At 45.6% G+C, this 57671-nt stretch carries 51 protein-coding genes (1 of these 51 running past the window's edge); 4 read left to right on the forward strand and 47 right to left on the reverse strand.

From position 1 onward, the window contains the following. The 22 genes from DCMF_RS12015 to DCMF_RS12115 form a co-directional block, all read right to left on the reverse strand. A protein-coding gene (locus tag DCMF_RS12015; RefSeq protein ID WP_148134652.1) for a sodium:solute symporter family protein crosses the window boundary here: on the reverse strand, window positions 1–184 show its 5' end (the start). It extends 1340 nt beyond the left edge of the window; only the first 184 of its 1524 coding nucleotides appear in the window; its start codon is at window positions 182–184; its stop codon lies off the left edge, out of view. After that, complete coding sequence (locus DCMF_RS12020; protein ID WP_214659292.1) at window positions 172–450, reverse strand: hypothetical protein; 279 nt, start codon at window positions 448–450, stop codon at window positions 172–174. The genes DCMF_RS12015 and DCMF_RS12020 overlap by 13 nt, the downstream gene beginning before the upstream one ends. Window positions 451–511: 61 nt before the next feature. After that, the gene (locus DCMF_RS12025) at window positions 512–1969 is read right to left on the reverse strand and encodes a trimethylamine methyltransferase family protein (RefSeq protein ID WP_148134653.1); all 1458 of its coding nucleotides are present in this window, start codon (window positions 1967–1969) and stop codon (window positions 512–514) included. A 330-nt stretch (window positions 1970–2299) separates the two neighbouring features. Further along, window positions 2300–2539, reverse strand: coding sequence for a hypothetical protein (locus DCMF_RS12030; RefSeq protein ID WP_148134654.1), 240 nt, complete (start codon window positions 2537–2539; stop codon window positions 2300–2302). Window positions 2540–2637: 98 nt separating this feature from the next. Next, the gene (locus DCMF_RS12035) at window positions 2638–3618 is read right to left on the reverse strand and encodes a PsbP-related protein (protein WP_214659293.1); all 981 of its coding nucleotides are present in this window, start codon (window positions 3616–3618) and stop codon (window positions 2638–2640) included. Between the two features lie 269 nt (window positions 3619–3887). Next, window positions 3888–4541 carry a stalk domain-containing protein gene (locus DCMF_RS12040; RefSeq protein ID WP_148134656.1) on the reverse strand — a complete coding sequence of 218 codons (654 nt, stop codon included), beginning with the start codon at window positions 4539–4541 and terminating at the stop codon, window positions 3888–3890. Between the two features lie 183 nt (window positions 4542–4724). Next, window positions 4725–5696, reverse strand: coding sequence for a Bug family tripartite tricarboxylate transporter substrate binding protein (locus DCMF_RS12045; protein WP_148134657.1), 972 nt, complete (start codon window positions 5694–5696; stop codon window positions 4725–4727). 106 nt (window positions 5697–5802) lie between these two features. Then, complete coding sequence (locus DCMF_RS12050) at window positions 5803–7335, reverse strand: tripartite tricarboxylate transporter permease (RefSeq protein ID WP_148134658.1); 1533 nt, start codon at window positions 7333–7335, stop codon at window positions 5803–5805. Further along, window positions 7332–7799 (reverse strand): tripartite tricarboxylate transporter TctB family protein, encoded by a 468-nt coding sequence (locus DCMF_RS12055; RefSeq protein WP_148134659.1) that lies wholly within the window; start codon window positions 7797–7799, stop codon window positions 7332–7334. The genes DCMF_RS12050 and DCMF_RS12055 overlap by 4 nt, the downstream gene beginning before the upstream one ends. 82 nt (window positions 7800–7881) lie before the next feature. Beyond that, on the reverse strand, window positions 7882–8853 hold the full coding sequence (locus DCMF_RS12060) for a Bug family tripartite tricarboxylate transporter substrate binding protein (protein ID WP_148134660.1): 972 nt from the start codon (window positions 8851–8853) through the stop codon (window positions 7882–7884). Between the two features lie 345 nt (window positions 8854–9198). Continuing rightward, window positions 9199–11598: a glycyl radical protein gene (locus tag DCMF_RS12065; RefSeq protein WP_148134661.1), complete on the reverse strand. Its 2400-nt coding sequence runs from the start codon at window positions 11596–11598 to the stop codon at window positions 9199–9201. Between the two features lie 11 nt (window positions 11599–11609). Then, window positions 11610–11768: a benzylsuccinate synthase gamma subunit family protein gene (locus tag DCMF_RS29220; RefSeq protein WP_214659294.1), complete on the reverse strand. Its 159-nt coding sequence runs from the start codon at window positions 11766–11768 to the stop codon at window positions 11610–11612. A 43-nt stretch (window positions 11769–11811) separates the two neighbouring features. Next, window positions 11812–12720, reverse strand: coding sequence for a glycyl-radical enzyme activating protein (locus tag DCMF_RS12070; RefSeq protein WP_148134662.1), 909 nt, complete (start codon window positions 12718–12720; stop codon window positions 11812–11814). A 280-nt stretch (window positions 12721–13000) separates the two neighbouring features. Then, window positions 13001–14233, reverse strand: a complete 1233-nt coding sequence (locus tag DCMF_RS12075; RefSeq protein ID WP_148134663.1) for an NAD(P)-dependent malic enzyme — start codon at window positions 14231–14233, stop codon at window positions 13001–13003. A gap of 29 nt (window positions 14234–14262) precedes the next feature. Further along, window positions 14263–14823 (reverse strand): Fe-S-containing hydro-lyase, encoded by a 561-nt coding sequence (locus DCMF_RS12080; RefSeq protein ID WP_148134664.1) that lies wholly within the window; start codon window positions 14821–14823, stop codon window positions 14263–14265. A gap of 17 nt (window positions 14824–14840) precedes the next feature. Further along, on the reverse strand, window positions 14841–15686 hold the full coding sequence (locus DCMF_RS12085) for a fumarate hydratase (protein ID WP_148134665.1): 846 nt from the start codon (window positions 15684–15686) through the stop codon (window positions 14841–14843). A gap of 83 nt (window positions 15687–15769) precedes the next feature. Continuing rightward, the gene (locus DCMF_RS12090; RefSeq protein WP_257790958.1) at window positions 15770–15994 is read right to left on the reverse strand and encodes an AbrB family transcriptional regulator; all 225 of its coding nucleotides are present in this window, start codon (window positions 15992–15994) and stop codon (window positions 15770–15772) included. A 117-nt stretch (window positions 15995–16111) separates the two neighbouring features. Beyond that, entirely contained in the window at window positions 16112–17458 is a 1347-nt protein-coding gene (locus DCMF_RS12095; RefSeq protein ID WP_214659295.1) for an MmgE/PrpD family protein, read from the reverse strand. A gap of 13 nt (window positions 17459–17471) precedes the next feature. Next, complete coding sequence (locus DCMF_RS12100) at window positions 17472–18218, reverse strand: IclR family transcriptional regulator (protein ID WP_214659296.1); 747 nt, start codon at window positions 18216–18218, stop codon at window positions 17472–17474. A gap of 56 nt (window positions 18219–18274) precedes the next feature. Next, window positions 18275–19159 (reverse strand): hypothetical protein, encoded by an 885-nt coding sequence (locus DCMF_RS12105; protein WP_148134669.1) that lies wholly within the window; start codon window positions 19157–19159, stop codon window positions 18275–18277. Between the two features lie 506 nt (window positions 19160–19665). Continuing rightward, complete coding sequence (locus DCMF_RS12110) at window positions 19666–20250, reverse strand: nitroreductase family protein (protein WP_148134670.1); 585 nt, start codon at window positions 20248–20250, stop codon at window positions 19666–19668. Between the two features lie 104 nt (window positions 20251–20354). Continuing rightward, window positions 20355–21539: an RtcB family protein gene (locus DCMF_RS12115; RefSeq protein WP_148134671.1), complete on the reverse strand. Its 1185-nt coding sequence runs from the start codon at window positions 21537–21539 to the stop codon at window positions 20355–20357. 390 nt (window positions 21540–21929) lie between these two features. On the opposite strand from DCMF_RS12115, the gene DCMF_RS12120 reads away from it, so the two are divergent. The 4 genes from DCMF_RS12120 (at window position 21930) to DCMF_RS29225 (ending at window position 25996) form a co-directional block, all read left to right on the forward strand. After that, a complete protein-coding gene (locus DCMF_RS12120) occupies window positions 21930–24260 on the forward strand; it encodes an ABC transporter substrate-binding protein/permease (protein ID WP_148134672.1) in 2331 nt (776 codons plus the stop codon). A 33-nt stretch (window positions 24261–24293) separates the two neighbouring features. Next, window positions 24294–25340, forward strand: coding sequence for a BMP family lipoprotein (locus DCMF_RS12125; protein WP_214659297.1), 1047 nt, complete (start codon window positions 24294–24296; stop codon window positions 25338–25340). Window positions 25341–25627: 287 nt separating this feature from the next. Continuing rightward, window positions 25628–25825, forward strand: coding sequence for a hypothetical protein (locus DCMF_RS12130; protein ID WP_148134673.1), 198 nt, complete (start codon window positions 25628–25630; stop codon window positions 25823–25825). A gap of 27 nt (window positions 25826–25852) precedes the next feature. Continuing rightward, on the forward strand, window positions 25853–25996 hold the full coding sequence (locus DCMF_RS29225) for a hypothetical protein (RefSeq protein WP_214659298.1): 144 nt from the start codon (window positions 25853–25855) through the stop codon (window positions 25994–25996). Between the two features lie 49 nt (window positions 25997–26045). Here DCMF_RS29225 and pbfA read toward each other — a convergent pair whose 3' ends face one another. The 25 genes from pbfA to DCMF_RS12250 all read right to left on the reverse strand — a co-directional run bounded on the left by pbfA (window position 26046) and on the right by DCMF_RS12250 (window position 57618). Then, window positions 26046–27404: a (R)-1-hydroxy-2-aminoethylphosphonate ammonia-lyase gene (gene pbfA, locus DCMF_RS12135; RefSeq protein WP_148134674.1), complete on the reverse strand. Its 1359-nt coding sequence runs from the start codon at window positions 27402–27404 to the stop codon at window positions 26046–26048. A 64-nt stretch (window positions 27405–27468) separates the two neighbouring features. Continuing rightward, window positions 27469–28308, reverse strand: a complete 840-nt coding sequence (locus tag DCMF_RS12140; protein ID WP_148134675.1) for an alkaline phosphatase family protein — start codon at window positions 28306–28308, stop codon at window positions 27469–27471. A gap of 27 nt (window positions 28309–28335) precedes the next feature. After that, window positions 28336–29469, reverse strand: coding sequence for an ABC transporter ATP-binding protein (locus tag DCMF_RS12145; protein ID WP_148134676.1), 1134 nt, complete (start codon window positions 29467–29469; stop codon window positions 28336–28338). Continuing rightward, window positions 29450–30328, reverse strand: coding sequence for an ABC transporter permease (locus tag DCMF_RS12150; RefSeq protein WP_148134677.1), 879 nt, complete (start codon window positions 30326–30328; stop codon window positions 29450–29452). The genes DCMF_RS12145 and DCMF_RS12150 overlap by 20 nt, the downstream gene beginning before the upstream one ends. Further along, entirely contained in the window at window positions 30325–31161 is an 837-nt protein-coding gene (locus DCMF_RS12155; RefSeq protein ID WP_148134678.1) for an ABC transporter permease, read from the reverse strand. The genes DCMF_RS12150 and DCMF_RS12155 overlap by 4 nt, the downstream gene beginning before the upstream one ends. After that, window positions 31158–32237, reverse strand: coding sequence for an extracellular solute-binding protein (locus DCMF_RS12160; RefSeq protein ID WP_148134679.1), 1080 nt, complete (start codon window positions 32235–32237; stop codon window positions 31158–31160). The genes DCMF_RS12155 and DCMF_RS12160 overlap by 4 nt, the downstream gene beginning before the upstream one ends. Before the next feature lie 456 nt (window positions 32238–32693). After that, window positions 32694–34031 (reverse strand): CCA tRNA nucleotidyltransferase, encoded by a 1338-nt coding sequence (locus tag DCMF_RS12165; RefSeq protein ID WP_148134680.1) that lies wholly within the window; start codon window positions 34029–34031, stop codon window positions 32694–32696. 12 nt (window positions 34032–34043) lie between these two features. Then, window positions 34044–34817, reverse strand: a complete 774-nt coding sequence (locus tag DCMF_RS12170) for a nucleotidyltransferase domain-containing protein (protein WP_148134681.1) — start codon at window positions 34815–34817, stop codon at window positions 34044–34046. Between the two features lie 68 nt (window positions 34818–34885). Continuing rightward, window positions 34886–39832, reverse strand: coding sequence for a DUF4132 domain-containing protein (locus DCMF_RS12175; RefSeq protein WP_148134682.1), 4947 nt, complete (start codon window positions 39830–39832; stop codon window positions 34886–34888). A 12-nt stretch (window positions 39833–39844) separates the two neighbouring features. After that, window positions 39845–40264: a hypothetical protein gene (locus DCMF_RS12180; protein ID WP_148134683.1), complete on the reverse strand. Its 420-nt coding sequence runs from the start codon at window positions 40262–40264 to the stop codon at window positions 39845–39847. Between the two features lie 547 nt (window positions 40265–40811). Beyond that, entirely contained in the window at window positions 40812–42797 is a 1986-nt protein-coding gene (locus DCMF_RS12185; RefSeq protein WP_148134684.1) for a DUF3732 domain-containing protein, read from the reverse strand. A 2-nt stretch (window positions 42798–42799) separates the two neighbouring features. Beyond that, window positions 42800–43294, reverse strand: a complete 495-nt coding sequence (locus DCMF_RS12190) for a three component ABC system middle component (protein WP_148134685.1) — start codon at window positions 43292–43294, stop codon at window positions 42800–42802. Next, complete coding sequence (locus DCMF_RS12195; RefSeq protein ID WP_148134686.1) at window positions 43287–44486, reverse strand: ABC-three component system protein; 1200 nt, start codon at window positions 44484–44486, stop codon at window positions 43287–43289. Before DCMF_RS12195 ends, DCMF_RS12190 begins: the two co-directional genes overlap by 8 nt. Before the next feature lie 354 nt (window positions 44487–44840). Beyond that, window positions 44841–45950, reverse strand: a complete 1110-nt coding sequence (locus tag DCMF_RS12200; RefSeq protein WP_214659300.1) for a phospholipase D-like domain-containing protein — start codon at window positions 45948–45950, stop codon at window positions 44841–44843. A 150-nt stretch (window positions 45951–46100) separates the two neighbouring features. Next, the gene (locus tag DCMF_RS12205; protein ID WP_148134688.1) at window positions 46101–47204 is read right to left on the reverse strand and encodes a hypothetical protein; all 1104 of its coding nucleotides are present in this window, start codon (window positions 47202–47204) and stop codon (window positions 46101–46103) included. Between the two features lie 279 nt (window positions 47205–47483). After that, entirely contained in the window at window positions 47484–47720 is a 237-nt protein-coding gene (locus DCMF_RS30330) for a hypothetical protein (protein WP_472297461.1), read from the reverse strand. A 6-nt stretch (window positions 47721–47726) separates the two neighbouring features. Beyond that, window positions 47727–49397, reverse strand: a complete 1671-nt coding sequence (locus DCMF_RS12210; RefSeq protein ID WP_214659301.1) for a DUF4153 domain-containing protein — start codon at window positions 49395–49397, stop codon at window positions 47727–47729. Between the two features lie 19 nt (window positions 49398–49416). Next, complete coding sequence (locus DCMF_RS12215) at window positions 49417–49626, reverse strand: helix-turn-helix domain-containing protein (RefSeq protein WP_148134690.1); 210 nt, start codon at window positions 49624–49626, stop codon at window positions 49417–49419. Window positions 49627–49643: 17 nt separating this feature from the next. Next, on the reverse strand, window positions 49644–50093 hold the full coding sequence (locus DCMF_RS12220) for a DUF2975 domain-containing protein (protein WP_148134691.1): 450 nt from the start codon (window positions 50091–50093) through the stop codon (window positions 49644–49646). A 285-nt stretch (window positions 50094–50378) separates the two neighbouring features. After that, window positions 50379–51617: an efflux RND transporter periplasmic adaptor subunit gene (locus tag DCMF_RS12225; RefSeq protein WP_148134692.1), complete on the reverse strand. Its 1239-nt coding sequence runs from the start codon at window positions 51615–51617 to the stop codon at window positions 50379–50381. A 24-nt stretch (window positions 51618–51641) separates the two neighbouring features. After that, entirely contained in the window at window positions 51642–54020 is a 2379-nt protein-coding gene (locus tag DCMF_RS12230) for an ABC transporter permease (protein ID WP_148137869.1), read from the reverse strand. Next, entirely contained in the window at window positions 54020–54724 is a 705-nt protein-coding gene (locus tag DCMF_RS12235) for an ABC transporter ATP-binding protein (RefSeq protein WP_148134693.1), read from the reverse strand. Before DCMF_RS12235 ends, DCMF_RS12230 begins: the two co-directional genes overlap by 1 nt. A gap of 155 nt (window positions 54725–54879) precedes the next feature. Beyond that, window positions 54880–55605 carry a TetR/AcrR family transcriptional regulator gene (locus DCMF_RS12240; RefSeq protein ID WP_148134694.1) on the reverse strand — a complete coding sequence of 242 codons (726 nt, stop codon included), beginning with the start codon at window positions 55603–55605 and terminating at the stop codon, window positions 54880–54882. A gap of 299 nt (window positions 55606–55904) precedes the next feature. Further along, on the reverse strand, window positions 55905–56750 hold the full coding sequence (locus DCMF_RS12245) for a lipase family protein (protein WP_148134695.1): 846 nt from the start codon (window positions 56748–56750) through the stop codon (window positions 55905–55907). 16 nt (window positions 56751–56766) lie between these two features. Next, a complete protein-coding gene (locus tag DCMF_RS12250; RefSeq protein WP_148134696.1) occupies window positions 56767–57618 on the reverse strand; it encodes a lipase family protein in 852 nt (283 codons plus the stop codon). Window positions 57619–57671: the final 53 nt, after the last annotated feature.

A 57671-nucleotide genomic window follows, 5' to 3' on the forward strand; every position in this document is an offset into this window, starting at 1 on the left:
CCCAGGTGCTCATGAGGGCGGCAATATACGTCATGCACAGCACAAACCAGTTAATCTGGTTTCCCGCCGTATAAAAGTTCCGGGCCCCAATGTTTCGATCTCTCCACCACATATAGATGCCAAATACAACCAGGAGAAACATATATACGATAAAAAGCAGCCAGGTTGTGCCTACAGAGAGCATTTAGACCCCTCCTTTCCCTCTTCATCCATGGGGTCCTTTTCTAAAGCATTGACATTCTCCTTTAATCTTCTTTGACGGTGCACCATGATCATCCCCACATAGGAAATAATCCAGAGTGGGAGTACGGTAAACACCGCGTGAATGATCGTTCCATGAGGAGTACCATAGGGCGGGACTCCCGGTAAATTATACAGAGCATAGAACAAGATCATGAGACCTAACCACCATTTTTCCGTTTTCTTATAGGCTTCAGTTTTTTTGGCCATTTTTTAACCCCCTTAATGTATTCGTCGTGCCATCACAAAGCGTTTTTAAAGATCCTTCGTATCACCGACTTGTCGGCCTCCTTTTTCCCAGCTGTTGGTCAGCCCGTTTCACAATAGTATCCAGTTCTTTCCGTACATCATCAGGCAGGTAGGCAGGCTGTCCTTTATCTTTAATCGTCAGATAATATTCTTTGGCCCGGGTAACTAAGTCTTTCGAGCCTTTTTCTGCCCACGAGGTCTTGGAATCACGGGAGAATAATTTGGCCCGATACCCGTCCCGGAAATGCCGGAAAGTATGATCCTTAGTAATAAATCCTTCGTTACCCTGCAGATCCATTAATTCCTGCCAGCCAATGTGCTCTTCATCCACTACCAAGCCTGTCTTTAATTGCTTCACCATGCCAAAGATCTCGTTATCGATAATTAACTGTTGCGGATTCAAGGTTTTTGCTGTTTCTATCTGACCGGCTCCTCCCAGAATTGAGGCCCCAGACAAGCCCACCAACAAGGCCAGGGATGCCTGTTCAATGCCGGATTGGGTATCGGGGACACAACTGTCTGTTCCAGTGGCATAGGTATGGGCGGGAATCCCATAACCTTCTTCGAACAACTGCATGGATATCATCCGTCCCATGGTGGTAGACATAGCTGACTGAGTCGTATTGGTGTTCACCATATCCATTTCAAATAAAAGAGGTGTGGCAATACACGGTGTTCCCGGAGCAATGAGCTGGGCCATGATAATCATCGCCAATACTTCTGCACATGCTAACACAGCAATTCCTCCCGGCGTAATCGGGGCATTTGCCCCCGCCGTAGGAAGGGAACAGGGTTGCAGAGGCAAGCCCGCTTTGCAGCCTTCCAAAATGATATTGGCGTCCATGCGGGCAAAGGTTAAAGGGGGAATGGAACAGCAGATTAGGCTGACAATGGGTCTCTTTTTCAGGTTTTCTTTTCCGCCTACGACAGCTGCCGCCATTTCGATCAAATATTTCACATTTTCCCCTTCATATGGCTGCAGCCACCCATGCTTTCCGGTATTGTGCAAAATCGTGTGGAAGGTATGAATGTCTATGGTTTCTGCCGGAAAATCAATGGGGTTGGCAGAGGGTAAAGACCAGTGGTCAATATTTTCCAGCTTGTCCACAAGCCGTGTCCATTCCGCCACTTGGTCTAAAGTAATATGGTGATAATCACCCTCTTCCGAAAGATAGTACATGGCTCCCGTGTTGGTCCGGGTATAGAACAATCCCTGGGGATGAGGAAAAAACAAATCATTTTTTGGGTCAATTGCTGCTAAGGTAAACTCTCGGGGAACCTGTTTTAAGGCCTCCTCAATTAATTTTTTAGAAAACTTGGCCTTGGGACCGGAGACCTCTGCTCCAGATTTTTTTAAGATTCCCAGTACTTCTTCATGATCCACTCTAATGCCTTTGTTGACCAGTAACCATTCAATTTTTTCCTTCAGAAACTCTATCTCCTGAGTCATTAATGCTTTGACATGGATTGATTGAGCCATTTTTCGCTCCCCCTTAATAAATTTTGACTTTTATTTGCTTCTTTGAGATCGAACATCAAAGTAATATCACCCGGCAAATGGATTCACCGCCTGTGCCAAGTAATAATGAAAGAATAGACAGAAAAATCGCTATTTTTCTGTAGAAAAATAAAAAAGAATCAATTTTGATGCCAAAAACAATGCTGACAATTTAATCATGAAATGTTCTTGCCCCCAAAAGATTCTTATCTATTAATTATTTACCAAGGACAGGATGAGGCTAATTTACCATGAGCCTGCACCTCCATGAACAGCTTTTATGAATCAGCCCTGGGAGGACAGGCCTTTCTTCTAAATATTTTTTAAGTGCTGAATACACTTGTTAATTTCCTCATCTAACGCCGTATAATCCGTCTTGTATCCATGCCCCATTTGCACATGACCCCATTCTATTCTGATGGTGAATTTAAATGGCTCAGGGATTTTCGGATAAAGTTTTTGCCAAATCAATTGGGCTTCCTCAGATGCCACATGGCAGCCGGCCTTTTCTTTAAATTTCAACAGCTCATTGATTAAGTGATCTTTATTCATCCCATATCTCTCCCCCAGTTTTTTTCCTTCCATGATTCCTTATGCGCGCACCCCTCTTTGCCATTCCGCTTAAGGGGCTTGGCGATTTGGCCTTTTCCTTAAATATCCCCCTGAAACCGGCAAGAATCGATCATTTTGTTTGCTACAGATAAACGATGATTAAAGTAAGGTTGTTCGGCACAGTATGTGATGATATATTCTCTGTCATCCTTTATAGTAAAAATCATCAGCCATTGAAGCTGAAAATTTCCTTGCTTCCCGGTACAGATCAATTTAAATCCGGGATTTCCGTCCACCTTCTCGTCCTCAACCTGAAGAATATTTGCCTCCGTGATGGTACTTTTCAGTCCCTTCATTTCCCTTTCTTTTAATTCTTCTAAAGATATTTCAGGCGGGAGTTCTCCTACGACAATATTGACACTTTCATGAATGGCCCTGGTGTGAGCGGCAATTGGGCCGACAAAAGCTACTAATACATGGGGAATATCCGTCTTAACTTCCCAGTCGCCAGGGTAATCAATTTCCAGGTGATATTTCATGTTTTGATAAGTCAAGAAGTTCACGGTTTGGTTCTCCGTAGGCGTTAATGCCGGATCACCTTTGTCCGGGTTGGCCCGAAAAGAGAACTCCGGGGTCATGGTCCCATCGGCAAACGATAAAGAACTATAGATAAACAGGGCAGCACCTATATAAAATATAATAACACCGTCAAGACGCCTGACAAGTCCCAAAAAACTTAACGGTTTCATGATATTGATCAGACCAAATGAAATGATGAAAAGACCGAGACACAATTTTAGGCCCACCGACCCTACTAAATAGAAGAGAGTTAGCAAAACAATTCCCGCAATAAGGGCAAGGGATTTCTTTGTAAATTTTCTTTGCCGATTTTGAGGAATAGTCTCTCCAGGCTCCGGTTCTTCTTCAAGTGGTTCCGCTTCGTTTTCCCCACTCGCCGACGGATGCCCCCATTCAGCACCATCCTGTGCCGACTTTGAACGAGAATGCATGCATGGTTTACCGCAGGTCTTACCCAAATGATCATCTCCACCTGCCCAAGCAATTTTTCTTTTGCCCATTTTATTCCACAGGCTCTTAAATAATCCTTTCGCCTCCAAAAAAATAGCTGAGCACTTAATAAATGCCCAGCTAAAGGGACTAGAAAGAAAATCTCCCCCCAGACTCAATTGCATGATAACTTTTTATACCTTTCAGCTTTTGAATTGCTTTTCCCTGAGTTTTCTCACCGGGTTTCCCAAAGAACAAGGCACGTTGCACATACACTTTCCACAGGTATCACCCAAGCGGCAGGAGTTTTAAAAACCCTTGCCGTTCCATCGAGCCCATTTCATTCAACGGGTACGGTAAATGATTTCGTCACGCTGCCGAAGAGATCCTGATAAAAGTTGACTTTTACGCTTTTACTCGCATGATCAATGCCAAATATCATCTGCGCGTTACACGTTGCCCCTGCCGGTATCGTTTGCGCATAGTTTGTTGGTGAATTAGGATAAGTATATCCCACTACTCCGGTAGCATCGATTACTTTAAAATAGATGTCCCCCAGGAACAGGTCTTCGGGATTGGCAATATTGGTGTATGTGTAATCAATAATAATAACTTGGGCCGGATTTTTGTCGGAAAATTGATTTCTTTCTTCTGTAGTCGTGATCTTGTTAATTTTAAAACTATACAGCGCCTTCCCTGTACTGTCCTTAACGGTGTATTCATTTTTCGCTGCTGCCGGTGGAGCCGTTGTGCCGCTGCCTCCTGATCCCACTGTAACAGTTTTTGTCTTCCCATCCCACGCCACCGATACCCCCAAGAGATCGCCCACAGCCTTAAGAGGCAAATAGGTAGTACCGTTGATAATTCTAATATCTACCCCCTGGGCCGTCTTCCCGTTGACAATTAGTTTTATTCCCGAAGCCGCCATAACCCCGCTGACAAATACCAGGCATAATACCAACGCACCTACCCATACTTTCCAATGCTTGAGCACGATAGTTCTCCCCCTTTGTTTTTTGGTGATTCATATATTCCACAACATTCCATATTTTCCTCTATATTAAAAACATTGTGGTGAAAATAGATTTGGTCTCAGCGCTCAAAAGGTAGCATTCTTGGGGGAAAATCGTGAAAAGAAGAGAGCCTTAATGGCAAATTCTCCACCGCTGCACTGTTTCTACTTAATAAATCCTATTTCTCTCAGCAGAGGCTCATACATTTCCGATTCCCTCTTGAGATAGCTTGTAAAGTCATCTCCAAAGTATTCTTCGGAAACCAAACATTCGTCATAGACATACTTTTTCCAGCGCTCGGTCGCCAGCAGTTTTTTAAATGCCTCAATCAGTACCTCTCTGGCATCCTCCGGGATGTCTTTAGGAGCGACTACCCCCCGGGGAATACCGGATACCAGGTTGTATCCTATTTCCTTTAAGGTAGGTACATCAGGGAGCTTCTTGGCACGTTCCACACTGGAAATGGCAAGGATCCTCATTCTACCCGCTTCCACCTGGCCCAGGGCAGAACGCATGGACATACTTCCCACATCTGCGTGGCCGCCCAGGACAGCGACTATCGTCTCGCCATCCGAGGTCTGCGGTACGAAGACAATCTTCCCCCCGATCATACGGGCAAATTGAATCCCCATAACATGGTCCGAGCTTCCCACCGAAGCCAAAGCCCAGGTGATTCCCTCTTCCCTGTTCTTACTATCTGCAATCAGATCTGCAAGGGTTTGATAGGGCGAATCGGTTTTCACAATAATACAGCTGGGGTCGCAAGCCAGCATGCAGATGGGGGCAAACTGGGTATAGTTGGGGCAGTCTTTACTTTGTAAGGGCGTCGTGATAAATGTGGACGTCGCACTGAGCACCACATAAGGGTCTCCTTTTTTGTCGGCGACGTACTTGTAAGCAACGGCGCCGCCCCCGCCCGGTTTGTTGGAAACAGTAATCGGTACATTTATCAGCTTTTCCTTGGTCAGCATATCGGCTACCGTGCGTAGAAAAGCGTCGCTGGATCCACCAGCGTTTGTCTGGCAGACAAATTCAATCGGTCTGTTAGGATACGCTTTATCTCCCGCCGAACACCCAACCAAAGAGAGAATCAGAAAGACCATCATCGTCAAAAGAATGATACGCTTAAGCCTCATGACATTCTCCTCCTATTATCATTGAGTTTTCTTAGCGCCCACAGAACCACCGGCAAGATCAACAGAGTTCTTTGGAATCTGCTTCTCAAAATAAATGTATCAAATTTTAAATTGTAATCTTATTGTCATCTTCGGATTTTCTGGCCTTGAGCCAGCTTTTGATCAGCCATGACACGCTCGGACCCAGTAATACAATAAAAATGAGCACTACCAAAGCCGCAGAAATGGGACGTTCCACAAAAATAAGTAAATCACCCCGTCCCACAATGAGGGCGCGCCTAAGATTGCCTTCAAACATCGGTCCCAAAAAGTAACCCAGCACAAAAGGAGCTACAGGAAATCGGTTCTTATGCGCAATATAACCCAGGAGAGCGAATACCGCTAAAACGATCAAGTCATTGGTATTAAAGGCGGCACAGTATCCTCCGACAATGATGAAAGCCATTACCACAGGGTAGAGGATATGCAACGGTACTTTCAACATCCTGATCCAAACACTAATCAGGGGCAGGTTGAGAATAACCAGCATAATATTGCCGATAAACATGGTGGCGATTAAGCCGTAGACGAATTGGGCATGATCCCGGAAAAGCAAAGGACCGGGAGTCAGCCCGTACATCATTAACCCTCCGGCAAGGATTGCTGCGGTTGCGGTGCCGGGAACCCCAAGGGTCAAAAGGGGCACCATTGCTCCACAGGACGCGGAATTGTTGGTAGATTCAGGCCCGGCTACACCCTGAATGGCCCCATGGCCAAACTTTTCCGGGTTTTTAGAAATGCGCCGCTCAACTGCGTAGGAGATAAAGGAGGACGCAGCAGCGCCTATTCCGGGCAAGATGCTGAGAAAAAAGCCCCCAAAGCTGCCCCGTGTCATTGCGCCCATGGATTCTTTCATGTCTGTTTTCGTAGGCAGAACGTCCCGCAAGCGGGTACTTACCCCCAAAACATCCGGGTTGCTCACCATCCCTTTCTCCATATCCCCCAAGATTTCACTCATGGCAAAAAGGCCCATCAGGATCGGGACCAGTTCGATACCTTGCTCCAAAGAGGTCACACCGAAGGTAAAACGGTTCACACCGGTGAGACTGTCCGTTCCTATGGTGGCAAATAATATCCCCAGCATACACGTGATGACGGACCTGAGTTGATTTCCGCCCAGGCTGGTAGCCATCGTCAGCCCGAGGAGCATTAAAACCGTGTACTCCGCCGGACCAAAGGCTAAGGCCACTTCCGCGATGGGCGCTCCGATCAGATATAATAATAAGGTGCCGATGGTGCCCGCGATGAAGGACCCAATGGCCGACATCCCCAAGGCGACGCCGCCCCGCCCTTGTTTCGCCATTTCATGACCATCCAGACAGGTGACGACGGAAGCCGACTCTCCCGGCATATTCAGCAAAATGGAGGTGATGGAACCGCCATACTGGGCCCCATAATAAATACCGCAGAGCATGGCCATGGCGCACAGGGGATCCAGGCCAAAGGTAATGGGAAGCAGGATACCCAGGGTTCCTGCCGGACCTAGCCCGGGCAAGACACCAATCGCAGTCCCTACTACGGTACCGATCAAGGTATACAAGAGGACGATAGGGATGAGTGCTTGCCCAAAGCCCATTATCAAGTTACTGAACAGCGTCATAGCGGCAGCACCCCCTGGGGCAGGATGATGCCCAACCCAAATTTAAAGACCGTATAAATGAGCACCGTGGAAACCACCCCAATCAGGAGGGACTTTTTCCAGGGGTGCTCCCGATCGACCACTTTCACAAAAAATGTTACCGCCAAAGCCACGGTGATGACGAAACCGAGCTTTTCCAGCAGAATTGCCACCAGCACAATCACGCCTAGGCAGCTAAAAACTATTTTGGGATTTGTAAACATCACATGCTCTTTGTCAACCTCCGGGCTGCCTTTGCGATAGGACCTAAGAGCAGGGATAAGTAAAGCAAAGGATAATACGATTAATGCTATCGAAAGCCAGAAAGGCAAAAAACCCGGGCCTGGACCATATTCGGCACGATATTGATAGGTAAGCGACATGCATCCGGTAAAGATTCCGAACAAAAGCAGCGAAAGTCCGGCGATTACGTCTCTTTTAGCCATAATGACTCCCCTCCCAGTTTCACCTGTAATAAAATTTCATGGCTGAGGGGAGGGCTCTCCTCCCCCCACCGCTGCATGGGATCTACTGCACCAGTCCTGCATCTCTCAGCAGAGGCTCCACCTTTTCTGTTTCCACCTTGAGAAAGTTGGTATAATCATCTCCATAGTGTTCTTCGGGAACCAAACACTCGTCATCCACGTATTTCTGCCAGCGTTCGGTGGCGGCCAGCTTTTTAAATGCATCGATCAGCACGTCCCGGGCATTCTCGGGAATATCTTTCGGCGCGCATACCGCTCTGGGAATGCCCATGACGATATCATAGCCCAGCTCTTTTAAAGTCGGGACATCCGGAACTTTTTTCGCCCGTTCCAAACAGGCTACGCCAATCATCTTAACTTTACCCGCTTCGACCTGTCCCAGGGCGGAACGCATGGACATACTTGCCACATCGGCGTGGCCGCCCAGGACGGCGACGATGGATTCGTTGTCTGAAGGCTGCGGCACCAAGACAACCTTGGCCCCGGTCATACGGGCAAATTGCAGCGCCATTAAATGGTCATAACTTCCCACCGAAGAAAAGGACCAGGTAAGTCCCCCGCTCTTGCTTTTACTGCCTTCGACCAGACTCTCCAGCGTCTGATAAGGCGAATCTGCCTTCACAATAATGCACTGGGGTTCCGTAGCCAGCATGGCGATGGGTGTAAACTGGGTATAGTTGGGACAATCTTTACTTAATATGGGTGCCACGATAAATGTGGACGGCGTACTCTGGATCACATAGGGATCACCTATTTTTTCCGCAGAATACTTGAAGGCAATGGCGCCGGAACCGCCGGGTTTGTTCACAACAGTAGTAGGCACATTAATCAGCTTTTCCTTGGTCAGGATATCAGCCACCGTGCGAATAAAAGCATCGCCGGATCCACCGGCACTTGACGGGACTACAAATTCAATCGGTTTGTTGGGATACGCTTTTTCTCCCGCTGAACACCCGCCCAGAGAGAGAACGAGAGAGACCATCATGGCTAAAACAACCATACCCTTAATCCTCATACATTATCCCCCTTTATCATTGACTTATTTAATACCTCCACAGTACCCCCTTCCCACCTCCCTCTTTTAAACCTTGCTGAAGAACCCTGAATTTCTTCTCAATTGACCTGCTTTCCCATATCACTCATTTTCCCAGAAATCATGATATCCTATGACTTTACCCTTCCGAATAATTTTGGGTTTGGTCCCTTCAAATTTTCTCCAGCAAGAGACAAAATCCTCTTTATTACAAAATATCCTAAAAATGGGTAATAAAATTTATAAAAAATAGACATTTACGACTAGGGCCAAATATTTTGGCCCTAGTCAGTAAAAGAGAACCCGGTGGGGTTGCCGCAAAATTAGTTAGATAGAATGCACGGAGCGAGCAATAATACTGTCCTGACAACCCTGATCAAGTTCCACAAAGAAGGCGCTATAACCGGCAACCCGCACCATCACATCGCTGTATTTATGCGGTTCCCGCTGGGCAGCTCTCAACGTTTTACTATCGGTAACGTTAAACTGGACATGATCAATGCCCAGGTCATACCAGCTTTTCATATAGGCCAGGAAGTGCTCTACCCCCTTTTCACCCTCTAATGACTCCGGGCTCAGTCTCTGGTTCAGCAACGAAGCTTTTTGTCTTTTATGGTCTATCTTGGAAACGGATTTCAGAACGGCCGTGGGCCCCTTCTTATCGCAGCCGCTGTAAGGAGAAACCCCGCCGTCCGCCAGGGGCTCGCCCGCCATCCGTCCACACGGCAGAGCGGCCGTTTTCTTCCCCTGAGACCAAACGCCGGATACCGCCTGGGATAACGGCTTTGGTGAGGTACCCCAGATGTCTTTCAGCTTATTCATTTCATCCGCCATAAAATTGTACAGATCGTTGACACCAATTAAGTCCACGTAGTCATCATCATTCCCCCATTTAGGCACATCGTTGATAAACTTCTGTCTCAGTTCTTCCTGTCCCGCCCAATTGTTTTTTAGTACTTTCACAAGCTCCGGGAGAGAGATCAGCTTTTCTTCAAAAACCAGTTTTTTAATTGCCGCCAGTGAATCTACGGTGTCAACAGCGCCGCCTAACAGGTTAATCCAGGGAACACTTTTATCTCCTGTGGACATCAGATCATGTCCTTGTTTTAACGCCCGTTCAAATAAACCGGAAAGGAGGGGTCTGGGAAAATATTCGCCTTGCAGCCAGAGGCTAATATTATGCATGCGCATGCCTAAATTAAGGGCGTACCGCACCTGCTCATTAAAGGCTTCCCGGAACTCTTCGTAGGTTCTAAACTGACCGGCAGTCCCGGTTTCCGGTCCTACCTTCTTGCTGAACATCAGATCATACCCATTGTTCAGGGCTGCCTCAAGGCATTTGGTCGGCGTGATATGCCAGGCATTTCTCCGGGTGCGGCCCCAGTCTCCACAGACACCAGGCGACATACATCCGATCAAGGCCCAGTTTCTCGCCTCTTCAAGGGTATAGCCCATATCCATCAGGTGGGCAATGGCGGTATCATCATTTTTGAATGAGGGGAAACCAGAACCTGTTTTTACCACCTCAAGGGCTTTTTTAACTGCTTCCTGGGACACATTCTGATGATAACGGAAGGCTAAGGAAGGTTGGTTTAATCTGATACTGATCGTAGCGTCTAAAATCGTCAAGGTAAGTTCATTGCAGGCATCGGAACCGTCGGCGTTTTGCCCGCCTACGGTATAGGCATTCACCATGTTGGTCCCCTGGTGTGACTGTCTTGTGGAAGAGGGAAGCAACCGTCCGCACTCGGTGATCTTAATCCACAAACACTCAATCAGTTCTTGCGCTTCTTCACGGGTAATATTCTTTTCCTCAATGACATCCTGCCGATAGGCGGGCCAGATAATCTGGTCAATCCTTTCCGATGCGCCATGGCATTCATGATCATAGAAATGGGTCAACATCCAGATGAACCAGTGGGCCTGAACCGCTTCTTGGAAGGTACGGGGCGGATGGGCCGGCACATGGGCGCATACCTCTGCGATCCGTTCCAGTTCCAATTTCCGGTTTGCATCTGTTTCGATGCTCGCCAAATAGGAAGCAAGATTGGCATAGCGGTTTGCCCATCGGATCACCGCCTTCATGGTGATCGCGACTGCTTCAAAAAAGTCTTTCTTTTGGGCTAATTCCGGCACCCTTACCAGATTTTCCACCTGCACCATTTCCTCGTTTACTTTTTTCAGTTCTGCTTCCACCTTGGCAATGATGCCGTTGAGTCCATGGGCAAAAATATAATCATGGTCAGGCATGGCCCGTTGGGTATAATCTGCGCCCAAGGCCCAAATGACCATTTTGGTATTTAAAATATCCATTTCCTCTTTCGTAAAATAACGGCTCATCATATCCTGGGGCGTTTTACCTTTCCAGTAATCCGCAATTTCGATGGCCTCATCCCTTACCTCTTTTGGTACATGGCCGTGTTGATCCAATTCAATAATAATTTCCCTGGGCCGTTCCGGCGAATACATGATGGCGGCAGGATCATTCCCCGGGTAACCCACAAGAAGCTCATGCTCTTTAATCAGTACCGTACACTTTTCCAGAATATTTTCCAAAGCCCTGGCTCTCCTAAGTACCGTAGGCAACCCCTCGGTTTCCTTCCAACTCTCGGTGTAATACCTGGCTTTTTCCACATCAACAGTGACGTTCTCTTTAAACTTGTCAGACAGAAAACTCTTAGAAATGTAAGACTCTCTTAATTTTTTCGTGCGCTCACTGATTGGCATAGCGACCCCTCCTATTGATCTTTCGTTTTTGGTGAACTTTCACATGCTTTTTTTGCCTGTCCGGCGGGCTTTGAAGTCCAAAACTTAAACCCTTTTAAATCCTTTTTTTCTTCAATGATTTCCCCCAGCTGATTCGAGATATTTTCCGATTTGTCGCCGCATGAATTCATGGTTTCACCTCCCTTTTGATAATTTTTACCACACTTTTCCTCCCTAGCCCCCAATGGTTGTGGGAATATTCCTCAGTTTAAAGATGTTTTCATAAGGCCTGACGTCATCCTTCGTTAAGTCTCTCTCGAATTTTATCTCATAGGGCCTGTTCAGTAATCTATATTTAACCTGGCCGAAACGATGATAGGGCAGGATATCTACCCCTTCGACAGGGTATTCCTGAATAAAATCGGCGATCTTTTCGATTTCCTGCATATGATGGTTGAATCCGGGAATGATCGGGATGCGCACTCTTGTTTTTACTCCACTTTTCACCAGATTAACAAAATTAGTAAGAATTTTTTCGTTTGATACGCCTGTGTGTTTTTGATGAAGTTCGGCATCGATACACTTGATGTCAAATAAAACCAGATCCAAATAGGGGATCAACGGCGCCACATCCATCCAATCCGCATATCCGCAGGTATCGATGCAAGTTTTGATATTCATGGCTTTTATCTTGATGAGCAAATCAAGCACATAGTCCGGGAAAGATAAGGGCTCGCCACCCGAGATGGTAATACCCCCTCCCGAGTTGCGGTAGAAGATGGTATCACTGGATATTTCCTTGAGAAATTGCTTTTCATCATGGGGAAGACCTATTCTTTCCAGTGCTTTGTGGGGACATTTATTCACGCAGGCCATGCATAAGCAGCACTGCTCCCGTATTACCCGCTCTTCTTTATTTTCCAGCGTAATCGCTTGATTGGGGCAGACTTCCAAGCAAATCCCGCATTGCATGCATTGGTCCGGCCGAAAAAATATGTCCGGCTGAAATGATTGGGTTTCCGGATTGTGGCACCAGGGACAGTGTAAAGGACACCCTTTTAAAAAAATAGTGGTCCTCATACCCGGTCCGTCGTTTAAGGAATATCTTTGAATATTTGTCATTAACGGCAGCTTTTCACCCACTGAACTCTCCCCTTCTTGTTCTGTATCGTGGGATATTATCCCATGATACAGGCGATATGTACCCCTTTTAATTGTCAAACTTCTTCTCTATGTTCCGCATCGTGGTACGTTGTCCCATGATATAAGCGATATGAACCCGTTGAAATGGCAGAGCGTTCTTTCTTATGTTCCACATCACGGGACAATGTCCCATTTTCATTTATATCTTATCTTCAAATGGTATCTTCTGTCAATACATAATTTGTAATTTCATACGTAATATTCCATCTAAATAATCCTGTTATTTCTGCTTTTTCATCTTCTCTTTCGCCAGCTTCAAAGCCTGGTCGTAAGTTAAAGGCCTCCGGGCGACACCGGATTGGACGGCAGCTCGAGCCACAGCGGCAGCCACCCTGGGTCCCACCCGGAGATCAAAAGCCTTGGGAATGACATACTCCTCACCAAGGTTTTCTGGCTCTACAATCCCGGCCAGGGCGTCAGCTGCGGCCATCTTCATCTCTTCGTTGATATCGGTTGCCCCCACGTCCAGCGCACCCCGGAAAATCCCCGGAAAAGCCAGCACATTATTGACCTGGTTGGCAAAATCAGAACGGCCGGTGCCGACAACCCGGGCACCGCCTTCCTTTGCTTCATCAGGAAAAATTTCCGGTATGGGGTTGGCCATGGCAAAGACAATGGCATCCTTGTTCATGGACCGGATCATTTCTTTGGTGACCAGACCCGGCGCCGAGACACCGATGAAGATGTCCTTTCCTTTGATGATATCCGGCAAAGCACCTTTTTGCTTGTGCAGATTGGTTTCTTGGGCCAGCAATTCTTTTTCCGGGTTCATGCCCTCCTTCCGGCCCTGATAAATCGCCCCTTTGGTATCGCAAAGCACGACATCTTGAATCCCGAAGACGTTCAGCAAACGGGCAGTGCTGATCCCGGCCGCTCCTGAACCATTCACCACGGCAGTAACGTCAGAAAACTTTTTGCCCACAATTTTCAAGGCGTTGATGAGCCCGCTTAAGACGACTACGGCGGTGCCGTGCTGGTCATCATGGAATATCGGGATATCCAGGTTTTTTTTCAGCCTTCTTTCAATTTCAAAGCAACGCGGCCCGCTGATGTCCTCCAGGTTAAAACCCCCAAAGGCGGGAGCTAATTTCGTGACAATATGGACGATCTCGTCCACATCCTTCGTATCCAGACAGATGGGAACGGCATCTACCCCGCCGAATTCTTTGAAAAGAACGCATTTCCCTTCCATCACAGGCAGACCAGCCTCCGGTCCAATATCACCCAAGCCTAAAACTGCCGTTCCGTCAGTAACTACCGCGATATAATTGGATTTCATGGTGTATTCATAGACCAGGGATTTCTCTTGGGCGATATATTTGCACGGTTCTGCCACTCCCGGGGTATAGGCCACGGAGAGCTCATCTTTGTTGGTAACGGGAGCTTTACTCTTAATCTCCAATTTTCCTTTCAGTTCTTTGTGCACCCTCAGTGCTTCCTGGGCATAATCCATGGTTTTTTCCTCCTTGACGGTGAGATGAATTAACCTTTTTTGTATTTTCGGGGCCCTGTTTCATAGAGATTATTCCCCGCACAATCGATGACGACCACTGCGGGAAAGTCTTCCACAGTCATTTTTTGCAGCGCTTCCGCGCCTAAGTCCTCGTAAGCAATCATTTCCACTTTTTTGATGCTTCGGGCAATTAAGGCAGCCGCTCCCCCCGTTGCCGCAAAGTAAACCGCCTTGTTTTTCTGCATGGATTCAATGACGGCGGGAGACCTTAACCCTTTGCCGATCATGCCCTTCAGACCCCGGTCCAAAAGGGGCGGCGTATTTTTGTCCATACGGGAACTGGTCGTGGGGCCGGCCGCTCCCGATGCTTGCCCCGGTTTGGCTGGTGTAGGTCCCACATAGTAGATGATCTGCCCGGTAAAATCCATGGGCAGTTCCTTTCCTTCGCTGATCAGGGCGATATATCGTTTATGCGCCGCATCTCTCGAGGTGTAGATCTCTCCGGAGATCAAAACATCATCGCCCGCCTTAAGGCTGGCCACCTTTTCGTCCGTTAAGGGCGTGGTTACCCTTTTCACGCTTTCACCCATACCTGATACCTCCTCTCTTATATCTCTGCTTCCGCATGTCTTGCCGCATGGCAGCAAACGTTGACCACCACGGGCAGTCCTGCGATATGGGTGGGATAATGGTCGATGTTTACCGCCAGGGCTGTGACCCGCCCGCCCAAGCCCGCCGGTCCGATGCCCGACCGGTTTATTTCTTCCAGAATCTCTTCCTCCAGCCTGGCATAACGGGTATCCTCATTCGAACGGCCAATTTCCCGCAGGGTGGCTTTCTTGGCAATCTGGGCGGCTTTATCAATGGTCCCGCCGATTCCCACGCCCACGATCACAGGCGGGCAGGGATTGGGCCCGGCAATTTTTACTGTTTCCACCACAAAGTCTTTCACACCTTGCTCACCATCGGCTGGGGTGAGCACTTTCAGACGGCTCATGTTTTCACTGCCAAATCCTTTCGCCGTGATCTGAAAATGGATCTTATCTCCGGGGGCCACATCCACATAGATCACAGCCGGGGTATTGTCTTTGGTATTTTTCCGGTCGAAAAGGGGATCCGCCACCACTGATTTCCTTAAAAATCCTTCCTGATAGGCTTCCCGTACCCCTTGGTTGACGGCTTCGGTAAAATCTCCCCCTACCAAGCGCACCTCCTGGCCCAACCGGATGAACAGGACGGCCATTCCCGTGTCCTGGCAGATGGGGATTTTCTCGCCGGCGGCGATCTCGTGATTTTTCATAATTTGCTCCAGGACTGATTTCCCGGTGGGGGATTCTTCCTTTTCCAGGCTCCCCTTTAATGCGGTCAGAATATCCGGTCCGATCAGATAACTAGCCTTGATATAGAGTTCTTTCACGGTATTTTTTATGCAATCCGTATCAATTTCCCGCAATATGAACATCTCCCTTAATCATCTATCTTTCTCTTTCATGTGGTACGGGCAACCTCGTCCGGCAGGACCTTTTCCTTTTCTTTTTAGGGCAATAAGAGAATTCCCTGCACGGGAGCCAGCAAAACCACCAGAACAACCTGGACCAGTTGCATGATGGTAACTTTAGACACATCCGCATTCATCTCAACTGCGATCGCGGTAAGAGGCGTTAACCCTGCAGGGGCAACCGCCAGTAAACTGCTGGTAAGATCCCAGCCCCGGCACCGGTAGAGATAATAACTCATAAGCAAACTACAGCCTACCAGCAAGACATTCAGGACTTCTCTAGTGTTTTTTGTTTTTCTGCTGTGCGTCTTTAGATATGCTTTGATCTGGAGTAAAATGGAATGGACGTTTGTCTGGGAGGTAACATTGCCTGCATCGCCTCACGAAGCATCTTGCTTCCGTATCCTCAGCGAATTGGTGACGGAGCGAATGTCCGCTATGTTTCTCATGCCCTTCTTGATTAACGCTACCGTACCTGTATGATCCTTCATTAAATCATGGAACTTGGTTTCCACATTTTGATTTGTTTTCACCACATCCTGCGTCATTTCCACCAGGTTTATCTCTTTGATAAACTTCGTGGCATCTTTCATCTCCACAACAGCGGCAGCTTTTCGCTCTTCGGTAAAACCGGGGTCAACCACTAAGCCGGTAATGCTCATTAAATACCGGCAGGTAGGATCCCCTACCGATTCATCACTAAAATCATCTAAAATGATATCTCCCTTCATCAGGGTGTAAGCGCCGCAAAACTGAACGGAAAACTTTCCTTCCAAGCCGGTTTTGGGCTCAGGTATGGCGGCGATATCGATGCACCGGGGATGGACATAGCAGGTGATTTTTTTCACGTCCCGGGGCGCAAATTCCGGCCCTGTTTGCTCTCTAATGCCTTTCATGCATTCGATAATTCCATGGGTAGAATAACAGGAGGGATAATATTTAAAACGAACTCTCTCTACCACATAACCCTTTTCCAGTGCCTGGACAGCTTTTTTCTCATCGTATTTTGACGCGAAAACCCGCCAAAAACCGCCATGCCCCTCAAAAACGTGAAGAGAGCTGTCATAGCCGTGAGAAGCCGTGATGGCGGCAAGAACGCCGTCCATGGCCGCTTTGCCCGCATTATAAGACTTAGCCATGGAACCGAAGACACTTTGCAGTCCTCCTGCTGAGGTAGCGGCAATACCGATGGCATGGCGGATTTCGTCTTTGGCCAGGTTCATTACTTTTGCAGCGGCAGCGGCTGCTCCGATATGCCCTAGAGTAGCCGTGTTATGCCACCCGGTTTGATAATGCTCCGGCATGATGGCTTCTCCCACGGCATATTGGACCTGAAAACCGGCGATGATCGCCTCCAGGGCTGCTTTTCCCGATATGCCCAGCTTTTCGCCCAGGGCCAGTACCGCCGGCATCACTGTGGAACTCGGGTGTCCCGGTCCCCACGGGTATATATCATCGTAATCAAGTACATGGCCAAAAACACCATTGGCCAACGCCGCCTCCATTTCATTCACTTGAATGGGATAGCCCAGAACGGTGGCGCATCCGTGATAGTCTCCTGCTGCCAGCCAGTTCCTGACAACTTGCCCGGTAGGTGTCTTTGATCCTGCCCATGCCACGCCCAACCAATCTTTGAAACATACCTCAGCTTGGTCTGCCGCTGAAGAGGATATGTCATCAATATGAAGTGCGTTGACATATTCGGCAGCCTGTTCGGCAAATGCCAATTGCATCAACCCCCTACTGTTTTAGTAAGCTATTTATTTTATTGGTCTCCCTAACTAAGATGTCGGTAATCGCGGCCAGTTTTTCATCATCGATTCTGGCGGCCGGCCCCAAAATCGTTAGAACCATGATTTGGTTGGCAAAAAATATCGGCGCGGAAACGGACTTGCTATCCGGCACCCGCTCGCTAAAGCTCTGACAATAGCCCTGCTCTTTGATTCGGTCCAGTTCCCTGATCATTTCCTCGATGTTCTTATGAAGCTGCTTCGGCAGTTCCTTCTCCACCATCTTAAAATACTCTTTTCTCTGGCTGGGCGACATCCAGGCCAAAATAATTTTCCCGGAAGAGCCTAAATAAAGAGGCAAAGCTTTCCCTAGGGTAACTACCTGGCGTACGTCAAAGGGGCTTTCCACTTTTTCGATACAAATTCTTTTAAAGTCATGGCAAACATACAGGGCTGCTGTTTCCTTGGTTTCATTGACAATATCAATCATAATTTTTTTGATTAAATCTCTGATATCAATCTTTTTAATTGCGGCCGTGCCCAATTCGAACATCACAAGGGATAATGAATACATATTGGTATCATTATCAAAATTTAAAATCCCTTCCTTTTGCAGGGTCGTGCAAATTCGATGAACGGTACTTTTAGGAAACCCGGTCAGATCACATAATTTCTTCAAATTTAATTCCGGTGTTTCATGGTTAAAACATTTTATGATGCTGCAGGCTTTTTGGATAGACAACACGACATCATTCAATTTATTTTTTCGCTCCTTTTGTGTTAACTTTATGATGATTTTAGCATAAAGCCCCATTATCTGCTAATAGTCTTAAGTCTACTTTCCGCATCCAAATTGAAATATGAGCATTTATTTCTCGGGCACATGGAACAATCTGTCTCCTTTAATGCCGGCACCCGAACCTCCCTTTTGCTTATTTCATGGATGAGCTGCCACATCCGTTCCATGTTTTCTGCTTCCCCGCTCACGGCAAGAATCGTAGCGCCTTGTGCTTCCTCAAGCCCCCCGGAAGCAATCTGAACGGCCGTACAGCCTGTTAAAATGTTTATGGCCTGGTCTTCACAGATCACTTCTCCATTTACCGGCATCAAGCCCACCCTCTGTCCCATAGATTTGTCTATTTTATCATAAGAAGATTTTTGGGCCGCATCACCGATGGGAATAGAAATCATTTTTTCCAGACCAACGGGCAGAATGAATCGAAAGCCTTTTCGTTGCGCGGCTTTCATGACCTGAGCGACGGTACCTCCGCCAGGGCTGGCAAATAACACCCCGGCCTGCCGGTGCGCATCCACGGCATTGCATCCTTTCACATAAATATCGCCAGGTCCCATTTCATTTAACAGAACACCCAGTTTAATCCGTTCCATTTTCAGCTTCCCTTTCTCTAAAACCCAGGAGAACGGAAAATCAAAGGGGTGGCTTGGTGTCTCACCTTTTGTCCCCAGGTCCTGCCTTTCCCGGCTGATACAAAGTGCTCCTTTCTTGATCACCCCTGAGACCCAGATTCCTTCAGGAACTTTACCAAATAATTCATACAAAATAAAGTAGGTGGTGCTGCTGGGATGGATCACCATCATCCCGTCTTGTAAAGCCTTCTGTACATATGACAGCTCTATAATTGCTTTGGAAATGATTCTTTTTGCCTGATTTGGCGTGAGGACAATCTCGCAGATCATGACTGTTAACCCCCTATCATGCAAGGCACCGGCTTTCGTCGCCAGATGGATTACACGGTTTTGCCTCCTTTTCTTATTATTTTTACTGCTAATCTTTAAATCATTAATATCGGAAAGCCTGCTCTTTCCCATACTTGGTCAGGATATTGATTAAAACTTTGTTCCATATCGTGGTACGTCATCCCATTTTTATTTAATTTTATAATTAATTTTATTTCCTGTCAAGAATAATTTTCCATATTTGTATAGGAATGAGTACCTCCCCACGGCCGTCACTTTTATATACCCACTTTTCAGGGAATAGGTTGCACCGAAAAAAAAAATTTATCGGATTTTTTCCGGGAGATTGAAGGAAAAGTCAAAGGGATCTTTTTCATCTGTTTGAAAAAGAAAAAGATGACAAACCTTGATTTCAAGCCACTTCTTGAAAACGGGGTCGGTCACCTTATCAGGAAAAGTTAAGTTTAAGTTAAAGAAAGGAATGCAAAAATTACCTGTCCGCGCGCCTATTTGATGATGCGAATGGTGCCGTCTTTGCGCAGCGGAGCACTTGATTCTTTACCAATATAGCCTACCGCAGCCGAAGAGCAAATGGCATGTTCTTTGAGGATTCCCAGCTCAAAAAGGTAGTTGCGTACTTCGGGATCATTGCGCAACCAGTACAACTGATTGATATAGCAGCTCCCCAATCCCAAGGAATGGGCCGCTAGAAAAATGTTTTCCAGGGCCAGTGCGCAGTCTGCCATGGCATTTTGATAATGGGGCCGGTTAGAGGCAATGATCAATGTCGGCGCGTGGTAGAAAAAATGATGGTCCTTCTTTTGCGCGTTGGCTTTAGCTTTGAGCTTGCTGGGATAGTCATCATCAGGAGTCCATCGTTGCAGCCCCTCCCGGATCAGGTCATTGATTTTTGTAAGAATATCTTTGTTTTGGATGGCGGTAAACAGCCAGCTTTGACAGTTGCCTCCACTGGGTGCCCATGTGGCGGCTTCCAGGATCGCGTCCAGATGTTCCGCCTCAATCTGCCGTTCCTGGAACTGGCGTGTGCTTCTGCGCGCACGAATACAGTCAAGCACTTCATTATGAATCACAGTTTTTCCTCCTTCCCCAAACCGGAAACTACTCCGCTACAAACCAAGATATTATTTTCATTATAGCATGCTAACCCCAGTCCGGAGATTTATTTTTAACCCTATTAATCGTCGGCTGCTTTAAAATTGTAAATCGGTTTAATGATCCGGTTGATTTCAACAGTATCCTGGATATTGGCGATGATCTCCTCCATGGGCTTATAGGCAAAGGGAGCCTCATCCAGGGTCTCTCTGGACAAAGAAGTCGTATAGATCCCCTCCATGGACTTTTTGAATTCCTCCAAAGACAGGCTGCATCTCGCCTGTTTTCTGCTCATTAATCTCCCTGCGCCATGGGGAGCCGATTGATTCCACAGGGTATTTCCTTTTCCGGTTGCCAGGATACTTCCGTCCCTCATATTGATGGGAATGATTACAACCTCCCCTTTTGGGGCGGAAATGGCTCCTTTGCGCAAGATCATTTCATCCAGATCGATATAATTGTGTATGGTCGTAAAGCTGTCGATCACACGAAAGCCCATCTCCCGGACAATTACTTCCGCGATGGCCTTTCTGTTGCATTCAGCATATTTTTGGGCAATGCGCATGTCATTGATGTATTCGGAAAAGCTCTCCCCTTCTACATAAGATAGGGCCTTATTAATTTTAGTTTTTCCCTTCTCAATTTTACCCTGTATTTCTTTTTCTCTGCTTTTTCCCTTAAGTTCAGCAATAATTCTGTCATTATTTTTTCTGGTAATTTCCTTTATGGCCCTGTCCTGATAATACTCCGCGATTTGTTTTCCTAAATAACGGCTTCCGGAATGTATCACCAAATATAAATTTTCTTCTTCGTCTAGGTTCATTTCAATAAAATGATTCCCACCCCCCAGGGTTCCGATGCTGAGCCGGGCCCGTTTTAAATCCAGATGATCCTTGGATTTCAGGTCATGCAGATTGACAAAAGCATTAAATTCATGGGGCGTTTCCCGGACATCAAATCCACTTGGCACATACTTCCGAATGGTCTTGTCCAGTTTGCCAAAGTCAACCTGCGTTTTTTCCAGCAGGCTGACATGCATGCCGCAGCCAATATCAACTCCGACCAGGTTAGGAATGATTTTATCCTGAACGGTCATCGTGGTACCGATGGTGCATCCGGCTCCCGCATGGGTATCCGGCATAATCCTGATTATGCTTTCTCGGGCAAATTCCTGATTGCACAACTCCCGTATTTGTTCTGCAGCCTTCTCTTCCACATGATCGGTAAACACCTTTGCCGTGTTGTATTTTCCTTTAATTTCTATCATAGGCTCACCACATCTCCAATTTTACCCGGAAAACTTTTTACCCTGCTGGAAATACCTTAAAAGTGTATCGGTTGTTTGTCCCCATTTCCATCCTGATCGTGCATTAACCAATATAAAATTCTCCAATATTTAACCAATACCCTGCATTCTGAGACAAAATAGGCCGCCAGCGACGGCGGCTTGGGAGTAATAATATTATTATGATCCTATTTTACAATAAGTGAATAACCGGGTCAAAGAGCTAAAAATTATTCATTTGCAGGGATGTTAACCACGCCGTAAAGCGTATTTTTTTATTTTTTTAAAAAATATGACTTTCGTCACATTGTAAACAAAAGAGGTGTTATCTATAATTTAAGGAGTCAAAGCCGTGATAAAAGGAGGAAAGTCATGCACAAGAATATGGTGAAAATAGGATTTGTCCTTATGCTTATTTTCTCCTTGGCGAGCGGACAGCTAAACGCGGCCGGCGCCGGCAAGCTGAACACCGTCGACGACCTCAAGGATAAACGGATTGGGGTTTTGCTGGGCAGCGTTTACGACGAATACGCCGTCCAAACCTACCCGCAGGCCCAAATCCTGCAGTATAAAAGCCCGTCCGACATGGTGCTGGCGGTAAAAACCGAGAAAGTCGACGCTGCCATCTATACCCATGAAACGATCCTGGTCGTCCTGCGGGATGATGATTCAATGGACTTATTAGGCGAGAACCTGTTTCGCGTCCCTATAGGCATGGGTTTTAACCAGAAAAACGATGAATTGCGCCAACAGTTCAATACCTTTTTAGCCGGAGTCAAACAGAGCGGGGTTCTCGACGATATGGTGAAGCGCTGGGTAATTGACGGCAAAACGGAAATGCCGGTGCTTGCCAACCCGAAAAATAACGGCCGGCTGGTCGTGGGGGTAGTCAGCGATAAAGGCATGCCTTTTGCCCTGGTGATGAACAACCAAATCGTCGGCTTTGATATTGAACTGTGCGAAAGATTTGCCGCTTACTTAGGTAAAGAGCTCGTGCTGGCGGATATGGAATTCGGCAGCCTGATTCCCGCTGCGGCCGGCAATAAGATCGACATGATCGCCAGTTCTTTGATCATCACCGAAGAAAGGGCCCGGCAGATCGGCTTTTCCGACCCGTATTACGAGATGGGGGCAAGCGCCTTTGCCCTGAAGAAAAATATGGCCCGCTACGACAGCGGGCAAACGGGGACAGCCGGCTTGACGGGCGCAAGCGGCTCCGGCAAACTGAATACCGTCGACGACCTTAAGGATAAACGGATTGGGGTTTTGTTGGGCAGTATTCACGACGGTTACGCCATTAAAACTTACCCGCAAGCTGTGGTTTTGCAGTATAAGAGTGTGCCGGACCTGGTGCTAGCGGTAAAAACCGGAAAAGTCGATGCCGCCTTTATCTCCCGGGAAACGCTCCTGGACATCATGCGGGAGGATGATACATTAGGCTTTCTGAGCGAGAACCTGTATCGCAGCCCGATGGGTATAGCCTTTAACCAGAACAGCGATAACTTACGGGAACAGTTCAACGCCTTTTTAGCCGGAATCAAACAGAGCGGCGTCTACGACGATATGATGAAACGCTGGATGATCGACAGAAATACGGATATGCCGGTGATTGCCAACCCCCAGAATAACGGCCGGCTGGTCGTGGGGACAGTCAGCAATAAAGGAATGCCTTTCTCCCTTGTAATAAACAACCAAATCGTCGGCTTCGACATTGAAATAGCCGAAAGGTTTGCCGCTTACTTAGGCAAAGAGCTGGTGCTGGAGGATATGGAATTCAACAGCCTTATTGCCGCCGTAGCCGGCAATAAGATCGACATGATCGCCGGTTCGATGCTGATCACCGAAGAAAGGGCCCGGCAGGTCGACTTTTCCGATCCGTATTACGAGATGGGGACGAGCGTATTTGCCCTGAAAAAAAATATCGCCGGCGGCAGCCAGGCCGGAAGTGATCTGCACTCCGGCCAAACAGCCGGCGATCCTGCCGTCAGCGGCTTTGTAAATATCTTTACCGGCATCAAGAACAGCTTCTACAGCAATATCATCCTGGAACAGCGCTACCTGATGATCGTCGAAGGCCTAAAAATCACCGTCCTGATCTCGCTTTTCTCCGTAATTTTCGGAACGCTTTTAGGGGCTTTGATCTGCTTCCTGCGCATGTCCAAAAACAGGATCCTCAGCGGCATAGCGCTGGTTTACATCTCCATTCTTCGGGGAACTCCGGTGCTGGTGCTCTTAATGCTTATATTCTACGTGGTATTTGCCTCGGTGGATATCAACCCTGCACTGGTGGCGGTAATCGCCTTCGGGATGAACTTCGCTGCCTATGTCTCCGAAATGTTTCGCACCGCCATTCAAGGCGTCGACAAAGGACAGCGGGAAGCGGGTATCGCCATCGGGTTTACCCCCCTGCAAACCTTCATATATGTAATCCTGCCCCAGGCCGTGCGGCAGGTCCTGCCGGTCTATAAGGGCGAATTCATCTCCCTCGTCAAAATGACCTCAGTGGTCGGCTATATTGCCGTCCAGGATCTGACCAAAGCCAGCGACATCATCAGGAGCCGCACCTTCGACGCCTTCTTCCCGCTCATCATGGTGGCGGTGCTCTACTTTATTATCACCTGGCTCTTGACCCTGGTGCTGGATTATATCGGCCTCCAAACAGACCGGAAGAAAAAACGGCAGACAGTGAAAGCCTGTACTTAGGAAGCGGGCAGAAATTTTCGAGGGGGAATTGGGTTGAAAATTGTTCATAAAGTTTCCAGAGGAATAATGCTGTTCGTTTTACTTATCGTGTCAATACTGTTGGCGGGATGCGGGCAGGGAGAAGCCCCGGCCAAAAGCGCGGCCGCGCCGCTGAAGGTGGCGCTGGTGCTGGATCAGCCGGGGTTGGGAGACGGCGGTTTTAATGACTCCGCCCACAGCGGGCTCACGAGAGCCAAAGAGAATTTCTCCGATAAGCTGGAGATTTCAACGGTTACGCCCAAGGATCTGGAGTCCAGGGAAGAAGAGCTGAAAAAGCTCGTCCAAAACAAAACCGACCTGGTGATCGCTATGGGATACTACTACGCGGACATTCTGCCGCAAGTGGCGGCGGAGTATCCTGACATCAAATTTGTCTTAATAGACAACGACTTGCCTGATCTTAAAGCCGAAGGCAATCTGACCTCCCTGACCTTTAAGGACCAGGAAGGAGCTTTCCTGGCGGGCGCGGCCCTGAAAAGCCGGACAGGAAAAATCGGTTTTGTCGGCGGCGTGGAAGTCCCTGCCGTTAAAAATTTCGAAGCGGGGTATACCGCAGGGGCAAAACATATCAATCCCGGGATAGAAATATTTAGCTCATACGCCGCCACGGGGGTCGAAGGATTTAACAGCCCGGAAAAGGGTAAGGCCCTGGCTCTGGCTCAAATAAAGGATGGCGCCGACGTGATCTTTCATGCCGCAGGCGCTACGGGCTTTGGGGTGTTTGAAGCAGCGGCGGAGAAAAAGATCCTGGCTATCGGTGTCGACATCGACCAGACTTTTGTTGTGCCCGAGGCGGAGCGGGAATACATTTTAACCAGCATCATTAAAGGCGTGGATATCGCGGTTTACGACGTGATTAGCCTCAGGCTGGACAATAAGCTTATGGGAGGCTATATCACGCTCGGCGTCAAAGACGGTGTGGAAACCTACGCCGAAAACGAAATCAACAAGGAACTGCTGGCCGAGATCAAGCCCCGGCTGGATGGGATCAAAGCGCAGATCATCGACGGTGCGATTACGGTCCCTGAATTTACTAAGTAGAAAAGAGGCGGAAGAGACATGGCCAACAAAACCGCTGCAGACTGCACAGCGCTGCGCCAATCCGGCGAGGTGCCCGGCGGCGAGATGCTTGGTTTCGGCCGCCGGCGGTGCAGGGCATAGCGGGCAGATCGAGTGCCGCGATTGCGGATGGGAATACCCCGGTGGTGATCATTGCCGCTGCAGGTATTGCGGGAGCATGAATTTGTGAATTTAGATCCGGAGTCGTGGTAGGGCGATAACGGAGTTTAAGATTTTTGGTTAGGGTAAACAGAGAGGACATGATAAGAATGAGCAACGAAAAGACAGGGGAAGAAAAAGGAAGCGCCGGACAAGGCCGTATACTGGACGCCGAGGAATTGGGCGCCGTGACCGGAGGGGAGGGAACGCCGCCGATAGACAGATGTCCTTTCTGGGACAAGGACTTTTGTCACGGCAATGGCTATACCTGCACAAGTTATTACAAAGACAAATGTCCTTATGTCTAAGCAAAATGAACAAAAGTTTGGTGAAGGATGATAGGTTTAATTATCCTGGGATCGGTTCTGGGGGGATGTGCCGCCCAACCGGCGGTGCCGCCCGTCTGCCGGACCGGCGCGGCGGAGGAGGACATCAACATGTCAAGGGGACATGTCAAGGGGACAGGTCCCTTGACATAAATCACCTGCATATTAATTAATTTTAGTTTCTCCATCTTAGCGTTAAGAATCATCCATTTACTTTTCCTATCGCATTATCCAGTATCTCTATGGCCAGGTCTATTTCCTCCTGCCGGATGATCAGCGGAGGAGACCATACGATGATATTCCCGTATGAGACTTTAAAGCTTAGGCCTTTTTCAAGACAGGAATACATTATTTTTTCCGTTTCTTCCCTGGCGGGTTCTTTAGTGTTTCTATCTTTCACCATCTCAAGGGCAAACAGCAATCCCATGCCTCTCACATCTCCGATGAGCGCATGCTTTTTCATAAGGTTTTCAAGCCTTCGGTACATGTAGCCGCTCATTTTATTACAATGGACCAACAGGTTCTCTTTTTGGATAAATTCTATCGTGGCCAGAGCCGCTGCGGCTCCCACAGGGCTTTTTTCATGGGTATAATGGCCTATGGAAAAACGCTGGGCCACATCCAGTTCTTCTTTTGCGATCAAAGCTGCCATGGGGAGAATCCCACCGCCCAGGCCCTTGCCGATAACAACCATATCGGGCACGATATCATAATGTTCAAAAGCAAACATTCTACCGGTCCTTCCCAGCGATATAGCGGTTTCATCCAGTATCAGCAAGGCTCCATGGCGGTCGCATAATTTTCTTATTTCCTGAAAATAGTCTGCAGGCGGAAGCTGCACATCGGTATTTCTGATGGTCTCCAGAATGACCGCCCCTACATCCCCTATCTTTTCCAGCACATTTTCCAGGTATTTTACGCACTTTAAACCGCATCTACCGCATTCACCCAAGATGCAGCGGTAATTGTTGACCGGAAGGACATGCTCCACTCCCGGCAGCAATGGACCTATGCCTTTGCTGAAAGTCGATTCCCCCCCTACCGAAATGGCATCCAATGAAGCGCCATGAAACGAATCCCACATGGAAACCACCTTAAATTTTCCGGTGGCAATGCGGGCAAGCTTCAACGCGATTCCAACAGCAGAAGTGGCTCCCGGTGCAAACAGCACCTTGTTTAAAGTTCCCGGTGCAATTTGGGCAAGCTTTTCCGCCAGTTCTATGATCTTTATATTGGTGTACCTTCTGGTACAAAAAGGAAGTATATCCAGCTGGCTCTTGATGGCATCTATGACGTATGGATTTGCGAACCCCACCTGGTGTACGTTGTTTCCGTGAAAATCCATTATCCTCCTGCCCTGCAAATCTTCAAGATAGATTCCCCCGCATGAATTCAACACATCCAGGCAGGGTGTGGATGAAGACTGGTGCAGGAAAAGCCGGGCATCCTTTTCTAGCCACTCTTTGGTGTCTTCATCCGTATGATCCCGGATCCATTTTTCCCGGTAAGGCGAAAGGTTTATATCTCCCTCCAGCTTCAATTCATGGCCGAACTTGCGCATAGTTTTTTTCTCCTTTTATAATTTGCCGGCATTTTTTTATTTTCCATATCAACTTAGTATTGCATCAAATGGGATTTTGAGTGCCGCGCTCTAACCCTTCAGATATATCGTATGTACTCATTTCTCCGGCCGGTTCCAAATTCAGCAGTTTGCACACCATCGGTGCTATGGCAAGCTGGGGCACCTCTTCACGATAGCATCCCGGCTGAAAAGCGGAACTGATGGTAAAGAGCGGCACATGGCGCTCATCGGGGCTGATGCCCTGATGCAAGCCGTCGCTGTTCATGCCGTGGTCAGCCGTGATCACAATATGGTAATCATTCTCCATCCATCCGGGTACAAACCGCGCAAACCACCTGTCCAGCTCTATGGCCTGTTTCCGATACGCTTTGGAATCCGGGCCGAAAAGATGGCCCACATAATCCATGCCCATGGGGTGGATGAGCAGAAAATCAGGATCATATGCGGAGCGAAGGATCTCGCCGTCTATCATCAGATGAGAATCGGGATAGGAATCATCAAAATAAAATTTGCCGAATTGGATGGCGTTGTCCTCATCCTTTTGCTCCCGGTCTCCGACAATGTCATAGGGCACATGGTTATATAGCTGGCTGATAAAATAGTAAGCCGCCGCCGCAGTTTTTAATCCTTTTTCCCGGGCCAGATGAAAGATGCTCTTTTGTTTGGAAAGACGGACAATATCATTTGACGTAATGCCGCTCACATAAGGGGCGGTACCGGTCAAAAGTACTTCATACATGGGCCTGGATACGGCAGGCAATTCAGTTTTTACTAAAAACCGGGCAGCCAGATTTTTCTCCACAAGGTGGTGTAGATAACCCATCTGCATGCATGCCGTATCATACCGCAATCCATCCACCATGATCATAATGACCTTTCCCATTTTGATTCCTCCATTTTATTTGGTTCTTTATACTGCGGGTTTTATTATTTCCCGGGCCTGGGGTACGCCTCTTAGCAAGGAAGAGCCGCTTTTGGAGTCATAGACCAGGCATGCTTCGGGGGGTACCTTTATGTCAATTTTTTCGCCAACCTTAAAAATGCGCTCATCTTCCGCAGGCAGATCCACCAGCATGGTACCGCCTTGAAAAAGGCCCACATTGCATCTTACAATATTCCCCATGAAATTATTCATTTGCACCGTACCTTGAAGCATGGTCATGTCCCGGTCCCCGGATATATCCCCGGCGAGGCCGACGCTTTCCGCCCGAATCATGACCGTTACGGGCATGCCCGGCTGTACAGAATATGTCAAGCCGGGAAGCAGCAGTGTAAAGCGTCCGAACTGCCCAACGGGCGGGCTAACCGAGAGCAATGGGCCGTCAAAACGGGATGCGGTTCCAATAAATTCTGCTGTAAACAAATTGGCCGGATTCCTGTAAAGGTTTTGAGGCGTGGCCATTTCCACTATTTCGCCGTTTTTCATCACCGCGATCCGGTCCGACATGGCCAGGGCCTCGGCCTGGTCGTGGGTGACATAGATGGTGGTTATCCCTAGTTCCTGTTGAATTTGCCGGATCTCATTCCTGAGTATTGTGCGCACCGAGGCGTCCAGGGCGCTCAGGGGCTCATCCAAAAGCAGGATCTCCGGTTTCGGGGCCAGAGCCCTGGCCAGAGCCACGCGTTGCTGTTGTCCACCGCTCAACTCATGGGGATAGCGCTTTTCTAAGCTGGCCAGGCCTACCTTTTCAAGCCAGCATCGGGCCTCGTTCCGAGCCTTTTCACGTTCCATGCCCTGAACCTCCAGACCGAAACTGATATTTCCCAAGGCTGTGAGATTAGGGAAAAGAGCGTAGTTTTGAAATACCATGCCCACCTTGCGCTTCTGCGGGGAAATGCATCCGAAATTGCAGTCGTCAAGCCATATCTCTCCCTCACCGGCCCTTTCCAGGCCGGCAATGATCCGAAAAAGGGTGCTTTTGCCGCAGCCGCTGGGTCCCAACAGGCTTACAAGTTCACCCGCACTTACAGTCATTCCTATGCCTTTTAAAGCCTGAAAACTTCCGAACCACTTGCTTATGCCTTTAAGCCTTAACTGTTTCACTCATATCACTCGCTTTCTTTTGCAGTATGAGATCATCTTCTTTTGGAACCTTTTGAATAGGCTGACTCAGATAGCCCGCCACCGAAGTAAATAAAAAGACGATGATGATGGCAATCATAGACATGGCGCTGGTTTGATGCCCGTCTATGTGGAAATATTTGTTCAAAAGAACGGGATAGGTCTCCCAGCCGGCGCCTACAATCAACTGAGCCAGGGCAAAATCATCGAAGGCTGTAGCAAAAGCCATAGCTCCTGCTACGGCTATCCCTCTCTTGAGGGATGGAATCAAAATCCTCGTAAGAAACTGAAATGTGGTGCAGCGCAGCGTACAGGCAGCTTCATACAAAAGCTTGACATTGATGGCCCTGAAGCTGTTTTGCAAAGTCCAGTATACAAATGGAAGCCCAAAAGCTGCCTCCGTACCGATCAATAACACAGGCTGCCCCAGCAATACGGGGAGGAATTCTCCATAAAAGCTTACCGCTCCTATAGCCAGCACCACTCCCGGCAGCGCCACCGGAATGATAGCAAGAGCCTCCAGCCAGTCCCCAAGGCGGTTCTTGCCGATATTTACTGCCAGCAGTGCCAGAAGCACTACTCCTACTTGGATTGTGGCGGCAATTACCGATAGAAAAAGGGACCGGCCCATGGCGGCAGCAAAAGCCGGGTCACTGAAAACTTGAACATATGCATCGATCGTCCAGGATTCGGGCAGAACAGTAGTCGTCCACCGCTGGGCCAGAGAAAAGAACAGCGTCGCGGTAAGCGGCAAAAAAGTATATAGGAGAAAAAAAACGGTAAGCAGCCACATAAACCAATGTCCCCGGCCTTTGTTGCTTGATGGTGCCGCACGTTTCATTCCAACCACCTCGCTGCTTTGCGGTTTGCGGATCTGTATATCAGGACTACGAAAACCATCATAATTAAAAGAATAAAGGATAAAGCATTGGCATCGGCGTGCCGGAACAAGGACTGCTGGATTAAATACCCAATTTGAATAGTAAGTAGATTTACGTTGTTCCCAGATATGGCCTGCGCTGTGGCATAGGTCCCCAGGGCCTGGAGAAATACCAGTGCGGCCGAGGAAAGATAGGCTGGAAGCAGCACCGGTCCTGCCACCCGGAAAGCATATTGCAATCTTCCCGCACCCAGCGTGGATGCGGCTTCCCTCCAATCCTGCCTCAGCGCTCCCGCTGCAGGAAGGAAGATCATGGACATAAAGGGGATCAGGAACGATAGGTATGCCCAGTGAAGCCCCTGTATGGATGACAACTGAAACCCGGGGTAAAGATCGATACCTACTTGTTTAAGCAATATGGTCAGCATGCCGTTGGTGCCCAGGGTGGCCATAATGGCAAAGGCAAGGCTGATACCTCCGTTGTGGGCGGCAAAGTTAAGAATGGCCAGGAACCATCCATGCCTTTTTAACCTGTGGGCCCATACCAGGGCCAGTGCCGCACCCGCAACGGATGCTTCTGCCGTAGTCCACACCGCAAGAAGCAAGCTCTGTTTCAGGGCGGTAAAATAAGTGCTGTTCTGCATCACCCTAACCCATCCGCTAAATCCATCCTGAAAACTGGTGCCGATGACGGCGACCAGAGGAAAAATCAAAAAGAAGGCGCATAGCACAAGATAGGGCACAGTTAAAAGGGGTGGCAATTCAAGCCGCCATCCCTTTTTAGTGCCGCTCATTGGCCGAGCACCTCTTTTGTCCACCGGTCGGCAATAAGCTCAGGGGGAACTTCCGACCACTCCTGGGGCTTGCCCACATTGCCGTAAAAACTATCGGGAAGCATGCGGTCTTTTACGTCTTCCGGAAGCGTCAGGTTTCCCTCTATGGCACGTATGGGACGGGCATATCCTTTTGCGAAAATGATCTGCCCTTCATCCGATGCGACAAAATCCGCAAAAAGCTTGGCAAGATTCGGATGGGGGGCCACTTTGTTGAGTATAAGTGCGCCGGGCGCGTAGATGGAGCCTTCCTTAGGGAATACGATCTCCAGATTTACCTCATTTTTTAATTTCTCTTTGTAGCCCTGGGCAAGAAAATCATATAAGATGGCGATGGGCACTTCACCCTTTTGGATATTGGCTATACTGCCACTGACATCTTTGATATTGCCCTGTTTTTTGAGTTGGGCAAAATATTTCATGGCCGGATCAAGGTTCTTAATATCTCCTCCCAATGCATAAGCGGCTGCTAACACGGCGTTAACTCCGCTTCCCGAGGAACGGGGATCCGACATGACCACCATATTCTGATATTCCGGTTTTAAAAGATCAGCCCAGGACTGGGGTATATCCTTCACGATATCCTTGTTTACCAGAAAAACGGGCACGCCCACATAAAGGCCGAACCAGTTGCCATCAGGGTCTTTAGCCCAATCCGGAATCTTGTCCCAGTTGGCATTTTTATATGCCATGGTCACTCCCTCTTGCACCGCCACAGGTCCCCAAACCATGCCTATTTCTGCCGAATCAGCCTGGGGATTGTTTCTTTCCGCTTTGAATTTGGTAATTTCCTCGGCGCTGCTCATATCGGTATCCTGCCGGGTTATGCCGTATTCGGCATTAAACACCTGGAACATTTCTTGCCAGTTGGCCCAGTCATCGGGCTGTCCGTATGTAACATACCTGCCCTCGGCTTTTGCCTCGCTTTCGTTCGGAGGCGTATTCGGGTCAACGGCTCCTTTACTATTGGAGCATCCGGTAAATAGCATCGCAGCGCTCAACATCAGCAAAATGATCGCCTTCAGATTTTGTTTCATTTCTCTTCACTCCTTATTTTTAATATTGAATTCTTGACGACAAAGAACCTTACCAATACCCCTCCTTTGTCTAGGTTTTCATCCTAAATATATCGTCTCCGTGTTAAACCCCCATTAATAGCACGTTACTTTTGTTTTCTTTGTTTTAATAATATGTGTTTATGGTTTTTAGGGCAAAATGCACTCAATATGAACATATTCAGGATATTCTCTGGCGGTAGCTGAACAAAATTCTTTGCCTCTCAGTGAAGAAACAAAAAAACACCCCAAAACGGGGTGAAGGTATCAGTCTTGTAAAAGCTCCATAACTATTGAATACAAATCTGAGAAAAATAGTAAGATGTATTTTCCCATCGTAACCTCTCCAAGTTAGAGCCATCATATGATAATATGATCCAGCACAGGCTTTCAGGGTTTGCTCAATTAGTTCGTTGTTATCAATGATATCGAGCGTTCCTATTCTTGCTTAAACTGCAAAGCGATAGTAACCAGTATTTCTTTTTTATTTATCTTGGGGTTATTTAGTACCCTGTTTAATAACATGTCTAAAACTTTTCCCATTTCCGGACCAGGCTCAAATCCTAATTTTATGAGATCAGTTCCGCCAATTGCCAAATCTCGGATGGCAAGAGGCTCGTTCTTATCACATATTCTACCGATTTCCTTTTTGAGGGCCTCCAATATCTTAAAATTGTGGGGAGGCGCTGAAGCGGCTTCATCAGCAATTTGCAGGTCAATTAATTGAAAAATATTTTCCCTCCCGACTCGATTAATCAGCCTCTTAATTGTGCTGTGCCGAAGAACTTGAAGCTTGCTCATGTGTTCACAAACTAAGGTTCCGACTATATCGATGGTTTTGTTGTCAAATTTAAGGCGCGTTAATATTTCTTTACTTAATTCTTGACCTCTCAGGTTGTGCAAGTAAAAATGTCCCACACCCTTCTCGTCCAGAGAAAATGTTTGGGGCTTGGCAATGTCATGAAGAAGTGCAGACAGCCTGAGAGTCAAATCATTGGGTGTATGGTCTATCACTGCCAAAGTATGATCAAAAACATCTTTATCATGATGTACATTCTTTTGATCAAAATGATGGCATGCTTCCAGCTCAGGCAAAACAAATTTCAGCAATCCTGTATGATGAAGGATTCTCAAGCCTTTTGCCGGCTGGTTGCTGATAAGAATTTTTACTAATTCATCTCTGATTCTTTCCTGTGCCACCCCTTGAATCATGCCCGCATTACCGGAGATGGAAGCATAAGTAGCGTCTTCAATCTCAAAACCTAATTGACAGTGAAACCGGATCGCTCTTATCATCCGAAGAGCATCTTCGTTAAATCTGTCCTGCGGATCCTCAATTGCCTTAATTCTTCGTTCTGCCAAGTCTTTTAAACCTTCAACCAAGTCTGTTATTTTATCTCCATCAAAGAGAAGTCCATTGATCGTAAAATCTCTCGCTTTCACATCCTCCTCAGGAGACTTGCTGAAAGAATCGATTTTTATTCTTTTCCCATTTTCGGTCGCCCTACTTTTTCGGAAGGTAGTAACTTCAACTGAAAATGCCCCGTTGAGAACGGTAACCGTACCGAATTTCAACCCAGTATCAATTACTTTTTTAAAGATATCTTTCACTTGTTCCGGTGTGGCATCTGTGCAAATGTCATAATCCTTGGGATTCTTTCCTAATAACAAGTCCCGTACAGCCCCACCGACAATAAAACTTTTATATCCTTGATCACGCAGCTGTTCCAGTATTTCTATTACTTCTATAGGAATTCTGTTTTTTTCTATCATCATTTCTGCCTCTGTCTAAAATTCATGCCAAATTTGTTTCAAAACAGTCCGAAACACATCATTGAACATTGTCTCATCCGGCAATTGGGGCTGCTCTACTTTGGAAGCCAGTACACCAATCCACTGTATTCCTTCTTCAAGGAAATCATTAATTACCTGGATCTTCGGTTCACAATCAAGCTCCTCACCCGATTTTTTTCTTTCCAATAGTCCCAATACCTCTTTTAGGACAACCTTATTCTCAACGATGGTCAATAATTTTTCAAATTCCGTCGGCGGCATTCTATGATAATTCTCAATCCATAGGCATGCTAAAATTGGTCTTAACACATAAAAGTACTTTTTAGCCCTAACCAGATCCCCTTGCAGGTACTCCCTAAAATTACCCTTTGCCATACTAAGATAATGGTGCAAGGTTGCTTTCACGGAAAAAACATTTACCGCCAGGTTTCTTATTTGGTCCATCACAGAAGGATCTTCATAGTAAATAATGGGTGATTGTAACCACTCCAAGAAAGGGGGATTTGATTTTCGTAACAAATTTAGTGCCTTTCTTAAATCCCAGCCATTTATATCTAATAAGTCACTGATGGGAAGTTCAATAACATCCCGTTGTTCCGATATCGATAAATAGCTGTCAATCGTCCTAACATAAATAAATCTGACGTCATAGTCACTGTCTTGAGAAGGAAAGCCCCAAGCACGGCTGCCAGATTCACAAGCAAAAATAATTTTAACGTTCCTTTGCTCCTCAATATTTTTCAATTGTTGTACTATTTTCTGCACCATAAAAAGTCTCCTAATCCCTGGAATATAACCTGGCTAATTTATACCCTTCCCATGACTTTCGGCTTTTCTTAGTCGACAATTTGCACCAGTACGGTCGGGTCTTTTATTTTGTTGTCCTCGGAAAGCAAAATAATTTTTGATAGGATCTCAGCAGTTTTCGGGTCGTCATCAACAAAAGGAAGAAAAATCCGGCCTCTATGCTGTGCATGGATAGGAAGGATGTTTAAATCCCCCCCTGCCATTTTATGCGCCACACCGCTTCCCAGGTGGACGGTGTATTGGCCCAGTGTCCCGTTGATAAAGGCATGAGAACCCTTCATCTCCACATTGGTTATTTTAAGCAGGCGCAGCATCTCAGCAATGATCGCGGTTCTCATTTCCATGGTTGACAGACTTGCTTCCGGATCAACCCCGCCCACATGGGCTACGCTGACCACTAAATCAATATCCCGCATGATCTCGGAAAAGATAATCTTAGACACATTCGTAAAAGGCACAGGCGTTCCTGTTTTTCTATCTAAAAAATCGACCCCCTCAATCGTCGGTGCTTCCACATCCGCAGGAGAGAACCAATCTGCCATCGCATAAATTTCCGCGATGATGTTTTCCTTATAATATACTTTTTGTAATCCTTGTTCATAGCTTGCCGTCCAGCCCCTACCCTTCAGCAGCACCGCCGCTTTATTAGGCTGAATCTGGTGTCCGTCATACCTGCGGGATACTGTGCGGGCCTCAAGCTCATCCGCATTTGGTCTGTAAAATTCCCTGAACACCTGTTTGAACGGTTGAATGATCTTGCGGTCATAAATATCCTTCTGAAATGCCGCCCATTCTCCACTTTCGTACAGGTGGACCGGGTGAGCAAGCTGGCATTTATCCTCCGGCAGCAGATCAAATTTTCTGTTTTGGATGCCGGCAAGTCCATTGTCCCTGTAATAACCCAGCCTGTTATCACTCTTGAATATCAGGTTCTGGATAAGAGGATTTATGACCGGATTTTGCGAGAGATTTTTAAGCTCGTCTGCTGTAAACCTGTCCTCTAATTCCATGGCCTTTTCCAGTGCCATACGGGCCCGTGCGTATTGATTTTCGAGAGATTTTTGGGCCCCTTTTATTTCTTTGACATACTCATGTTCTTTTAATTTCGCCGGAATATCCTTCAGTGCTTTTCCCTCTTTGCTTGCAACAAGCGATGCTCTGCCCAATTTATCAATAGCAATATGGATTTCCGTATCCCCTACCAGTACGGGTATTAAGTAGGGTTCAATCGAACGTATTTTTTCCGTCTCCATATACCATGTGAACCGGGTCACATCCGAAAAACCGGCATTTCTCGCCAAATTCTCAAGAGAGATGGAACCCGCTTTTCCCTCACTTTCCCGCCGTTGTGCCCCGAACTGCTTGCTCTCTTTCAGGAAAATGTGCAGGAATTCATATCTGTGCAACAGATCATTTTTATCGCTGTTCAGGGGGATCAGTCCATAACAGAGGACATAATCTTTATGGCGTTTTTCCCTGATCATTTTTTCTGCTTGGTCAAGATCGATTTTCCCCAACACGGCATCCGCAAAAAGCTGGGCCCGTTTATGTAGTCCTCCCCCGGCAATATATTTTGCACTGTCATAAACAACCTTAAAGCGCTTTTCACCAAGCATGGAGTATGCCTCGTTAAACCAGTTTATATCAAAGGCGCCATTTTTAAAATCCTGTGGGGAAACAGGGGAAAACCGAGCCACAATCGTTTCTTTCTCATGAGAAAAGGTTTCGTTGACATGAGCATGGAAATACCAGCAGGCAGATTTTAGTCCCGGCCAGTTCAAATATTCTTCCACAATATCAATCCATTGAGGTGAGTACATCGCCGCATCAATCAGCTGCTTTTCCGTAACCTGAAGACGCTGCAAAAAATCACCCAACGTGTTTTCATCCTCACCATCAGCCGGATAGCAGGATTTCAGCAGGTGGCTGAAAATCTGCCTTTTCGTGCTGTCATTGCCTACGAAATTATAGCCCCGCACATAAGTATCCTTTTCAGCCCCCACCAGAATATCCACAAAGAACCTGGTGCCATAGCATTTATAGATTCTGGATGCTAAATCACTGACCTCCGTTGTCATATCTCCCCGCTTCAGCTCGATAGTGACAATCCGGTCCACTGCCTTACGGCACACTTCATTTAGCTTCTCACAGGAGGAAACATATTTATGATCATAAAGTTCAGCATCTGTAAGACTCCGTAAATTCTGCGCACTTTTCGGTCTTCCGCACAGCTCGGCATACAGTTCATTTTCGTCCACCATCCCCATGCCGAATGCCCTTTCAAAATCGGCCAACTGCAGACAACCGTGGGATTTAAATTCTGCTGCTTTATAAAAAGCATACCCGATCAGGAAGAATTCTTTAAAGCTTTCGTCATGATAAAGATAGGTGCGCATTTTGCGATGCCAGAATGAGATTTCATCCGCATCAACAAAGCAGGTGAAACAGCCGCCGGAATAATAAACAACGCGCTGATCTCTTTTCTCATAGTCTTCCGCAAAGCGATTGGACGGAATCTTATGATAGATGTAGCACGACATATCTCGGCATAATGAAAAGACCTCTGATTTGGGGCATTCATTCAGCAAAGCTTCAAAAATACTATGCATATGTGCGGCATAAGGCAGGTCCTTTAAAATATTTTTAAATTCTTTGTGTTTTACGGGGAACAATCCCGAAATCAGGGTATCATACCATCCCTGTTTCTCTGAGAAAGGAGAGGCCCCTTTAAAACTGTAGTAAAATAATATTTCAAGCAGTTTTTTTGCCGTCAGATGATATTCCTTGGCAGCCTCCCGCCATACCTCCGGTAACGGATAATCGTCAAGGGTTGGTGCTTGCTCCCTGTGGAAACGGCTTGTAATGGTCCTGATATTGTATTCACCACCTAAAACCACTTTTCGATAGGCCCCATTCCAGTCTTCCGCCTCGTATTCATAAGCCTTGTATTGATCAATCAGGTTGCTGAATGACATCAGGATCATTTTAATTTCATTGATGTTGGAAGTAAAAATATCTTTAGGGGAAAAGCTCTTCGGCAAAGGTACTTCCGGCAGGGAAACCGCCTGCTTGGGATTGTACAAGCCTAAACCGTTTTTGAGGGTAAAAACAGGACCCTCTGTGTTCGCTATTTTTTCCGCCAGCACCCGTGTTTTTTGGGAAGTATCAGAAAGGGCAGCCACCATCTGCCGGCACTCCGGTAAAATGTGCTCAAATCTCGGGTTGTTTTCCATGGCGGAGATCATATCAAGGGCCGCCAGGTGCTTATTCTCATTTTTATCATCAGCTAAACGTTCCACACTTCTTAACACCGCTTCCGGAGGTTGACATAGCAGCACGGAAATGGCATTTTTTCTTAGATCGCCGGCTTTATACTTCAGGATATCTTCGATAATTTTGTAATCATCCGGGGAAAGCCTGAGCTTTTTCACCATTTCCCATGCTACAGCCCGTACATAAGAGCTTTTGTCTCCCAAAAGCTCAATAATCGCTGTCTTTTGTTTATTTGTTTGGGGCTTCATCAAAAGCCTATTAACAAACTCTCTGCGCGTATCGGCACTCATTTTGTCCCGGTAATCCAGCATTAAATCCACCATATTGTCCGGTGCATTACCGGTTATGGCCAGCAGCATTTTCACGATGATATCATTGCAGGTCACAGATATCTGCCACCAGGGAAAAACGCTTTCTTTAAAAACAATTTCCTTTCTCGGCATCTGATCAAGCATATTTTTCAGCTTATAAAATAGCTCTTCCGAACTGCATCTGCTCTCAGTCCTCTTGTATTTAGCCAGCACATCCCCAAATTCCGGTCTGAGGGAAATATAATTTACATCGGAAAAAAGGTTGCGCAGTGCCCAGCATTTCACCTCATCCTCCGGGTCATCCAGGAGGGGCAAGGCAAGTTGGTGCTGATACCAGGGGAATTGGGTCTGGCTTAGGAAGCTGAGGGCTGTCATTCGTTTATATTTTTCAGGAGCCGATAAAAGAGTCTTTATCTTGCTCTCCGTCATCATCACATCGTCAAAGGCCACAGACCAGAGCCCCATAAAGATCAGCATGGCATCACTGCTTTTCAAGCATTCATCCTCATAACCGCTTTCCGTAAGGCACTTGTAACCAGTATCCAGGCATTTCTTGATCACAGCAGGTTTCTGGGCAGATATGGCAAGTCCGGTCCAAACATCCAAGGCCCGGACAACGGATGAAAAGCGGATCAGATCATGATCAAGGATTACCCTTAGAATATACAAAAAACCGTCCCTTGACCCTTCGTCCATGCATTCCACAATCGTCTGGCGCAGCCCTTCCTGCAGCCTGGCCGCCAGCAGAAGGTCGCCTACCCACTTATGGGCTTCATTGCTGTGGCTCATAAGGAGCCCTTTGATAATTTCACGGGTGATCAGTCCTGTATTGTTATCTCCATAAACAATATCATGAATCCGATGCATTACAGCTTCATTGCCCTCATCTATTTCTAAGGCAAAAAGATCAGGAATAACCGGGTTGTGTGCAAAAGCATTCTCTTTTTCTGTAAAGTATCTTTCGTAAGAAAAACTATTTGCTGCCAAATCAATCATGGCATCCAGCTTTGATACGGCAGAAGAAAGATATAGCACATCATAGGATTTGGCGCGGAAGGAACGTCTTTCCATTCCCGATGCGTAAGTATAATCTGAGCTTTTATCCCATATTTTTTTGAACCTTTCCGCCCATTCCTTGCCCAAAAGCGTTACTAAAACTTTATATTCGGAACCGGAAAAAATATCGGCCATTTTCTGCTTATCTTCTGTCCACAAAGCATAATAAAGCTCATTTTGCTTTCTGATAAAATTGACATAGTCATATGAATCATTTCTAAAAAAGGATAATGCGGCATTTAAAATATCTCTATTTCTTCCCAATGCTAAGACAGGTTTTAAAGCAATTTTTGAAAGATACTTCTGTTTCGCTTCGTTGTTTGAATGGTAATACATTTTGTAATCACCTCACCACATTCTGCCTGCAAGCATTGTAAAACGAATAAAGGTCAGCACATCGCCTTCTTTTAAGGCAAGCGGTTCATCAAGAGAGGGCGCTTCGTTTTCACCGATAAATACCCTAAAGATACCGTCCTCAAAGGCAAGGATTGCCGTTTCTACTGCTTTTTTAACATCAGCCTGATTAGGATTTCGCCGCTCACCAAAACCGACTTTTCCGGTTTTAAGCTGATTCTCTATATCCGCAGGAGAAAGGTATTGGATAATCAAAGGCTCTGCTGTCTTGCCATTGTATTCAGCCACATTTATCCGCACAATTTCCGTAATAAGCTCCCTTAAAGTTGACGGAATATCCCTAAGAAACAGCTCTTTTTTTGTGATATATTCTTTACGTTTGCCTGCCTGCTTTACAGAAACATACACTTTCATAATGCCACCTCAAAAAAGATTAATCTGTTTTAGATATATGTCAGCAAAAAGGGAATAGGTAAGTTTGTTTGTTCAGCTAATTGTGCGGCTTATATCGTTAGTCGATAGCTGCAAAATAGAGTAAGTCATGTTTCCTACTCCTGCACAAGCAAAACCTCAAAGTATGATCTTACAAATATACAAAACCGTCCAGTAAACAAATACCCAACATGACCCCAATAAAAATCGTCAGTATTACAGTTATTGATTTCAGAAAAACACTCATAATACCTCATTTCTCGGTTTACCTATATAAAAATAACGTGCAATTACAAGCATGTACCTGAAAGCCACATTATAGCCATTATGTCAGAGCGACACAATAAGTTCATGTTTCCCATTGTTAAATAATTAGCCTATAATTATTTTGTATAGTTTAAACATAATGGGCAATCGCTAGACTTACCATTATCCTAACCCTTATCTTACACTTCACGGCGAACTTGAGTCGCCAAATAAAAGCTTTGCCTGCAACATTAAACGCTATACCCCTATATACACTTTGATTTTATCCTTCCTTTTTCGGTATCCATTCGACAGGAATTAACTTATCGTTACCTCTCCATCTCGCAACAAGCGTGATATCATCAAATTCCCCCCAAATATCTTCATCCGCGTGTTCCATTATGATAATTTGAAGCTCTGATTTTGCTTCCTTTATATATGAAGATAAAGCTGCGAATATTTTCTTTACTGCAATTTTATCTTCATCCTGTATTAATATTGCATCTTCTTCTGCTGTACTGCCTTCCGGAATGCTCTTTTGAGGAAAATACACTTGGCTGGGTTGGTCAAACACGAGAATATTAGGGATGGAAATGCTCTTTCTTTCTTGGAAGAATTTTTGGAATGCCAAACTGATGGCAATATGATAGGACAACCAATTAGATGCACTACCAATTTCCCAAAGATAATTTTCACGTCCGTCTGCTGTCATTACCTTAATGGTCAAATTAGCTTTATCAAATTCAATAGGGTCATTAGGGTTCTCGATGTCCAATTGCTTGATTATTGAGCTTGCTTCTTGTTGAATGAATGATAGTGCAGATTTTTCTTTTGCCACACGTGCACTATCACTCAAGGATTTATTTAGCTCGATAATCCTGTCGTTTAGTTTAGAAAGTTTTTCTTCCAAATCCCCATCTGTTCCAATGCGTTCATATGTTTGGATAGCAAATTCCATTCTTCCAAGAAAACGAGAAACACTTGCTAATGTGTATTTTTCATTTGCACTCTGTTGAGATTTTGCGCTTTCTTCACTTATACGTTTGCGAATGCTTGTGAGTTTTTCTGTCAGCTTATCTATATCAGCCTTTACGATATTGAATTCACGGTCAAAGGAAATAGATATGCCCTGAACTATTCCGGCTTGCTTTTCGATTTCTGACATGGCATTACAAAGTTCATCTAATGCTTTGTTAGGTTCATTATGCATTTCCCCACAAACAGGGCAGATCATATCATCTGATAACGAACGTAACCATGACGAAATATCTAATCGATTCCGCTGAATTTGAAGCGATTCATCATAACGCCGTTTAGAATCGTCAAGTTCTTTCATCGCTTCATACCGTTTCCGAGCTGCAGATAATTCTATTGATAACTTCCGCTCTTCATCTCGAAGGGTTAAGATTTCTTCAGTAGTATCAGTCACATTACTTGCGATGAGGGTAGAATCATTTTCATTTTTGCTGACGATTCTTTTTAGCTCATCAACCTGCAAGCTAAAATCCATAGTAGTATCTGGATTTAAATCGGTCAACCCCAATTCTCTTGAAACGGAGAGCCAAGTGAGAACCTCCTGTTTCCAACCTTCCGAAACATTCTTAATATTATCCATATCACGAGCGAGTTTATCGCGCTCTTTCGTCAACCTATCACGTTCTTGCATGGTCGCTAACGTCTCTGCGGTTACTGCACCTAAAACATATGGAAATATATTAACGAGCTTGCTCTTGTGCTCCATTTTCTCAATGTTATAGAACAAAACTCTATTATTCGCAATTACATTTTGAGGTTGGAAAATAAACGCCATCAAATCCCTATAGGATGGACGTGCAGAAAAATTATTTGGAGAAGTTGGGTCTGTATCAATAAAAGATAATGAGAACAACTCATTCAAGATGTTTTTAACTTGTCCGACCGTGATATTTCCGTCTTCAATTTGGTTTGGTATTTCTAAATCAGTACCCCTTGATAAATACATTTCTCCTGAACTTTTTTGCTGTCCCGGCTCTTTTCTGCATATTAACATTTGCTCATTTTCTAAATCAAACAGAACACCAAACCATGAACATGTATCTCTAATTATACCAACAGGTATGGTGCATTCGCCTGATCCGAGGCAGTAATCTATGATGGGTATAATTGCCGACTTCCCTGTTCGTGAGGCTCCTGTGATGATGTTCACACCATTTGAAGAAAACTCGACCTGTCTATATCCAAACTCTTTTTGCTTAGGCCACAATAGCAAAGAATTAATGGAAAACTTCATAATCAAAACCTCACTTTCAGCAACGTACTAATTTCATGTAAACTAAGAGATGAGCACCATACTCCTAATTTTTCAGCCAGCTTCAACAAACTCTCAGATGATTTTGGCATTTTGTGTGTCTTAACTTGAATAGGCATTACCAATGCCGTCCTGGAGGAGAGACTAATTAGCTTTGCGCGAACGGCGATCTTTATGGCTGATAAAGTCGTATCCCTGTACTGTTCAGCAGAATTCTGGAGACTGCAAACTAAATCCGCCCTTTTGCCTGCAAAGAGTTTTTCGGATACTTTTTGCAATCCCGATGATTTATTTGTGGAGCCAATTACATCTCGTAAATCTTCTCGAAAAATGATTGGGAGAACAAGAAAGAGTAGCGGCAAAGGAACCTGCCGACTTTCATTATCAGCATCATAGTAGCCGCAGACAAAACGCCATAGAATGGCTGCCCCAATAGCGGGATTTTGGACAAGGTATATTTCTCTGTTTAGTTCATCCATTTTGCAAATCCCCCTTAAGAAGCTCTTTATAGTTTGGGTGCCAACCTATCTCAGGATCTTCACAGGGGTTATTAGCCAAGGTTTGTAAAGTTCCGCTTCCGAAGAAAGATGGGAGTGCACTATCTATTTGAGGCGCGACCTCGCCCATTTGTGCGTAAAGCTGTTGCCCTTTCATCACATCTGTGCAGGCGGGTAAAAGCAATACTTGCTTACGTTTGCTCTTCCAGATCCGACAGATCTTGTCGTTATAGTCCTTTGAACTTTGAGGGGCGAATAACCCTTTTTCAGCTCTGATTGTTGTCTCTGCTTTTGTCTGCAAATAATCGCTTGCAGCGTCTAATTTATCATCAAAGTCCATCTGAATCAGATCGAGCTGCCGTATGTAAACATCCTGACTCTCGACTTCTGTACGAGCTTCATCAGGGGTGATTTCTCTTGAGAGTGCAGGAATTGCGTTTTGTTGATTATACATACGACATTGAGCAACTAAGGCCTTGCGATAGTCTATGCTTGTGATAACAGCAGGCAGTCCCTGCTTAATGTAATTATTTACCTCTTCAGTTACCCAACCAAGCATAAAGACCAATAGATTATCAGCAAATTCGGGGGGTATAGACTGGCCACTAAACTTCTTTATCAATTTCTCGTCATAATCATTTTCATGAATGTCGAGCTCAACTCTTGAGATTATTTGAGCCACCAAATCTTTGTTGGCCGGTGAAAATAATACCTCAAGGTATGACCCATAAGAATCAGGGACTTCACTCTTTAAAATATCATCTTTGCCCCATATGTTTAGTTTGGCGGCTTCCAATGCCTTCAGGGCATCTTCTTTTTTTGAAGCTTTATGAAATTTGTCGGCAATATCACCGACTCCAAGCTTATGATTTGATACAACAACCATGCGAAATATTGTTTTATCCACTATAAGACTACCGTTATTCACATAGTTAAACCAATTGTATAACGTCTTCCAGAACACAGCAGAGCGATCAGTAGCAGGGTTTCCATCCGATGTTACACTTTTGAGTTGTTCTGCAATAACAGACCCGTCAGGAGTCTCAACGGCAACATCATCAAGTTTTTCAACGCTAACGATTATATCATCAAGAGAGATTAACTCAAAAAGCATGTGTCGCACTTGAAGCATATAGCCTTGCATTTGTCCCACAGCATGTGTATTACTGCTCATAGATTTACCCTCCCTACAGCCAAACTCTGTTATAGCTATCTGCTACCTAATCATGTCTGGAGTTTTTCCAAAATCAAACGGCACTGGCCATGAAAAGTTGGCAGCTGATTTATCTGGATCTATCGATATATTTATCGATTAATGTGAAAAACATCAAGCTTCGGATTATAGTGCAGTCGAACATTTAACACAACTTCCTATTATATTGTGGGTAAGCGCATGGAATCCCCCTTGGGCTTGTCTTATATGAGCAATAAACGAAATTCAAAGCAATAAAGAAGAGTTCTATTCCGGCCATCCACAATTTACAAACGAGATTTAGCCTTCTCAAAATCGGATTACTATAGTAGCGGATCAAGTGTTGTCAATCTCTGGATTCACTTTTGCTGCTTTCCACCTATTTGTGAAATGTATAGCAGCTTCTAAAGCGGATAGAATTTTCTCGATTTCTGAAAGAAAGTCCTCCGACTCCTCAGCAAAAGCATCATGCAAAGAGGAGTATATTTCGGCTGCGCTATCCATAGCTTTTTCAACGTATGTGTCTAAATTTTCGTCGTAGGCCTCTGATGCATATTCTCTTTGCAGAATATCATTAGCTTCATTTTCTGTATCGAAAGCAACGAGTCGATACAGGGTACCATCTTCAGAAATTGTTTCCTTTAGCCATTCGATGCTAAGTCCATCAAAATGCTCTTTGAGTTGTTCAAGATCATCATTATAATTCTCGTTCTCTTCATCGTAAGTGTCATCTGCTGCTCCGCATACAGAATTAAGCTCATCGAGATCTCTATAAAGGGCTTCAAGGTCGCTTACATCCATAAATATCGAATCCGCCATCACCATTTTGGTTCTCATATAGTCTGTATATAAGTCTTCCAGCATCTTATGATGGTGATGCTTGAATTTTGCAAAAAGGGACAAAATGAAAAGCTGAAAGGCACTGAAATTCTCGTCGAAATATGAGATAGAATCTCCCCTTACCTTATCGAAGAACTCTGCATATAATTCCTGAATGAAATTTTTGTCTTCAATCAGAACTCCTGCCTCAATGTTATCAGCGCTTTCATTAGAGTAATTTGCCGAACCGATATAAAGAATGTTTTCTGTACCAATCAGTTTCGCATGATTATGGACATTGAATAACGGAGTGAACTTACCTGGAAAGTTATCTGGATTCAATTTTGAAATATAAATCTGGATATTCTGTCTTGCAGTGGAGCGCATTCTACGACCAGCGTCTGAATCATAATATTCTGTCATGCGAGAAGGTACATTTGTTATCATTTGAACATCTGCTTCAGTTCTTTTTAATGCATCCAAAAGTGCATCGTATCGTTGATTCTTGGAAATGTTGTATGTCATGATTCTAAGGATTTTTGCAGTTGGGAAATTATCAAGAACCTCTCTATAGTTCAAGTCCTCATTGAGTGATACAAATCTCCCGCCGTTAAACGATAGTTCCATATAATCGCATTTCCTCCTTGCGCGCATCAATAATCAAAACATCCTGTGGACAAGTTATAGTCAACTTCCAGTTTGTTAAATTACGCATTATTGCTATAACTATAAAAATTCTCAACTTCCAATTATTACTTTAATAAATTCGTTTTAAATTTAAAGTTCTGGCCATCCTAATGGAAGCATAAAAATTTCCCTTAAAGACTTTCCGTCAATTGCTTTTAAAATACCATTTTCGCCAATTACTTGTGGTAAAGTATTAAGAATTGAGTCATACCTTATCTTAGCCCAAGGATTATGGATTATTTTAATATCGGTTCTTGTTATGTTATCGGTCCGTAAACCATTGGCAAAAAGCACGGCACTAACGCGAGTATTTTTATTGTCTCGCCATACTCCATCAGGTATTCGAACAGACTGATGAGAGGCTTTGTTATATGCCAATGTGCCAAACAACGCATTGAATGTATCTGTTTGGGAGGCTCCTATAGCGTTGATTGCAATAATATATGGAATTTCAAAAGTACCGTATTTAAGTGCCTTCTCACTGATACGGCTCTTGAGGTTGTAAAAATCTACTAATTTAGAAGAAGTAATTGCTATCGACCTTTCGATAGGCCTATCCCCATTCTCCGCAGGTATCGGTATAATAATTAAATGCCATCCATCGTGCTCATATTCCCAGCTTATAAATTGTCGGGGATCATTGTCCTGATAACGTTTTTCTATTTCCTTACGATCTACTTTACTTAGCTTTTCTTCAATTAAATATTTGATATCCGTAACCGACGGTTGACTTTTCGGTTTTCCGGTTTGTTCAATGTGGAACATGTATCCTGGAAAATCCATCTCATCTAATAAATCTAGCACCTGATTTATTCTTTTTTGTGCTTGTTTCTCTTCATGTGAGGTTCCTGATACTACCATAGCTTCCAGAAAGAATTCTTGTCCCGTTTTGGGGAAAACCTTAAAATCAGGCCTCTTCTTATTATCAACTTCTGGATGCACTATCACTCTACAACCCAACCTAATAAGCAGAACATGCAAGAATAACTCAAAAAAGGCAGCGAGGTCGTTGAGTTTAATTCTTTTACTAAGTTCGAGACGTTCTTCCACTGGATAGCCTGAAAACCATTGTTCCAAAAGATCTCTCTGCCTTTCGGATTCAGAATTCGCAGAGCGATTTAAAAATGTATAATAACCCTCCATCCTTTTTGCTGGGCCATAAAGATTTCGTTCAATATTATCGAATAAAAACATACAATCCCCCCTTTGCGAAATACTACTGGCTCGTATCTGCTAGTGATTATTATTTTCTTCTATGGAGCCATATTACAACTTCACATTATAGACATTAGCTGCAGCGTCCTCTCCATTAGGACTGCCTGTTTTTTCATTAATTCGATAAATTTCCTCAATTTCCCTTTACCTAAATTCCGACATTTTACGACAAAAGCCATAGCTATTCATGCTATGGCCCCAAAAAGATTCTTTCTTTTTTTTCAATTTACAACCTCGGATCAACCGACTCACTTTCAGCTAAATACACATTATTCTACACCCGGTAAAGATGTTTATGTCTAGCCAAACGCTCAAGCGCCTACATTCCTGGTACAAACTCTCTAAGTACCAATGAACGCTTTTCCCAAATGATCTTTTTCTAAGCCTTTGAAAATTCTGGTCCACGGTATACCGAAGCCCGTAAATTATTTTTAGATATTCTTTTCCCGGGCATTTTACCGCCGGGAGCATAGGCTTTCTTCTATTCCTTACGATAAAATCTTAGGGTTTGACAAACATCCCTTCCCCACCAGAACCGGTTAGGGTTGATTGCTTAGCCGGATTCATCGCAGCAAATTCCATAGTTTTTTGCCGGGCACGCGCCTTCTGTAAATTATCCCCCGACTTTCCCAAGGATTGTGCTGTCTGTTGCTGCATGTCAAGGAGATAGGTCTTCAGCTGATCCTGCAAAACCGGATCACCGGTCTGGGCATATACCTTAAGTGCGGGATCAACCCCTGCCGGTCCTGACCTGTATAAGATCGCCACATCGAAGCTATTGAGGGTTCCGGAAAGATAACGTTCTGCGTTGTAGCGGGCAACAAGACTATCCGGATCCAAGAGGCAAAGTGTGCAGAGCATAACTACGCCCACACCAACAGTTAAGCGCACAATTGAGTATTGCCATTTTTGCAGCGCTATCACACCACCGTAGACCACTGCCATAAGGATCATAAACAAGCAGGGGAGCAGGCGGCGCATCGATAGTCCGTAAACCCCGATATACAGAACCATTTTGCTTAAAGCAGTGGCAATGAGTATCAAAGTGAGCAGTGACAGTAAAGTATTGAAAATCTTCAGAGGAAGACTATCCCCGCGCAGCTTCTTACTGAGAAAATTTGCTGCCGTCAGCACAGACAGATTAATGGCAGCAATGCGGCACAGCTCAAAAAATCCCCTGCGGGCATATTCGGAATAAACCTGCCAACCCTCCGGTCTCTCCCCGGCAAAAGCGGAGAAAAAATAGGGCGTCTGGCTGGCGATGAACACAACATACAGCGTGCATAACAGGCCCAAAAGAGTATAGATGGTAGCTGTAGGCAGCACCCGTAGGGTGGATAAGAATTTTAGCGAGCTATCCTTTTTTAATATGTCACAGCCTCTCTTATGGACACTGCCTGACACAAGGCCAAAGATATAGGCGGCAATGGGAATGGCAAGAATGCCGTAAAAGAAAAGCTGAAAAATTTCCTTCCTCATCCCTTGGAGGTATGTCAAAATGCCGCCTGTAATTTTAGAAAAGCCCCCGCTATCTGCCGCCATCAGCAGGGGTAATACCATGCCTCCTACGATAAGCGTTAAAAGAAGACCCAACCCGATGGAAAAGATCTGCCTGCCCTCCGCTTTTTTGTTGCTGCCAAGAAAAGCAAGGCTTTTATACTGGCAAGCAAAATTTGTTAAGGGAATGACAAACAGTCCGTTAAAGCCGTCCAACCCCAGCCAATTGCTGGTTTTGCCAAGGAGAGGCAGCCCCGTGGCACATAGTACCCAGTATACGGCGCTGCAAAATAATAACAGGCTGCGCCACGGCTCCAAACCGTTATTCGTCCAAAGAGCGAAACTAATTCCGGTAAGCACTACCACTGTGAGCCAGAACCACCCGGCCCGTGAGATATGGACCCCTTTTTTCAGAAAATACAGGGTGACAGAGCCGCAGTAGGCCAGGGTAAACAAGGCTACGCCCCAGCCCTGCCAGGAAAACAGTACCCAGCGGGCAAAAAAATATCCCAATACAAAGACAGCCAGAGCAAAAATACCGTCCTTACGGTCTGCTACAAAAGGTTCTGTAGTTTGTCGCAGCAAAGGTGTTCCCCCCAGGGATAATGCCCCGGAGCTGGCCAATACCGGTTGTTCTGCAGGTAAACCGTTTTTTCCCGCAAATTGCTCATTCATATCATTTGTCTCCTTCTGCTTAGTCATGCTCTCGATACTCCAATATGTCTCCGGGCTGGCAGTTCAGCGCCTTGCAGATAGCCTCCATGGTAGAGAAGCGAATCGCTTTAGCTTTGCCTGTTTTAAGGATGGAGAGATTGGCCTGACTGATGCCAATCTTTTCGGCCAGTTCACCGGAGGACATTTTTCTCTTTGCCATCATCACATCTAAATTTACTATGATTGGCATGCCGATGCTTCCTCCTTTTACACGGTGTAATCTACTTCATTCTGAAGCGCCACTGCCTGGGCTACGACATTTTTCACAACCCGTACAATCAGTCCCATGAAGGCGGCAGCCACCACTACGAACACCCATGGGAAGTAGTAAAATACCGAAACGAAGGAAATAGCCGCTCCCGCAAAAGAACTCCAGGAAATTCTTCTCAGGTGTTCCACATTCTCAGTGATAAACACTTGCCCTGCCTCAATACGGTGGAGCAGACGCAAGAGACTATAGAGCAGATACGCTGCCGGAACAAATCCCGTATAGATGGTGGCAAGAAAAAAAGGCTCGGTACCCTTCAGGTCGGCCCGTGAAAAATCCAGAAACCAGTGTGTCAGCCAAGGTGCGGATAACACGATGACGATCAGCAGACACATAAAAATCAAAACGCAAAACTTGCTCAGACTGATAGATTTCTCCCCATTCCACATAGATTAATCCTCCTCAATCGGTTAGGGAAATAACCCTTTATATTGGTTGCAGTATATCACAGTTTTTATTGGAATACAATAGCTATTTATTGTTTATCGATATATTTTATTCGTTTTTCAGATAAATTCTTGTGCCTTTAGGATCTTCATTCCATTCTGTCCTGCCGCACGATACGGAAACAGGCATCCATTCATGATGATCTGATGGATGCCTGCCTTCTTGATAGATATACCACATATACCATCCCAATACACCAGTTTTCATCCAATTAAAACAACACGCCGTCAGGAAGATTTCTCAGGCTTGATCCGCATACCTTCCTTGATATTGATATCAGGGGCGGCCAGCACCGGCTCTCCTTCCTTCAATCCGTCCATAATCTCCGCATACTCTTCATCTTGTATCCCCTTTTGTACGGCCTTCAAAACGGCTTTCCCATCAGACACGGTAAACACACAATCTTTCCCCTGATAATCAAATACTGCGCTTAAGGGCACCAAGATCACTCCGTTCTTTTTTTCGGTTATTACCCTTACATCCACCTCATAGCCGGGACGCAGCAGCTTTGATTGGCCTGCCGGCTCAATGGTTACGGCGACCCTTTTCTGGTTGACGCCCAGTGACGAGGTTACGGCTACGGCACTTGGCGCTATTTTTACAACCTTTCCTCCTATGGTATACTTTTGCTCGGATCTTTCCGTTATTTCAACCTCGTCTCCCAGTTTGACATGGGACACTTCGTCAACCAGAATATCCGCCTCAATCTCCAGCCTGCTTACATCCCCGATCACAAAGGCAACAGTGCCGGGCATCCCTACCGTATTTACCTCTGCGTGTCTTTCCAGAACCACACCGTCTATAGGGGAAACCACTTCCTGCTTTTCCAGGCTATGCAGGATGCTTTCCCTGCTCAGTACAGCCTGCTCCAGCTGAGCCTGATAGACCGCCCTCACGCTGTCGGGAGTGTTTGCTTCTATCTGCTGCAAATCCAGTTCAGCAGTCTTCATCAGGGCCTCCGCGCTTCCGAGGGCTTCCTCCTTTTGCTCCAGCTCCGTATTGGTTGCCGCCCCTGCTTCCACCAGTCTCTTCACCTTGCCGAAATCCTCCAGAGCCAACTCATATGCGTCCTTTGACCGGGCAACTGCAATTTTCACCTTTTCCACACGGATGGCATAATTCTTGATGTCATTGCCTGCAAAGCTCGCCTTGATCTCCTTTATTTTTTCATCCAGATTCTTTAGCTGGATTTCAAGCTGATTTCTCTCCATGGAAAGGAGCAGCTCACCCTTCTTCACCTGTTGGCCCACCTCGGCGGCTACATTTATCAGGCCGCTGCCCTCTATGCTTACTGTTTTCACTTCCTTGCATTTGACAGTACCGATATCCTCCACGTACTTCTTGATGTCTCCCCTTTTTGCCTCCGTTACAGACGCTTCCGTCCCCAGATTTAAAAACATCATAAATGCCAGGAAAGCTATGAATGCCAGCCCGGCAGCCAGAACCCACAACTTTTTCTTTTTCATCTGTTTGACCTCCCTTACATTCCATTACTCTGCACTTTTCAGCGACTCAACCATGTTAATGGAGAGGATTTTTCTTGTGAGCAGTAAATTCGCCATGATGGTAAAAACAATGATCATCAATAGGGCCATAAAGTAGCTGGAAGGGTTCAGCACTGCGGGCAGATACATGGTATCAGTGGCCTGCATTGTTATGACAAGCTCGGTAAGAAATCTTCCCGGAAGGATACCTGCCAAAGCACCAAAGATGCTTAAAAAGAAATTTTCATTGAATACCAGGCTCTTAAGTTCACCTGAAGTGAACCCCAGCACCGACAGGGTCGCAATCTCCCTTCTGCGCTCAAAAATATTGATATTGGTGATGTTGTAAATGACCGCAAAGGCCAAAACACCGGCTCCCAGCACCATAAAGATGATGATGCTGCTCGTTGATTGAAGCGTTTTTTCCGTGTTGGCGATGATCTCCGATTTTGATTGAATGGTGCTGACCGTCAGGATATCTTTCAAGCTGTCCATTACCTGCTTCTCATATTTGGGATCCTCCAGTTCGATATAGGCTGCATTGGACACAACGCCCTCCTTCAGCAGATAGTTGAGATAATCGGTACTGCATATGGCACTTTGCCCGATAAACTGCGCGATGGCACCTTTTATATTTACCTCTTTCTTATCCTTATCCTCATTCTTTCCGGGGTAGAAGGACCTGAGATATACCCTGTCTCCCGGCTTGAGGCCTAATGTATGCATCAAACGTACAGGAAGCAGAATGCCGTCCTGGGGCGGCTTTACCGGATTACCTGCGCTGTCAAAAACGCCATATAGCTTTGCTTCCCTGCCAAGGGCAAGAATCCCGATATCCTTCTTCCTCCACCCGCTGGTCAGCTCCATTCCGCTCTCCAGGATCGGCTCTACCGCCTTAATATGGTCGATGCTCCTTATGTAGTTGAGCTCATCGGCATTCATCATTCCGGACAGGTTGATTTTTATATCGAATCTCTGTATTTTATAAAATTGTTCCTGCAGCACAAAATCCATAGAATTCTGAAATCCCATTGCAATCAAAAGCAGCATCGTGGAAAAGATGATTCCTATAGAAGCCATTGCAGAACGTTTCTTATACCGGAAAAGGTTCCTCAGGATGATTTTCCAGCTGAAGTTGATATTTTCCCACAGCAGCCGGAGGCTTTCAAGAAACAGCTTTTTTCCCGAGGCGGGGGGCTTCGGTCTCATACTTTCGGCAGGAACCAGGCACAGCTCCTTCCGGCACGCATTGTAGCCTGCGGTAACACAGAAGGCCAGGGCCAGAAGGGCGGCAGGGAGCACAATACGCAAATGCAGGGCAGTTTCCCCTATCGGGAGATTATAGATGGAGTTATATAAGCTTAGTAAGCCATTGCTTACCAAAAACACGCCTATGAACACCCCGATCATGCTCCCAAGTATTCCCACCAGCAAAGGATAGGTCTGATAGTGGAGCATAATTTCCCTATTGCCGTAGCCCAAAGCTTTCAGCACCCCCATCTGCGTGCGCTGGTTTTCTATCATCCGGGTCATGGTGATGTAAATGATCACCGCTGATGCGATGAAAAAAAGCATGGGAAAAACTGCGGCGATGGATTTTAAAGAGCTGATATCCGTATTGAGCATGTTGTAGCTGAGCTGATCCTTTTTTTCCACAATGCCTGTAAGCCCATACTGTGTCAGTACCTTTTCCATTTCCGCCTTGACCTTTTTGATATCGGCCTGCTGCTCCAACAGCACGCTGATATCATTGATTGAGCCATTAAAATCCAGGATGGATTGCAAATACGACTTTTTTACGTAAACCACGCCAAATCTTTCGGGGTCAGGTATCAATTCGCTGGCTTCACGGATCTCATAAGTATATTCAGGACTTTTGGCCGTACCCACAACCTTCAGCTTCACCCTGTCCCCGTTTACAATTGGTTCTATTGTCTGCCCCAAGGTCAGCCGGTGCGCCTTGAAAAAGTCCTCGGAGACGATGCATTGATTTCCTCCAGCGCTGGAAAAATAGCTGCCGGACTTCAGTTGAATATCATTGACGATATCCGTTTTTTCGTCCGGAAGAGAAATAAGCCTGACCATGGCTTCCCTTTTCGCCATACTGATCCTCACATCCTGGACGACTCTTCCCGTAACCATTTTCACCCCGGGAACCGCATCAATCCTTTTGATGATTCCTTCCGGGGCCCGGTAGAGATCGCCCCACAGATCCCCCATACGGTATTCCCTAAAGTATCCTTCCGCCGCCCCCGTAAGGCTTTCCAGGGCAGAATAGAGGCCTGTATAAAACATGACGCCGATAATAACAACAGCCAGAACGGATATGAACTGCCCCCTGGATTCTCCCAGATCCCGATAAAACTTTTTTAAGAAAATCCACATTACCACTCAATCCCTTCTATGGGCAGCGGGTTGTCGTTTAATTCCACCGACTCTACTTTGCCGTTTTTGATCCTTACTACCTTATCCGCCATTTGGGCAATGGGACTGTTATGGGTGATGATCATCACCGTCTTTTTGAAATCGCGGTTTACATCACGAAGCAGCTTTAAGATGGTTTTGCCGGTGATATAGTCCAGCGCGCCGGTGGGCTCGTCACATAAAAGCAGGGTAGGATTTTTGGCAACGGCCCGGGCAATGGACACTCTCTGCTGCTCACCGCCTGAGAGCTGGGCAGGGAAATTGGACATTCTTTCACTCAGGCCCACATTTTTAAGCACCGAAAGCGCATCCAGGGGGGCGTCGCATATCTGGGCCGCAATTTCGACATTCTCAAGGGCCGTCAAATTCGGCATCAGATTATAGAACTGGAATACAAAACCGATATGTTTTCTTCTGTACATGGTCAATTCATTCTGATTAAACCTGGCTATGTTCTTTCCCTTTACCCAGACTTCTCCGGTGGTGGGAAAGTCCATGCCGCCCAGAATATTCAAAACCGTACTTTTGCCCGCCCCGCTGGGTCCGAGGACTACCACCAGCTCCCCGGGGTTAACCTCAAAGGATATCCCGTCGGCAGCACGTATTTTTATCTCACCCATGACATACTCTTTTACTAAATCTTTCACTGTAATAATTGGTTCCATCCGCTCCCCCCCTTAGTCCGTCAAATAACCGCCTGGCCATTCCTGATATATTTTCTGCTCTATTATTTAACTAACCGTTTGGTTAAACAAGCCTATAAATAAAATTTCAAGTCATCTGTTTTTTCAACAGCCCTAGCTTGTAATCGTTGACTTTACTATTCGATATTTTTTTTATGCCACATCCATATATCTTTTTCTGAGATAATAAAAGGAAAAGTAACCATCCTGAGTGAGCGCAAGAAAGAGCTGCACACCTCCTGATCGCTTAAAGAACTGCTCTTTTTGTAATCGTCAAAATAAGCGGCAAAATTAATCAAAGGCATAAATGAAAAGAAAAACTTGTATAGTTTCATATCCTCTGAAAAGTCAAAATATTTACCAACATCTCGGATAATTTTATAAAGTGGATTGTTTTCTTTTTCCTTCAAAAAATCCGTCAAGCGGAACAGCCCATCGTGATGCTTGCCGTTTTTGAGGGATTCCAGCAAAAGGATCCGGATAATATCCCTATGCTCCAAAACATACTCAATTAATTTTTCAAAATAAATATTAGCCTGCTGCAAAAAAAAATCAAAAGCTTCCTCATTGATAAAATGAAGACGATCCGTATTAATATCCAGGCGGCCGTCTTTAACCATCTGTACAATATTCTCATGAATAAAATCCATAGCGATGGAAGTAACACTTTTAAAAAGTGAATCGATCAAACAATCCAGTATATCTTCCTTACTTTTAAAATAGTAATAGATCAGAGCTTTGTTAACCTTTGCCGCCTCTGCGATCTCATTAACTCTCGTTGCATCAAAACCTTTTTCTGAAAATAACGCTATCGAAGCATTGAGGATTCTTTCTCTGGATTCGTTATTTTCTAATTGCTCCATATCGTTTACCTCCACTACTTAACTAACCGGTTGGTTAATCTTATTATACTATTTTTTTCCCTAGCGTCAAGATGTAATTTGGTCTGGGCAAAAAGGGCAAGGTGTGTGTAAAATGTTTTCACATCCCTCACTTTAATTTGCCTCCAATCAGAGGAAATTCCATCTCGTGAAAACGTTTTGTGGCCTTCGGCGGCGTCATTAGAAAAGCTCTATGCAAAGCATTTTACATAGAGCCGGGAATAAACTTTTTGATTGTGCGCGTCATTCGTGAACCCATTTATATCATAAAGTTGACTATCTCAAATGGAATTATTCTCACAGCATATTCCTTCAAAGGGAACACATATTCCCGTATCGGGGCAAAAACCCGGGTTCTCCTCGCATAATGTTCTGGCAAAGCCAGGATTCTTTTTGCTGAGATTTTTGAAATAGCAGCTGATATAATGATCACGGGCTATACTATTCAGTTGAAAAGAAAGCGGTACCTTCATGTTTACATGCCGATAGTATAATCCTTCCTCTGTAAAAGGAGGGGGATATGCTTGAGCCGGTATAGTAGGAATAACATCGTGGACATTGAAAATACGAATACTATTTTTTACCGTCTGATTGAACCGGCAAGCAAAGTCAGGGTCTCCTACGCGGGGACTGCCATAAGTATACACAATAGGATGCTGAAACCCAGTGTTCACCGCAATATCTAAAGCAGCCAACACCGCTAAAGCTGCTCCTAAACTGTACCCGGTTATTAATAGTCTTTTTGTTTTAGGAAGTTTGATTAATTCTCTGATTAATTGGTCTCGGGCCGATTGATAAATACAGGTAAATCCCCGATGGGTTTTTCCCGCATTTCTCACAAAAGGATATGGTACCTGATACAAGTCTTGGTCTGATTCATTGTCCTTAAATGAATCGGTTCCTCTAAAAGCCATAATGATGTTATCTTGTGACTCTGCCATAAAACCAAATACTTCTGCTTCCGGCTCTTCAACACCGGCAAGGGCACAAATGATATATCGAAGTTTAAAGCCTTTTGGCAAGATAAGCTCTCTTTCCTCAAAAAGAAGATTTGACTGATGGCACATGGCCGCAAGCAATATGGCATCTTCACTATGAAAAATATGTTTTATGTCTGAGCTATTCATATATGCAGCTCCTTTCTTAAATGCAGGGCACCGGACACTTGCATGTTCCCTGAAATGGAAAACACATTTCTGTATTGGGACAAAAACCAGGATTATCACAGCATAATGCTTTGGCAAAATCAGGATTCCTTTTGCTGAGTTTTTTAAAATAGCAGCCAATTCCGTCATTACGTGGTGTATCATTTAGTTGAAAAGAGATGGGAACCTTTGTTTTTACATGTTGATAAGTTAATCCTTCCTCTGTAAAGGGAGGCGGATACACGCGATCCGGGAAAGTCGAAAAAGAGTCATGAATATTAAAAATCCGGAAACTATTTTTAACCTCTTTGTTGAACCGGCAAGCAAAGTCAGGGTCTCCCACACGGGGACTGCCATAAGTATATACGATAGGATGTCCGAATCCGGTGTTTTCTGCTATATCTAAAGCAGCCAGCGTAGCCAGGGCTCCACCGTAGTTATGACCAGTAATATACAGCTTTTTTGTTGCAGATAGCTTGTTTAATTCTCTGATTAATTTGTCTCTTGTTGATTGATAAATACAGGTAAATCCACGCGAGGTTTTTCCTCCATTTTTAACAAAAGGATATGGTATTTGAAGGATGTCGTACGCGGCAATAAGGTCTGCAGGATAGGAGGCGTATCCCCTAAAGGCGATAATGATATAATCTTTTGACTCAGCAATAAAACCAAATACTTCTTCCGTCGGATTCTCTACGTTGGCATAAGCACGAATGATATATCGAAGTTCAAAACCCATGGGTAAGATTAGCTTTCCCTCTAGAAAGAACGGATAGGTCTGATAGCACATAGCTGCAAGAAATGTGGCAGCTCTATTGCTGAAAATATTCTCTTTGTTTGAGATAACCATATCTGCAATTCCTTTCTTATAAAAGATAATATCTCTCTGCTTAATACTATGAA

The sequence above is a fragment of the Candidatus Formimonas warabiya genome (assembly GCF_002777255.1).
In the GTDB taxonomy this organism is placed as follows: domain Bacteria; phylum Bacillota; class Dehalobacteriia; order Dehalobacteriales; family Dehalobacteriaceae; genus Formimonas; species Formimonas warabiya.

What these genes read in the sequence shown, in the direction of transcription:
- DCMF_RS12020 (WP_214659292.1), bottom strand. Translation starts at nt 450, where the DNA reads ATGGCCAAAAAAACTGAAGCCTATAAGAAAACGGAAAAATGGTGGTTA.
- DCMF_RS12025 (WP_148134653.1), bottom strand. Translation starts at nt 1,969, where the DNA reads ATGGCTCAATCAATCCATGTCAAAGCATTAATGACTCAGGAGATAGAG.
- DCMF_RS12030 (WP_148134654.1), bottom strand. Translation starts at nt 2,539, where the DNA reads ATGAATAAAGATCACTTAATCAATGAGCTGTTGAAATTTAAAGAAAAG.
- DCMF_RS12035 (WP_214659293.1), bottom strand. Translation starts at nt 3,618, where the DNA reads ATGGGCAAAAGAAAAATTGCTTGGGCAGGTGGAGATGATCATTTGGGT.
- DCMF_RS12045 (WP_148134657.1), bottom strand. Translation starts at nt 5,696, where the DNA reads ATGAGGCTTAAGCGTATCATTCTTTTGACGATGATGGTCTTTCTGATT.
- DCMF_RS12050 (WP_148134658.1), bottom strand. Translation starts at nt 7,335, where the DNA reads ATGACGCTGTTCAGTAACTTGATAATGGGCTTTGGGCAAGCACTCATC.
- DCMF_RS12055 (WP_148134659.1), bottom strand. Translation starts at nt 7,799, where the DNA reads ATGGCTAAAAGAGACGTAATCGCCGGACTTTCGCTGCTTTTGTTCGGA.
- DCMF_RS12060 (WP_148134660.1), bottom strand. Translation starts at nt 8,853, where the DNA reads ATGAGGATTAAGGGTATGGTTGTTTTAGCCATGATGGTCTCTCTCGTT.
- DCMF_RS12065 (WP_148134661.1), bottom strand. Translation starts at nt 11,598, where the DNA reads ATGCCAATCAGTGAGCGCACGAAAAAATTAAGAGAGTCTTACATTTCT.
- DCMF_RS29220 (WP_214659294.1), bottom strand. Translation starts at nt 11,768, where the DNA reads ATGAATTCATGCGGCGACAAATCGGAAAATATCTCGAATCAGCTGGGG.
- DCMF_RS12075 (WP_148134663.1), bottom strand. Translation starts at nt 14,233, where the DNA reads ATGGATTATGCCCAGGAAGCACTGAGGGTGCACAAAGAACTGAAAGGA.
- DCMF_RS12080 (WP_148134664.1), bottom strand. Translation starts at nt 14,823, where the DNA reads ATGGGTGAAAGCGTGAAAAGGGTAACCACGCCCTTAACGGACGAAAAG.
- DCMF_RS12105 (WP_148134669.1), bottom strand. Translation starts at nt 19,159, where the DNA reads ATGATCTGCGAGATTGTCCTCACGCCAAATCAGGCAAAAAGAATCATT.
- DCMF_RS12115 (WP_148134671.1), bottom strand. Translation starts at nt 21,539, where the DNA reads ATGATAGAAATTAAAGGAAAATACAACACGGCAAAGGTGTTTACCGAT.
- DCMF_RS12120 (WP_148134672.1), top strand. Translation starts at nt 21,930, where the DNA reads ATGCACAAGAATATGGTGAAAATAGGATTTGTCCTTATGCTTATTTTC.
- DCMF_RS12130 (WP_148134673.1), top strand. Translation starts at nt 25,628, where the DNA reads ATGAGCAACGAAAAGACAGGGGAAGAAAAAGGAAGCGCCGGACAAGGC.
- DCMF_RS29225 (WP_214659298.1), top strand. Translation starts at nt 25,853, where the DNA reads ATGATAGGTTTAATTATCCTGGGATCGGTTCTGGGGGGATGTGCCGCC.
- pbfA (WP_148134674.1), bottom strand. Translation starts at nt 27,404, where the DNA reads ATGCGCAAGTTCGGCCATGAATTGAAGCTGGAGGGAGATATAAACCTT.
- DCMF_RS12140 (WP_148134675.1), bottom strand. Translation starts at nt 28,308, where the DNA reads ATGGGAAAGGTCATTATGATCATGGTGGATGGATTGCGGTATGATACG.
- DCMF_RS12150 (WP_148134677.1), bottom strand. Translation starts at nt 30,328, where the DNA reads ATGAAACGTGCGGCACCATCAAGCAACAAAGGCCGGGGACATTGGTTT.
- DCMF_RS12155 (WP_148134678.1), bottom strand. Translation starts at nt 31,161, where the DNA reads ATGAGCGGCACTAAAAAGGGATGGCGGCTTGAATTGCCACCCCTTTTA.
- DCMF_RS12160 (WP_148134679.1), bottom strand. Translation starts at nt 32,237, where the DNA reads ATGAAACAAAATCTGAAGGCGATCATTTTGCTGATGTTGAGCGCTGCG.
- DCMF_RS12165 (WP_148134680.1), bottom strand. Translation starts at nt 34,031, where the DNA reads ATGATGATAGAAAAAAACAGAATTCCTATAGAAGTAATAGAAATACTG.
- DCMF_RS12170 (WP_148134681.1), bottom strand. Translation starts at nt 34,817, where the DNA reads ATGGTGCAGAAAATAGTACAACAATTGAAAAATATTGAGGAGCAAAGG.
- DCMF_RS12175 (WP_148134682.1), bottom strand. Translation starts at nt 39,832, where the DNA reads ATGTATTACCATTCAAACAACGAAGCGAAACAGAAGTATCTTTCAAAA.
- DCMF_RS12180 (WP_148134683.1), bottom strand. Translation starts at nt 40,264, where the DNA reads ATGAAAGTGTATGTTTCTGTAAAGCAGGCAGGCAAACGTAAAGAATAT.
- DCMF_RS12185 (WP_148134684.1), bottom strand. Translation starts at nt 42,797, where the DNA reads ATGAAGTTTTCCATTAATTCTTTGCTATTGTGGCCTAAGCAAAAAGAG.
- DCMF_RS12190 (WP_148134685.1), bottom strand. Translation starts at nt 43,294, where the DNA reads ATGGATGAACTAAACAGAGAAATATACCTTGTCCAAAATCCCGCTATT.
- DCMF_RS12195 (WP_148134686.1), bottom strand. Translation starts at nt 44,486, where the DNA reads ATGAGCAGTAATACACATGCTGTGGGACAAATGCAAGGCTATATGCTT.
- DCMF_RS12200 (WP_214659300.1), bottom strand. Translation starts at nt 45,950, where the DNA reads ATGGAACTATCGTTTAACGGCGGGAGATTTGTATCACTCAATGAGGAC.
- DCMF_RS12205 (WP_148134688.1), bottom strand. Translation starts at nt 47,204, where the DNA reads ATGTTTTTATTCGATAATATTGAACGAAATCTTTATGGCCCAGCAAAA.
- DCMF_RS12210 (WP_214659301.1), bottom strand. Translation starts at nt 49,397, where the DNA reads ATGAATGAGCAATTTGCGGGAAAAAACGGTTTACCTGCAGAACAACCG.
- DCMF_RS12215 (WP_148134690.1), bottom strand. Translation starts at nt 49,626, where the DNA reads ATGCCAATCATAGTAAATTTAGATGTGATGATGGCAAAGAGAAAAATG.
- DCMF_RS12220 (WP_148134691.1), bottom strand. Translation starts at nt 50,093, where the DNA reads ATGTGGAATGGGGAGAAATCTATCAGTCTGAGCAAGTTTTGCGTTTTG.
- DCMF_RS12225 (WP_148134692.1), bottom strand. Translation starts at nt 51,617, where the DNA reads ATGAAAAAGAAAAAGTTGTGGGTTCTGGCTGCCGGGCTGGCATTCATA.
- DCMF_RS12230 (WP_148137869.1), bottom strand. Translation starts at nt 54,020, where the DNA reads ATGTGGATTTTCTTAAAAAAGTTTTATCGGGATCTGGGAGAATCCAGG.
- DCMF_RS12235 (WP_148134693.1), bottom strand. Translation starts at nt 54,724, where the DNA reads ATGGAACCAATTATTACAGTGAAAGATTTAGTAAAAGAGTATGTCATG.
- DCMF_RS12240 (WP_148134694.1), bottom strand. Translation starts at nt 55,605, where the DNA reads ATGGAGCAATTAGAAAATAACGAATCCAGAGAAAGAATCCTCAATGCT.
- DCMF_RS12245 (WP_148134695.1), bottom strand. Translation starts at nt 56,750, where the DNA reads ATGAATAGCTCAGACATAAAACATATTTTTCATAGTGAAGATGCCATA.
- DCMF_RS12250 (WP_148134696.1), bottom strand. Translation starts at nt 57,618, where the DNA reads ATGGTTATCTCAAACAAAGAGAATATTTTCAGCAATAGAGCTGCCACA.